Source organism: Mesorhizobium sp. M6A.T.Cr.TU.016.01.1.1, assembly GCF_003952585.1.
GTDB lineage: Bacteria > Pseudomonadota > Alphaproteobacteria > Rhizobiales > Rhizobiaceae > Mesorhizobium > Mesorhizobium mediterraneum.
Genome location: NZ_CP034452.1, coordinates 2,787,443 through 2,845,113, shown reverse-complemented (window position 1 = coordinate 2,845,113; position 57,671 = coordinate 2,787,443). Strand labels below are relative to the sequence as shown.

The 57,671-nt window shown below is 63.2% G+C and carries 46 protein-coding genes and 2 pseudogenes (2 of these 48 running past the window's edge); 33 read left to right on the top strand and 15 right to left on the bottom strand.

What is annotated here, in order from left to right; genetic code table 11:
* From EJ075_RS13665 to EJ075_RS13645, 5 genes are all read left to right on the top strand, one after another.
* Nucleotides 1-9 carry the 3' end of a TadE/TadG family type IV pilus assembly protein gene (locus EJ075_RS13665; RefSeq protein WP_095485893.1) on the top strand. Its footprint begins 627 nt before the window's first position, so the window shows 9 of its 636 coding nt (coding positions 628-636); its start codon lies off the left edge, out of view; its stop codon occupies nucleotides 7-9.
* The gene (locus EJ075_RS13660) at nucleotides 6-1,169 is read left to right on the top strand and encodes an AAA family ATPase (protein WP_126104687.1); all 1,164 of its coding nucleotides are present in this window, start codon (nucleotides 6-8) and stop codon (nucleotides 1,167-1,169) included. Before EJ075_RS13665 ends, EJ075_RS13660 begins: the two co-directional genes overlap by 4 nt.
* Nucleotides 1,153-1,743: a L,D-transpeptidase gene (locus EJ075_RS13655; protein WP_095485891.1), complete on the top strand. Its 591-nt coding sequence runs from the start codon at nucleotides 1,153-1,155 to the stop codon at nucleotides 1,741-1,743. The genes EJ075_RS13660 and EJ075_RS13655 overlap by 17 nt, the downstream gene beginning before the upstream one ends.
* Nucleotides 1,740-2,327, top strand: coding sequence for a hypothetical protein (locus tag EJ075_RS13650; protein ID WP_126104686.1), 588 nt, complete (start codon nucleotides 1,740-1,742; stop codon nucleotides 2,325-2,327). Before EJ075_RS13655 ends, EJ075_RS13650 begins: the two co-directional genes overlap by 4 nt.
* A gap of 249 nt (nucleotides 2,328-2,576) precedes the next feature.
* A complete protein-coding gene (locus tag EJ075_RS13645; protein ID WP_065009969.1) occupies nucleotides 2,577-2,864 on the top strand; it encodes a GIY-YIG nuclease family protein in 288 nt (95 codons plus the stop codon).
* Between the two features lie 151 nt (nucleotides 2,865-3,015).
* Here the strand turns inward: EJ075_RS13645 and EJ075_RS13640 are convergent, their stop codons facing one another.
* The gene (locus EJ075_RS13640) at nucleotides 3,016-3,555 is read right to left on the bottom strand and encodes a hypothetical protein (protein ID WP_126104685.1); all 540 of its coding nucleotides are present in this window, start codon (nucleotides 3,553-3,555) and stop codon (nucleotides 3,016-3,018) included.
* 297 nt (nucleotides 3,556-3,852) lie between these two features.
* Here EJ075_RS13640 and EJ075_RS13635 point away from each other — a divergent pair, with 297 nt between their 5' ends.
* The 4 genes and pseudogenes from EJ075_RS13635 to EJ075_RS13620 all read left to right on the top strand — a co-directional run bounded on the left by EJ075_RS13635 (nucleotide 3,853) and on the right by EJ075_RS13620 (nucleotide 9,437).
* Entirely contained in the window at nucleotides 3,853-5,301 is a 1,449-nt protein-coding gene (locus EJ075_RS13635; protein WP_126104684.1) for a TolC family protein, read from the top strand.
* A 40-nt stretch (nucleotides 5,302-5,341) separates the two neighbouring features.
* Nucleotides 5,342-7,470 (top strand): annotated as a pseudogene (locus EJ075_RS13630) (type I secretion system permease/ATPase).
* A gap of 49 nt (nucleotides 7,471-7,519) precedes the next feature.
* The gene (locus EJ075_RS13625) at nucleotides 7,520-8,809 is read left to right on the top strand and encodes an HlyD family type I secretion periplasmic adaptor subunit (RefSeq protein ID WP_126104683.1); all 1,290 of its coding nucleotides are present in this window, start codon (nucleotides 7,520-7,522) and stop codon (nucleotides 8,807-8,809) included.
* The gene (locus EJ075_RS13620) at nucleotides 8,799-9,437 is read left to right on the top strand and encodes a ribbon-helix-helix domain-containing protein (protein WP_095485885.1); all 639 of its coding nucleotides are present in this window, start codon (nucleotides 8,799-8,801) and stop codon (nucleotides 9,435-9,437) included. Before EJ075_RS13625 ends, EJ075_RS13620 begins: the two co-directional genes overlap by 11 nt.
* A gap of 176 nt (nucleotides 9,438-9,613) precedes the next feature.
* Here EJ075_RS13620 and EJ075_RS13615 read toward each other — a convergent pair whose 3' ends face one another.
* Entirely contained in the window at nucleotides 9,614-10,567 is a 954-nt protein-coding gene (locus EJ075_RS13615; RefSeq protein ID WP_126104682.1) for a transglutaminase-like cysteine peptidase, read from the bottom strand.
* Between the two features lie 322 nt (nucleotides 10,568-10,889).
* On the opposite strand from EJ075_RS13615, the gene EJ075_RS13610 reads away from it, so the two are divergent.
* The 7 genes from EJ075_RS13610 to EJ075_RS13580 all read left to right on the top strand — a co-directional run bounded on the left by EJ075_RS13610 (nucleotide 10,890) and on the right by EJ075_RS13580 (nucleotide 27,344).
* A complete protein-coding gene (locus EJ075_RS13610; RefSeq protein ID WP_126104681.1) occupies nucleotides 10,890-22,271 on the top strand; it encodes an Ig-like domain-containing protein in 11,382 nt (3,793 codons plus the stop codon).
* Between the two features lie 60 nt (nucleotides 22,272-22,331).
* Nucleotides 22,332-22,703, top strand: coding sequence for a hypothetical protein (locus tag EJ075_RS13605; RefSeq protein ID WP_126104680.1), 372 nt, complete (start codon nucleotides 22,332-22,334; stop codon nucleotides 22,701-22,703).
* 32 nt (nucleotides 22,704-22,735) lie between these two features.
* Nucleotides 22,736-23,494, top strand: coding sequence for a transglycosylase SLT domain-containing protein (locus EJ075_RS13600; protein ID WP_095487039.1), 759 nt, complete (start codon nucleotides 22,736-22,738; stop codon nucleotides 23,492-23,494).
* A gap of 86 nt (nucleotides 23,495-23,580) precedes the next feature.
* Nucleotides 23,581-24,780, top strand: a complete 1,200-nt coding sequence (locus EJ075_RS13595; protein ID WP_126107331.1) for an ABC transporter substrate-binding protein — start codon at nucleotides 23,581-23,583, stop codon at nucleotides 24,778-24,780.
* Nucleotides 24,781-24,813: 33 nt separating this feature from the next.
* Entirely contained in the window at nucleotides 24,814-25,518 is a 705-nt protein-coding gene (locus EJ075_RS13590) for a thermonuclease family protein (protein WP_126104679.1), read from the top strand.
* A gap of 368 nt (nucleotides 25,519-25,886) precedes the next feature.
* On the top strand, nucleotides 25,887-26,633 hold the full coding sequence (locus tag EJ075_RS13585; RefSeq protein ID WP_245458150.1) for a GGDEF domain-containing protein: 747 nt from the start codon (nucleotides 25,887-25,889) through the stop codon (nucleotides 26,631-26,633).
* Nucleotides 26,634-27,113: 480 nt separating this feature from the next.
* Nucleotides 27,114-27,344: a hypothetical protein gene (locus EJ075_RS13580; RefSeq protein ID WP_126104677.1), complete on the top strand. Its 231-nt coding sequence runs from the start codon at nucleotides 27,114-27,116 to the stop codon at nucleotides 27,342-27,344.
* 24 nt (nucleotides 27,345-27,368) lie between these two features.
* Here the strand turns inward: EJ075_RS13580 and ugpC (EJ075_RS13575) are convergent, their stop codons facing one another.
* From ugpC (EJ075_RS13575) to EJ075_RS13540, 8 genes are all read right to left on the bottom strand, one after another.
* Nucleotides 27,369-28,427 carry a sn-glycerol-3-phosphate ABC transporter ATP-binding protein UgpC gene (gene ugpC, locus EJ075_RS13575; protein ID WP_126104676.1) on the bottom strand — a complete coding sequence of 353 codons (1,059 nt, stop codon included), beginning with the start codon at nucleotides 28,425-28,427 and terminating at the stop codon, nucleotides 27,369-27,371.
* Nucleotides 28,428-28,473: 46 nt separating this feature from the next.
* Nucleotides 28,474-29,295, bottom strand: coding sequence for a carbohydrate ABC transporter permease (locus EJ075_RS13570; RefSeq protein ID WP_023797160.1), 822 nt, complete (start codon nucleotides 29,293-29,295; stop codon nucleotides 28,474-28,476).
* Nucleotides 29,296-30,234: a sugar ABC transporter permease gene (locus EJ075_RS13565; RefSeq protein WP_126104675.1), complete on the bottom strand. Its 939-nt coding sequence runs from the start codon at nucleotides 30,232-30,234 to the stop codon at nucleotides 29,296-29,298.
* On the bottom strand, nucleotides 30,234-31,571 hold the full coding sequence (locus EJ075_RS13560; protein WP_126104674.1) for an extracellular solute-binding protein: 1,338 nt from the start codon (nucleotides 31,569-31,571) through the stop codon (nucleotides 30,234-30,236). Before EJ075_RS13560 ends, EJ075_RS13565 begins: the two co-directional genes overlap by 1 nt.
* A 63-nt stretch (nucleotides 31,572-31,634) precedes the next feature.
* Nucleotides 31,635-32,294, bottom strand: coding sequence for a GntR family transcriptional regulator (locus EJ075_RS13555; protein ID WP_126104673.1), 660 nt, complete (start codon nucleotides 32,292-32,294; stop codon nucleotides 31,635-31,637).
* Between the two features lie 23 nt (nucleotides 32,295-32,317).
* Nucleotides 32,318-33,202: a dihydrodipicolinate synthase family protein gene (locus tag EJ075_RS13550; protein WP_126104672.1), complete on the bottom strand. Its 885-nt coding sequence runs from the start codon at nucleotides 33,200-33,202 to the stop codon at nucleotides 32,318-32,320.
* A gap of 180 nt (nucleotides 33,203-33,382) precedes the next feature.
* On the bottom strand, nucleotides 33,383-34,669 hold the full coding sequence (locus tag EJ075_RS13545; protein WP_126104671.1) for a D-tagatose-bisphosphate aldolase, class II, non-catalytic subunit: 1,287 nt from the start codon (nucleotides 34,667-34,669) through the stop codon (nucleotides 33,383-33,385).
* On the bottom strand, nucleotides 34,666-35,613 hold the full coding sequence (locus tag EJ075_RS13540; RefSeq protein WP_126104670.1) for a sugar kinase: 948 nt from the start codon (nucleotides 35,611-35,613) through the stop codon (nucleotides 34,666-34,668). The genes EJ075_RS13545 and EJ075_RS13540 overlap by 4 nt, the downstream gene beginning before the upstream one ends.
* A gap of 205 nt (nucleotides 35,614-35,818) precedes the next feature.
* On the opposite strand from EJ075_RS13540, the gene EJ075_RS13535 reads away from it, so the two are divergent.
* Nucleotides 35,819-36,844: a LacI family DNA-binding transcriptional regulator gene (locus EJ075_RS13535; RefSeq protein WP_126104669.1), complete on the top strand. Its 1,026-nt coding sequence runs from the start codon at nucleotides 35,819-35,821 to the stop codon at nucleotides 36,842-36,844.
* On the opposite strand, the gene EJ075_RS13530 is transcribed toward EJ075_RS13535, so the two are convergent.
* Together EJ075_RS13530 and EJ075_RS13525 are read right to left on the bottom strand one after the other, a co-directional pair.
* On the bottom strand, nucleotides 36,825-37,808 hold the full coding sequence (locus tag EJ075_RS13530) for an alpha/beta hydrolase (RefSeq protein WP_126104668.1): 984 nt from the start codon (nucleotides 37,806-37,808) through the stop codon (nucleotides 36,825-36,827). The genes EJ075_RS13535 and EJ075_RS13530 overlap by 20 nt on opposite strands.
* An 18-nt stretch (nucleotides 37,809-37,826) precedes the next feature.
* Complete coding sequence (locus tag EJ075_RS13525; protein ID WP_126104667.1) at nucleotides 37,827-38,975, bottom strand: Gfo/Idh/MocA family oxidoreductase; 1,149 nt, start codon at nucleotides 38,973-38,975, stop codon at nucleotides 37,827-37,829.
* 155 nt (nucleotides 38,976-39,130) lie between these two features.
* Between EJ075_RS13525 and EJ075_RS13520 the strand changes: the two genes are divergently transcribed.
* The 14 genes from EJ075_RS13520 (at nucleotide 39,131) to EJ075_RS13455 (ending at nucleotide 52,927) form a co-directional block, all read left to right on the top strand.
* Nucleotides 39,131-40,477, top strand: coding sequence for an ABC transporter substrate-binding protein (locus EJ075_RS13520; protein WP_126104666.1), 1,347 nt, complete (start codon nucleotides 39,131-39,133; stop codon nucleotides 40,475-40,477).
* 4 nt (nucleotides 40,478-40,481) lie between these two features.
* Nucleotides 40,482-41,411: a sugar ABC transporter permease gene (locus tag EJ075_RS13515; RefSeq protein ID WP_126104665.1), complete on the top strand. Its 930-nt coding sequence runs from the start codon at nucleotides 40,482-40,484 to the stop codon at nucleotides 41,409-41,411.
* Nucleotides 41,408-42,244, top strand: coding sequence for a carbohydrate ABC transporter permease (locus EJ075_RS13510; RefSeq protein ID WP_095487066.1), 837 nt, complete (start codon nucleotides 41,408-41,410; stop codon nucleotides 42,242-42,244). Before EJ075_RS13515 ends, EJ075_RS13510 begins: the two co-directional genes overlap by 4 nt.
* A gap of 21 nt (nucleotides 42,245-42,265) precedes the next feature.
* The gene (locus tag EJ075_RS13505) at nucleotides 42,266-43,087 is read left to right on the top strand and encodes a sugar phosphate isomerase/epimerase (protein WP_126104664.1); all 822 of its coding nucleotides are present in this window, start codon (nucleotides 42,266-42,268) and stop codon (nucleotides 43,085-43,087) included.
* Between the two features lie 10 nt (nucleotides 43,088-43,097).
* Nucleotides 43,098-44,174: a Gfo/Idh/MocA family oxidoreductase gene (locus EJ075_RS13500; RefSeq protein ID WP_126104663.1), complete on the top strand. Its 1,077-nt coding sequence runs from the start codon at nucleotides 43,098-43,100 to the stop codon at nucleotides 44,172-44,174.
* Nucleotides 44,174-44,992 (top strand): sugar phosphate isomerase/epimerase, encoded by an 819-nt coding sequence (locus tag EJ075_RS13495; protein WP_095487072.1) that lies wholly within the window; start codon nucleotides 44,174-44,176, stop codon nucleotides 44,990-44,992. Before EJ075_RS13500 ends, EJ075_RS13495 begins: the two co-directional genes overlap by 1 nt.
* On the top strand, nucleotides 44,992-45,825 hold the full coding sequence (locus EJ075_RS13490; protein ID WP_126104662.1) for an alpha/beta hydrolase: 834 nt from the start codon (nucleotides 44,992-44,994) through the stop codon (nucleotides 45,823-45,825). Before EJ075_RS13495 ends, EJ075_RS13490 begins: the two co-directional genes overlap by 1 nt.
* A complete protein-coding gene (locus tag EJ075_RS13485) occupies nucleotides 45,822-46,544 on the top strand; it encodes a ribulose-phosphate 3-epimerase (RefSeq protein WP_126104661.1) in 723 nt (240 codons plus the stop codon). Before EJ075_RS13490 ends, EJ075_RS13485 begins: the two co-directional genes overlap by 4 nt.
* Nucleotides 46,544-47,581: an ROK family protein gene (locus EJ075_RS13480; RefSeq protein ID WP_126104660.1), complete on the top strand. Its 1,038-nt coding sequence runs from the start codon at nucleotides 46,544-46,546 to the stop codon at nucleotides 47,579-47,581. The genes EJ075_RS13485 and EJ075_RS13480 overlap by 1 nt, the downstream gene beginning before the upstream one ends.
* Nucleotides 47,574-48,659: a sn-glycerol-3-phosphate ABC transporter ATP-binding protein UgpC gene (ugpC, locus tag EJ075_RS13475; protein ID WP_126104659.1), complete on the top strand. Its 1,086-nt coding sequence runs from the start codon at nucleotides 47,574-47,576 to the stop codon at nucleotides 48,657-48,659. The genes EJ075_RS13480 and ugpC (EJ075_RS13475) overlap by 8 nt, the downstream gene beginning before the upstream one ends.
* A 377-nt stretch (nucleotides 48,660-49,036) precedes the next feature.
* Entirely contained in the window at nucleotides 49,037-50,026 is a 990-nt protein-coding gene (locus EJ075_RS13470) for a substrate-binding domain-containing protein (protein WP_126104658.1), read from the top strand.
* Nucleotides 50,023-51,024 (top strand): ABC transporter permease, encoded by a 1,002-nt coding sequence (locus EJ075_RS13465; protein WP_126104657.1) that lies wholly within the window; start codon nucleotides 50,023-50,025, stop codon nucleotides 51,022-51,024. The genes EJ075_RS13470 and EJ075_RS13465 overlap by 4 nt, the downstream gene beginning before the upstream one ends.
* Entirely contained in the window at nucleotides 51,021-51,785 is a 765-nt protein-coding gene (locus EJ075_RS13460) for an ATP-binding cassette domain-containing protein (RefSeq protein WP_126104656.1), read from the top strand. Before EJ075_RS13465 ends, EJ075_RS13460 begins: the two co-directional genes overlap by 4 nt.
* Before the next feature lie 56 nt (nucleotides 51,786-51,841).
* Entirely contained in the window at nucleotides 51,842-52,927 is a 1,086-nt protein-coding gene (locus EJ075_RS13455; protein ID WP_126104655.1) for a Gfo/Idh/MocA family oxidoreductase, read from the top strand.
* A 10-nt stretch (nucleotides 52,928-52,937) separates the two neighbouring features.
* On the opposite strand, the gene EJ075_RS13450 is transcribed toward EJ075_RS13455, so the two are convergent.
* On the bottom strand, nucleotides 52,938-53,213 hold the full coding sequence (locus EJ075_RS13450) for a hypothetical protein (RefSeq protein WP_126104654.1): 276 nt from the start codon (nucleotides 53,211-53,213) through the stop codon (nucleotides 52,938-52,940).
* A gap of 211 nt (nucleotides 53,214-53,424) precedes the next feature.
* Here EJ075_RS13450 and EJ075_RS13445 point away from each other — a divergent pair, with 211 nt between their 5' ends.
* Together EJ075_RS13445 and EJ075_RS13440 are read left to right on the top strand one after the other, a co-directional pair.
* A complete protein-coding gene (locus EJ075_RS13445; RefSeq protein WP_095487092.1) occupies nucleotides 53,425-54,399 on the top strand; it encodes an ABC transporter substrate-binding protein in 975 nt (324 codons plus the stop codon).
* Between the two features lie 78 nt (nucleotides 54,400-54,477).
* Nucleotides 54,478-56,154 (top strand): iron ABC transporter permease, encoded by a 1,677-nt coding sequence (locus tag EJ075_RS13440; RefSeq protein ID WP_126104653.1) that lies wholly within the window; start codon nucleotides 54,478-54,480, stop codon nucleotides 56,152-56,154.
* 6 nt (nucleotides 56,155-56,160) lie between these two features.
* Here EJ075_RS13440 and EJ075_RS13435 read toward each other — a convergent pair whose 3' ends face one another.
* A complete protein-coding gene (locus tag EJ075_RS13435; protein ID WP_126104652.1) occupies nucleotides 56,161-57,228 on the bottom strand; it encodes an ABC transporter ATP-binding protein in 1,068 nt (355 codons plus the stop codon).
* 121 nt (nucleotides 57,229-57,349) lie between these two features.
* Nucleotides 57,350-57,671: pseudogene (locus EJ075_RS13430) on the bottom strand (3-hydroxybutyrate dehydrogenase) (it continues 429 nt past the right edge of the window).

The window sequence follows — 57,671 nt, the reverse complement described above, 5'->3', positions numbered from 1 at the left end:
GCGTCATGAATGCCATCAACACCAAGGTTCTGCCGACCAAACGAAAGCAAGTGGCCCTATTCTCGTCGGATCCACAGTTCAAGCGCGAGGTGGCGACGCGGCTCGACGCGCTGGCGATCTACGATGTCAGGATTTCAGACACGGCTGACTTCCTCAAGGGCCCGCCCGCTGAGACGCGCCCGGGCATCGTCATCCTCGACCTGGCCAATGGCGAGTTGCTCGGCGAGCCTGGAATAGTCGCGGCGCGCGCCTTGTGGGCGGCCGTGCCGCTGATCGCGGTCTCCGACGAATTGACCTCAGAAAAGACGCGCATCCTGGTTCGCATGAACGCTTCTGACTGGCTGCACAAGCCTCTCGACGCTAAGGAACTGCTGAACGCGGTCACCTTCCACGACACCGGCAACCAGGGCACCAAGAGCCGCATCATCACTTTCATCAGCGCCAGCGGCGGCGCCGGCGCCACGACGCTCGCTCTGTCGGCGGCAGAGTTCCTGGCGTCGAAATCCACCGAACGCGCGGCTTCGACCTGCCTCGTCGACCTCGATTTCCAGAGCGCCAATTGTGGCGCTTATCTCAACCTGTTCAACCAGTTCGACCTGGCCGGCATCATCGGCCAGCCGGAAAGGCTCGACGTCGAATTGATGGACGTCATCAAGCTCTCGCGCCCGTCCGGCCTGACACTCTATTCCTTCGAGAGGCCGCAACTGCCGTTTGAGCCGCAGGGCGGCGATTTCGTGTTCCGGCTGCTGGACCTCGTCGCCTACCGGTTCGACGACATCGTCATCGACCTGCCGAATATCGAAACCCCCTGGCAGAATTCCGTGCTTTCGACGAGCGACGAGATCTTCATCGTCTTCGAGCTCAACGTCGCCTCGCTGCGGCAGGGCAAACGGCTCTACACGAAGATCCGCGAGCTGCGCGGCAATTCGGTGAGCATCACGCTGGTCGCCAACAAGCATAAGCGCAAATGGTTCGGCAACCACTTTTCGCGCAGCGAACTCGAGAAGATCTTCAAGGCGCCGCACATCAAGTCGGTCGGCCTGGACAATGCGCTGCTGACCGACGCGCTGAACCGGGCCATCCTGCCTTCCGAAGTGGATGGGCGGGCGCGCTTCAACAAGGACCTGAAGCGGATGTTCAAAGAGCGGCTCGATGACCCAGCCCGGTAGATACCGCATCGTCCCGAGGCTTGCCGGCGCCTGCATCATCGGCCTGGCCTTGGGGATGCCGGCCTGGGAATTCGCCCATGCCCGATCCGCGCTGTCGGACCGGCCGCCGCTGCCGGCAATGGGCCCCAGCCTGCGCAAGGCGGTTGCTCTCCAAACCGCGGAACGGGCCGGCACGATCATCATCCGCAAGGACGAGAAGGCGCTTTATCTGGTGACCCGGCAGGGCCACGCGCTGCGCTACCAGATCAGCGTCGGACGAGACGGCTTTGGCTGGACTGGCATCGTCAAGGTCGGGGCGAAAACGGAATGGCCGGAATGGCGCCCGCCCAGGGAAATGCGCGCCCGCCAGCCGGAGCTGCCGGAAATGGTGCCCGCCGGTCCCTACAATCCACTCGGCGCCAGGGCACTCTATCTGCTGCGGGACGGGCGCGACACGCTCTACCGCATCCACGGCACCAACGATCCCAAGGGCATCGGCTTCGACGGAACATCGGGATGTTTCCGTCTTACCAACACCGATGTGATCGATCTCTTCAAGCGCGTCTCGGTCGGCGCAAAGGTGGTGGTCCAATGACGATGATCAGCGACCCGGATATACCGGCAATCGACATTGGGCCGGCAACCCACACTGAAGAGCAAGCTGCAGTTGGGAAACCGAGCAATGCAAGGATGCTCGGCGTTGTCGCCGTCGGCGCCTTGCTGATCACGGCGGTGAACATAGCGGCCGCGGTCTATTTCTACCGCGGCATCAACGATCTGCGCCTTGTCGAACGGCGGCTGGAACAGCTCGGATCATTCGAGCAACGGATCGCGGCCCGGCTCGATACGGTCAACAACGGCTTCCAAAGCCGGTTTGAAAAACTGGACAGTCAACTGCAGGGCAGCTTCAACGAAGTCAAAGGCAGCATTGCCCGGCTTGAACAGGAGCTGCCCCTGGACAGTGACGACGACATGTCGAGCATCGCGGAGCCTTCCGTGATCACGACCAGCACCATGGCGGAAGCAGCCACCGATCTCGAAGAAGCGACCGAACCCAGTATCGTCGAAGCGCCGCGCCCGCCCAAAAAGAGGATCGCGGCGCCGCCCCCTCCCCCAAACTCGTCCTACCAGCGCATCGTGCAGCCTGACGGCAAGGTCCATTACAAGAAAATCAACTAGTTCCTCTGCACAGAGGATTTGGTTCTTAGCCTGAAAGCGACCGTGGACGGTCGCTGTAGGCCAGCCTTCAGCCGCGTTCTCTGACGCTGGCGATTAGCCGTAAGCCCCCGCGCCTTCGTCATCCTAGGGCGAAGCAAGGAGCGAAGCGACGCGGCGCAGACCCTAGGATCCATGCCGTTACCTCTGCCGAACAATGCAACGGCTCAGAACGGCGCATGTATCCGCAACTGCGCTCGTTACCCTTCAGCCATGACCGGCTATGCCTATATGACCGCGAGCCAGAAGCGCGGCACGATCTACATCGGCGTCACCAATGATCTCGGCCGCCGCATGCCGGAGCACAAATCCGGCCAAGGCTCGCGCTTCACCAGCCGCTACGGCGTGCAGCGGCTGGTCTGGTACGAGGAACATTTCGACATTCGCGACGCCATCCAGCGCGAGAAGTCGCTGAAGCGCTGGCCGCGCCAATGGAAGATCGAGCTGATCGAGAAGACCAATCCAGAGTGGTTCGAGCTTTTTCGCGGAACGGGGTGGTAGGGTTCGGTTCTGGGCCGCTGCATTCTTCGGCTGATGTCACGGAATGGATCCCAGGGTCTGCGCCGCGTCGCTTCGCTCCTTGCTCCGCCCTAGGATGACGAAGTGGAGGGAAGGTTCGGCTAATCGAGAAGGCACCGGCGTGCCCCGGGTCCTACAAATCCCGCTGCAGAGCAATAAGCCGTACGGCGAGGGCTCGGGAACGCTGTCGCGCTTCGCCGAGAAACGCAACATGACAGTAGGCGCAGGCTGCAGTGCCCAGAAACAGTACCAGGCTGTTCTGCCAGGTGAAATCGAGGATCAGCGAGAATGGGTGGCCGCTGGGTGCGGTGAATGCCGCAATCGTGCTCGCCGTTTCAGAATGGCTGCTCGAAGCCATCATCAACCCGGCGAAAAGCAGAGCGGCGTGGTTGGCAAGGAAGAAGAACGCGGCCGATTTTCGCGTCCGGCAAGCCATCCAGCAGAGGATCGATGCGGCGGTCAGGATGGCGGCATCAAGGACCATTGAACCGCCCAGATAAAGGTCGACCTGCTGCCAGAACATCGTCGCCAAAGGGCGCAGTTCAAGCCAGATCCGCCACATGGCAGGGCTGGCCGGATAGCTTCCCAGCAGGAACGTCGCTGCTCGCTCCCCTGCCAGAATGAGAAGAATGAGAGCCGGAAAGGCAAAAAGCAGTAGCGACTTGCGCGTCATGTTCCCTCGCCAATCGATAAGCAGAATAGGCTGCAAAGATTGCGCGAAGCTTAAGGAAGGCGGCGAACAGCATTGATCACAGGCGCAGGCGCAGCCCACAACCGTGGCGAGCCGCCCGTTTATGTGCCATTTTTGCTACATCCCCGAAACTTTATGGCCCAGACCCTATTTAAAGCCGGTGCTAAATCAATAAACACTCACGTATTCGAAGAATTTATCGGATAACTTGTCAAAGCTTCGGTGAGAAGGCTTGGCCGTACAAAAAGCACCAGGCAAGAAGCGTGGGTGGGGTAGACCATGAATACGACAATCAAAGTGGCCATTGGCAAGCGCCTTGGCCTGCTCTTCACATTTTCGATGCTGGCTTGCGGGAGCGCTAGTGCCCTCACGCTCAAGGAAGCGATGGCCGTAGCCGTCGAGTCCAATCCGGAGATCGGCCAAGCGATCGAAAACCGCGAAGCAATCGAATTCGAACTGCGTCAAGCGAAAGGGCTCTATCTTCCCAGTATCGATCTCGAGGCATCTGCGGGAGCCCGTCGCCTCGACAATTCGTCCCGACGAGCGCTCTCCACAGAGGATGACGCGCTCTATCCGGCGGAAGCGGGTGTCGTGATATCGCAAACGCTCTATGACAGTGGAGCACGACGGGCCGAACTGAACCATCAGGCGTCGCGGGTCGATGGGGCTTCTTTCAGGGTACTGGAGCGATCTGAATTCATCGGGCTCTCCGTCGTTCAGGATTATCTTGAATACATGCTGCAGGCCTCGATCGTTTCAGAGGCGAAAAAGAACCTGGGCTTCCATCAGGGGATTCTCGGCGATATCCGGCAAGGCATCGCGGGTGGTGCGTTGAACGAGGCCGATCGGCAACAGGCCGAGGAGCGCCTCTTCGCCGCCAAGGCGCGCATGCAGGAAGCCACCGAAGAGCTGGAACAGGCCAAAATACGGTTCTTCAAGACCGTCGGCAAGCCGCTGACGAACGCCTCAAGGCCAGGGAGTGTTGGCGGCGCGCTGCCAAGGTCGCTTGATGAGGCGCTGGGACTGGCGCGCGAGAACAATCCGCGCGTTCACATGGCCAGCAGCGATATAGATGCCGCTGCTTCACTGGTGGATGCAGCCCGGGCCAAATTCGGACCCGCTATCGTTGCGGAAGGCCGTGCGCGGGCCGGATATGATATTGATGGCGACGACGGCGACGCCAGCGACCTGCAAGCGCGGCTCGTGCTGCGCTGGAACCTCTATCGCGGAGGTATCGATAAGGCCAACGAACAAGAACAGATCCGCCGCACCAGCGAACAGCGACTTGGATTGCATCAGGTCCTGCGTGAAATCGAGGAAGCCGTCCGCACCTCGTGGGATCGCCGTTTCCGGCAAGCCGAACTTGCAAAGACGTTGAGACAGCAAGCCTCCGCAAGCGAAAGGCTCGTCGCCTCCTATCGCGAACAATTCAAGGTCGGACAGCGTTCGCTGCTCGACGTGCTTGATGCGCAAAATACGCGGTTCAACACAGCAACGCTGGCGGATACTGCCTCCTACGCATCGCTGTTCGCCGAGTATCGGCTGCTGGCGGCGACCGGGCAGCTGCTGAAAACGATGAACCTTCAGCCGGCAAAACAGGCGGCGGCTTATGCCAGGACCGAGTTTGCAACGCCGGAGACTGCTGACACCGAAACCTATGCGCGCACCCCGTCGGAACAGAAAAATGATCTGCCTTTCGACATCCTCGCCCCGGTCAGGAAGAAATAGCTCGGTTTAAGGATCGATCGAGAGTCCTTGCGGGCAGATCGTGAACCAGCAACCAAACATCCTCTCCCCCAAAGAGGCATTCAAGGCCTGCTTTTCGGCTGTTGCCGGATATCTCGGCAGACCGAGCGCCGAAACGGTCCTGTTCGCCGGGATTCCGCTTTCAGAGACGCGAATAGAGGTGGAGGACATCAGGCATCTTGCCGAACGGATCGGTCTCGAGGTCCAGGAATTCAGCCACCGGGATTTTCTGCGCGGTCGTGTCGATCTTCCTGCCATTCTCTTTCGCGTCAGCCAGTTGCCTGTTGCTCTGCTGGCGGAGATGCAAGACGGCGCATATACGACCGCCCCGCAGGAGGATGGCCGCACGATCATCGCCAAATCCGAGCTTGCCGCCAGTGTCATCAGTGGCGGCGTATCCTTTTCGATAACCTATGCCAATGCCGCCGAAGGGATGAACGTCGGTTCGGCAGCGAGGATAGAAAGGCGCCACTGGCTGACGGGAACGATGGGCGCCTTCTGGCACACCTATTCGAAGGTGGTCCTGTCGGCGATATTCATCAATCTGCTGGCCATCGCCTCGCCGATCTTCACCATGAACGTCTACGACAGAATCCTGCCGAATAAGGCAACATCAACGCTGTGGGTTCTGGCAATCGGCATCGGCGCCGTTATTCTGTTCGATCTGCTTCTGAAGACCGCCAGGGCATCTCTCATCGACTATGCCGGGCGCAAAGCAGATCTGCGAATATCATATCTTCTGTTCGAAAAAGTCCTCAACTCGTCTCTGTCAGCGCGCCCTGGCTCGACCGGTGAATACGCAAATCGCGTGACTCAATATGAATTCGTGAGGGAGTTCTTCACCTCCAACACCATCAGCGTCTTCATCGATACGGCTTTTGTGTTCGTCTTTCTTCTGGTCATCTATGCGATAGGCGGCTGGCTGGTGGTCATACCGGCATTGGCCTTCGTGGCGTCGGTCATCGTCGGGCTGATCACGCAGCGACGTATCGGCAAGCGAGTCGCCGCCTCGATGAACGAGGCTTCTCAGCGCCAGGCCTTGCTGGTCGAATCCATTTCGACGCTGGAGACGATCAAATCGCTGCGGGCCGAAGCGTATCTGCTGCGGAGATGGGGCGAGCACTCCAAGAACGCTGCCAACACGTCGGAAAAGATCAAGCAACTTTCGGCCGCCGCCGGCAACATCACCCAGGCCATACAGCAGCTTGTGACCGTCGCCCTGGTCGTAGCCGGCGCCTATGCCTTCTCGGAAGGTCATATTTCTACGGGAGCAATAATAGGCACGGTCATGCTGGCAAGCCGCGCGGTTGCTCCGCTTGGCCAGATCGCCATCACCCTTTCGAGACTGCGGCAAGCCATGCTCTCGTTGAGAATCATCAATTCGATCATGGCTCAACCGGAAGACCGGCCGGACACGGTGGGCTTCGTCAATCGCCCCATCCGCAACGGTGCGATGGTGTTCAGGAATGTCGGGTTCGTCTATCCCGGATCGGAAAACGAGGTTCTGACCGGCCTCAATTTTTCGGTGAAACCGGGAGAACGGATCGGCATCATCGGTCGCATAGGGTCCGGCAAAACAACGATGGGTCGCCTGATCGGCAGGCTTTTCCTTCCGACCTCGGGAGAGCTTTTGCTCGACGGCATCGACATCCGCCAATACCACCCGTCGGAGGTTCGCGCTGCGGTAGGAATCGTCGCCCAGGCCGGCGATCTGTTTTCAGGCACCATCAAGGAAAATCTCCTGATGGCGTGCCCCGAAGCGACCGATGAGGAAATCATCGACGCCGCAAAGGCTGCCGGCGTCGACGAATTCGTCTCTCGCCACCCGCGCGGCTATGACATGAATGTCGGCGAGCGGGGTACCAATCTCTCGGGGGGCAGCGACAGACGGTGGCAATTGCGCGCCTGCTGCTGACCAAGCCGAAAATCGTCTTCCTGGACGAGCCGTCAGGCTCAATGGATCTCGCCTCGGAAAGACAGTTGATCAAACAGCTCAAAGTGGCCTTCGATGAAAACACGACGCTGATCGTGTCAACCCACCGCTACAGCATGCTTGAGCTGGCGGATCGGCTTATCGTTGTCGAACAAGGCAGGATAGTTGCAGACGGACCAAAGGAACAAGTCGTAAAGGCACTGCAGAAAAGTGGCTGATCAAAAATAGGTTATATTGAACGAGTTCAATATAATGGGGCGTGGGGAAATGCTTGCCAGAGAAGACCGTCCGCCGCTTTTCGCGTCGGCATCCATATTCATCATAGGAGCGCTCTTCGTCGTTTTCGTTGCTTGGGCAGCTTTTGCCGAAGTCGATGAAATCGCACGCGGCGACGGCAAGGTCATCCCGGCGTCCAAGACCCAAATCATACAGGCCAGCGAAGCCGGCGTCGTCCAGGAAATCGCCGTCAAGATTGGGCAGGTCGTCAGGAAAAACGACCTGATCATTCGCCTCGACAACACGCTGAATACGTCCAGCCTTGGCGAGCAGCAGGCCAAGTCACGCGCGCTTGAAGTGCGGATCGCAAGGCTCAAATACGAACAAAGCGGCAATCTCACAGGGCCTTTTCCGTGCCCGGCCGACATTCAGTCGATCGCTCCGCAAATCTGCGAGAATGAACAAAAGCTTCTCACAGCCCGGCGCGAAAACTTCGACAATAAATTGTCCGTTCTCAAATCGCGCCTCGACCAGCGCGAGAAGGAACTGGACGAAGCAGCCGCCAATTCCGACCGCCTGACAAGGAACCTAGCCGTTAGTGACCAAGAGGCAAAACTGGTTGGATCAATGGTCAAAAAGGGGCTGATGGCCAGGACAGAGCAAATCCGGGTTGAACGGGAGCAGACTGAACTCAACGGTCAGCTGAACCTGTCCGGCGAGACAGTCAAGAAGATCAGGTCAACGATCACTGAAGCTCAACTCCAGGTTGATGAACTCGGCCTCCAGCTGCAGCAGGAAGCACTGGATGAACTGACGCAGGCGCTGGCCGAGCTTTCGGTCGTGGACGAAACCATTCGTGGGGCCACTGACAAGGTAGCGCGCACCGATATCCGTTCGCCGGTGGACGGCATCGTCAATACACTGGAGCTAAACACGGTTGGCGCCTTCGTCCAGCCTGGCTCGGTCGTGGCAGGCATCGTGCCCACCTCCGAAACCTTGCTGGTCGAAGCGCGCGTCTCGCCACGCGATGTCGCTTTCATTCGTCCCGACCAGGAGGCGCTGATAAAAGTCACCGCTTACGACTTCTCGATCTTCGGCGGCATCGAAGGCAAGGTCTCCAACATCACCGCCGACAGCCTGGTCGACGAGAAAACGGGTGAGCCCTTTTACCAGGTGCGTGTCGCGACGGACAAGTCCACCCTCGAACGGGACGGCAAGGCCTATTCGATCATCCCCGGCATGATCTGTTCAGTCGACATCAAGACAGGACGCAAGACGATCCTCAGTTACCTTTTGAAGCCGATCAACAAGGCGCGTCAGGAGGCGATGAGTGAGCGCTAGCGCCAACTCTCCTCCCAGCACCCATGATCGGTTGCTTCTGCCGATCACCAGAGAGGATTTCGGGCTGGAGTTCCGGGTTGTCGCGCGTGGCGGCATACGCCGCGGCATTCGTCTGGAAAAGGCTTTCTGGATGTCGCTGAAGCAGATGGCTGAAAACAGGAAATGCACGATCGGCATGCTGATCGACGAGATCGCCAAAAATCAAACCAAGACTGGTAATCTGACGTCGGCGATACGGGTGGCCTGCATACTCGGGCTGGCGGATGAAAACCTGATCCTGCGAAAGCTTGCATCGATCAGAACGATCAATGCCATATTGGTTGCCTGCCCCTCGCCCGCTTTTGCCTTGGCGTCATCGAAGAAGATCCTGACTTTCAATGCTCCGTTCCAGCAACTGGTCAAGCGTCAGTTGCCGACCGGACCGAACAACGATGCACGACAAGATCTCAAGCTGGCGCTGGATCTCAATGTCGCCGACATTTTTGCCCGACTCGATGCCAATGGCGAAGTTCCGATCGCCAGCGGCTTCGTCATCGGCGCCGGCGAACGTCGGTATCGGGGTCAATTGAATGCAGTGCGGGCGCCCGTACCCGAACCGGAGCTGCTGATGGCGTTCGTCAACGGCTAGTGCATGTCGCGCAAAAGCTTGCCCTCGGGCTTGACCCGAGGGTGCGCAGCAGTTTTGCTATATGGATAAAAACAAGAACTTAAAGCGCGTCGCATGAATCCGTTCAAATGCAACGCGCTTTAGAGCTGCCGCTCCGGGCAAGTGCAGCTCAATCCTGACGATGCTTCGCGTCATTTTCACAGGGACATATCCGGCTCCGAACCTTCGCCAGGAGCAACCGTTGCGAAAGCGCCCTTGATGTCGGCTATTTGCGCGCCCCCTGGTTTTGCGCCATGGATCCACGCCCGGTCAGTGCTGAAGGAATACAGCGGCAGATAATCAGGGAGTTCGCTGTCTTTCAAAACAGTGTTGTTGAGACTGTCGAGGATGAATGTGCCGCTGTCCGTACTCACCGACAGTACGGCATGAAAGAATTTTCTGCGGCGATCCTGGAGAACAACAAGCGACATGCTCTGCGCCGGGATACCGGCCCGCAGCAGAGCCGCCATCTTGAGGATGGCAAAATCCTCACAGTCGCCAGCCCGCCGCTCGAGGATTTCCGAAGGCTTCGCCCAATAGTCGAGCCTGCTGTAAACTGCACTGTCTTTCTTGTAGGCAATCGCGCGGTTTATGCTGCTGTTGACGAAGGACAGCTTGTCGCTGAACCCCCGGTCTTTGACCGCGTTAACGATCTCGGCAAAAGCAGCGCTCTTGCGCTCGCACGTACTGTTCGCGAAGCAGCCGGCGATGGCCCTGTAGACAGGTGCCCAGCGCGCCGAGACGGGAGAGTTGCGCATCGACAAGGCAACCGATCCGAACACACCGGGGATTATCGCCGCCGTCTGCACAGGATCTATGCCGGCATCGCCTCGCGACGTCGAATGAGCCTCCCCGTAATCAGCAACGGCTAGCCCGTAGCTGCCGGGAAACATATCTGTGCGGTAAGCTTCAGCAGGCCGCCAAGGCTGAAATCTCGCCAGCGAAACGCCGCCGAGGCATGGCGGCGCCTGCAACTTTTCCAGCTGCTCACCGGTCGCAGCGACATCCGCCACAATGGCATTCGCGAGTGCTGGCTGCGACAGGCCGACAAGGCCGACCGCTAGCAGGAGCATTTTGAGCCCGGTTGCCAGGCCAGCCTTTTCTTTTTTCATAACGCCCACCTTTGAATGTGGACGCTACCAATCTTGTCTCAAATTATTGGAAAGGAAGGTGGATAACTTTATCGCAAAGGGCTACGTCTATTTTGTATAAACTTTTATATACATTTATACTTATTTTTCCGCGTCATTGTCGTAAGGATTGCCAGCAAATTGGTCTGCTGCGGCAACATATATAGGGTTATATAAATATGATTTACCATGCGTAAAAAATAGTGGCAAATGCATATTAGGATATATGGAATAGATTACCAGACTGTTGCAAAGCCGAGATTACCGCTGTCTCTTCCAGAGAAATACCGGAGGGGTTTCAGCTATGGCGACCATTATCGAATTGGACAGTGTTTCAGGTTCCTCGGACGAACATTCTGCTTCCAATGAATACAGCGGCCTGGCATCGGCGGCAGGTATCCAGGTCGCGCAAGCAGCCTCGACCGAGCAACCGGCAGCAGCCGAGCCGGTGCCGGCGGATGTGGGCAACGGCGCAGCAGTGCAAACGGAAGCGCCGGCAGCGGCCAATGCACCAGCGGCTGCGGCGCCGAATGAATATGTGGCCGACGCCGGCAACACCGTGAGATTTCCGGCCAACGTCGCTATCGACAATATCCGAGTCGACGGCCGCCACCTTCTGCTCGAACAACCAGACGGCTCGGTGGTCGTCATCAAGGACGGTGCCCTGAACGTGCCGACCTTTATTCTCGGCGACATTGAGGTGCCGCGCGTCGCCTTGCTGGCGGCGCTTGAAGCAAGCCATGTCGACATTGCCTTCGGCGCCGACGGCTCGATCTCGGCGGGGCCGGGAAACGGGACGCCGGGCAGCGCCGGCGGAAACTTCGCGGTTCCAGTCGGTGGGATCGGCAATGGGTTCGATCTATCGGCATTGCTGCCGCCGACGGCCTTGCAGTTTGGCCGTTTGGAGCCGCGCGAACTGACGATTGGCGTCAGGGAGAAAGACTCTACCCCTTCGATTGATCCTGTAGCCTCGACCACGGTCTATGAGGCTGGCCTGCCGGCACGCAGCGGCGAGTCACATGGCTCGAATGAGCCTGCGACCTCGGAGACGACCTCTGGCACGATCGGCTTCAGCTCGCCGGACGGCGTGTCGGAAGTCTCGCTGGGCGGCCATGTGCTGACCGGCGTGCCCCAGACCTTCACCGACGCGACCGGCTCGCTGACAGCGAGCTATGTCTATGATCCCGCGACCGGCTTGGGCACGATCAGCTATTCCTATACGCTCATCGACAACACCTCCGGCGACACCACCAGCGTAAACCTCCCCGTCGCGGTGACGGACGCCGATGGCGATCCGGCAGCGCCAGGCAACCTGGCCATCAACATCGTCGACGACGCGCCGACGGCGATTGCCGACACGGACAGCATCGCGGCGGGTCAGTTCGGCCCCGCGACGGGTAATGTGCTTGCTGGCGGGACAGACGGCGTTGACGTCAACCTGACTGATGGGGCGGCCGACACGCAGGGCGCCGATGGTGCGACGGTGGTCGGGGTCACGAGCGGCACGACGAATTCCGATCTGGACGACGGCGGCACGCTTGGCGTGCAGATCCAGGGGACTTACGGCAAGCTGACGCTGAACGCCGACGGCACCTACAGCTATGCGCGCGATGCCGGCACGCCCGGCGGCGTCGACGACGTGTTCACCTACACCATCAAGGATGGCGACGGCGACCTGTCGCACACGACACTGACAATCTCGATCGGCGATGCACCGCCGGTGATCACCGACCTGACGCCCGAGGCCCGTGGCGGCGACGTAACGGTGAATGAAGAGGCGTTAAATGTCGGTACGCCGGGCGGGCCTGGGTCGAACCCGTCAAGCACGGCCGAGACCGGTACGGGCACCTTCACCATCTCTTCGCCCGACGGCATTGCCTCGCTGACGATCGGTGGTCAGGCCTTCATCACCAACGGCGTGTTCACGGCGGGCTCGTTCACGACGCCGGAGGGCAACACGCTGGCTGTGACTGCCTACGATGCCGCGACAGGTCAGGTGAGCTACACCTACACGCTCCTCGACAATGAGGCGCATCCCACCGCCCTCGGTGAGAACAGCCTGTTCGAGAACTTTGCAGTGGTGCTGACCGACCAGGACGGGCAGAGCGCCAACGATACACTCACCATTGACGTCGTCGACGACGTGCCGACGGCGAACGCCGACACCAACAGCGTCGCCGAGGGCGCCATCGCCACCGGCAACGTGCTGAGCGACGCCACCGACGACGTGTTCGGCGCCGACGGTGCGGCCGCCGGTGGCGGCGTTGTCGGCGTGGCCGCCGGCAGCAACACCGCCAGCCCGGTGAGCGGCGGGCTGGGCGCCGGCATTGCCGGCACCTACGGCACGCTGACGCTCAACGCCAACGGCACCTACAGCTATGACGGCTTTGCCAACGCCGTGCCGGCCGGCGGCGCCACCGACACCTTCGTCTACACCATCATGGACGGCGACGGCGACCTGTCGACGACGACGCTGACCATCACCCTGTCGGACAGCGGCCTGGCGGCCGCCAATGACGACGCCACGGTCAATGAAGCAGCACTGGCGATCGGCAGCAATCCGGCCAGCCCGGCCGAGACGGTGACCGGCACGGTCGCCGACAACCTCTCCGGCGGCAGCGGCCCCTACACCTTTGCGCTGGTCGGCAGCGCGACCGGCTCGCACGGCACGCTGACCCTCAATGCCGACGGCACCTACAGCTACACGCTGACCGCACCGGTCGACGGCGCCGATGCCGACAACGGCACCAACACGGTCGACAACGTCGAGAGCTTCACCTACCAGGCGACCGACGCCAACGGCAACACCATCACCAGCACCATCACCATCGACGTCGTCGACGACGTGCCGACGGCGAACGCCGACACCAACAGCGTCGCCGAGGGCGCCATCGCCACCGGCAACGTGCTGAGCGACGCCACCGACGACGTGTTCGGCGCCGACGGTGCGGCCGCCGGTGGCGGCGTTGTCGGCGTGGCCGCCGGCAGCAACACCGCCAGCCCGGTGAGCGGCGGGCTGGGCGCCGGCATTGCCGGCACCTACGGCACGCTGACGCTCAACGCCAACGGCAGCTACAGCTATGACGGCTTTGCCAACGCCGTGCCGGCCGGCGGCGCCACCGACACCTTCGTCTACACCATCATGGACGGCGACGGCGACCTGTCGACGACGACGCTGACCATCACCCTGTCGGACAGCGGCCTGGCGGCCGCCAATGACGACGCCACGGTCAATGAAGCAGCACTGGCGATCGGCAGCAATCCGGCCAGCCCGGCCGAGACGGTGACCGGCACGGTCGCCGACAACCTCTCCGGCGGCAGCGGCCCCTACACCTTTGCGCTGGTCGGCAGCGCGACCGGCTCGCACGGCACGCTGACCCTCAATGCCGACGGCACCTACAGCTACACGCTGACCGCACCGGTCGACGGCGCCGATGCCGACAACGGCACCAACACGGTCAACAACGTCGAGAGCTTCACCTACCAGGCGACCGACGCCAACGGCAACACCATCACCAGCACCATCACCATCGACGTCGTCGACGACGTGCCGACGGCGAACGCCGACACCAACAGCGTCGCCGAGGGCGCCATCGCCACCGGCAACGTGCTGAGCGACGCCACCGACGACGTGTTCGGCGCCGACGGTGCGGCCGCCGGTGGCGGCGTTGTCGGCGTGGCCGCCGGCAGCAACACCGCCAGCCCGGTGAGCGGCGGGCTGGGCGCCGGCATTGCCGGCACCTACGGCACGCTGACGCTCAACGCCAACGGCAGCTACAGCTATGACGGCTTTGCCAACGCCGTGCCGGCCGGCGGCGCCACCGACACCTTCGTCTACACCATCATGGACGGCGACGGCGACCTGTCGACGACGACGCTGACCATCACCCTGTCGGACAGCGGCCTGGCGGCCGCCAATGACGACGCCACGGTCAATGAAGCAGCACTGGCGATCGGCAGCAATCCGGCCAGCCCGGCCGAGACGGTGACCGGCACGGTCGCCGACAACCTCTCCGGCGGCAGCGGCCCCTACACCTTTGCGCTGGTCGGCAGCGCGACCGGCTCGCACGGCACGCTGACCCTCAATGCCGACGGCACCTACAGCTACACGCTGACCGCACCGGTCGACGGCGCCGATGCCGACAACGGCACCAACACGGTCAACAACGTCGAGAGCTTCACCTACCAGGCGACCGACGCCAACGGCAACACCATCACCAGCACCATCACCATCGACGTCGTCGACGACGTGCCGACGGCGAACGCCGACACCAACAGCGTCGCCGAGGGCGCCATCGCCACCGGCAACGTGCTGAGCGACGCCACCGACGACGTGTTCGGCGCCGACGGTGCGGCCGCCGGTGGCGGCGTTGTCGGCGTGGCCGCCGGCAGCAACACCGCCAGCCCGGTGAGCGGCGGGCTGGGCGCCGGCATTGCCGGCACCTACGGCACGCTGACGCTCAACGCCAACGGCAGCTACAGCTATGACGGCTTTGCCAACGCCGTGCCGGCCGGCGGCGCCACCGACACCTTCGTCTACACCATCATGGACGGCGACGGCGACCTGTCGACGACGACGCTGACCATCACCCTGTCGGACAGCGGCCTGGCGGCCGCCAATGACGACGCCACGGTCAATGAAGCAGCACTGGCGATCGGCAGCAATCCGGCCAGCCCGGCCGAGACGGTGACCGGCACGGTCGCCGACAACCTCTCCGGCGGCAGCGGCCCCTACACCTTTGCGCTGGTCGGCAGCGCGACCGGCTCGCACGGCACGCTGACCCTCAATGCCGACGGCACCTACAGCTACACGCTGACCGCACCGGTCGACGGCGCCGATGCCGACAACGGCACCAACACGGTCAACAACGTCGAGAGCTTCACCTACCAGGCGACCGACGCCAACGGCAACACCATCACCAGCACCATCACCATCGACGTCGTCGACGACGTGCCGACGGCGAACGCCGACACCAACAGCGTCGCCGAGGGCGCCATCGCCACCGGCAACGTGCTGAGCGACGCCACCGACGACGTGTTCGGCGCCGACGGTGCGGCCGCCGGTGGCGGCGTTGTCGGCGTGGCCGCCGGCAGCAACACCGCCAGCCCGGTGAGCGGCGGGCTGGGCGCCGGCATTGCCGGCACCTACGGCACGCTGACGCTCAACGCCAACGGCAGCTACAGCTATGACGGCTTTGCCAACGCCGTGCCGGCCGGCGGCGCCACCGACACCTTCGTCTACACCATCATGGACGGCGACGGCGACCTGTCGACGACGACGCTGACCATCACCCTGTCGGACAGCGGCCTGGCGGCCGCCAATGACGACGCCACGGTCAATGAAGCAGCACTGGCGATCGGCAGCAATCCGGCCAGCCCGGCCGAGACGGTGACCGGCACGGTCGCCGACAACCTCTCCGGCGGCAGCGGCCCCTACACCTTTGCGCTGGTCGGCAGCGCGACCGGCTCGCACGGCACGCTGACCCTCAATGCCGACGGCACCTACAGCTACACGCTGACCGCACCGGTCGACGGCGCCGATGCCGACAACGGCACCAACACGGTCAACAACGTCGAGAGCTTCACCTACCAGGCGACCGACGCCAACGGCAACACCATCACCAGCACCATCACCATCGACGTCGTCGACGACGTGCCGACGGCGAACGCCGACACCAACAGCGTCGCCGAGGGCGCCATCGCCACCGGCAACGTGCTGAGCGACGCCACCGACGACGTGTTCGGCGCCGACGGTGCGGCCGCCGGTGGCGGCGTTGTCGGCGTGGCCGCCGGCAGCAACACCGCCAGCCCGGTGAGCGGCGGGCTGGGCGCCGGCATTGCCGGCACCTACGGCACGCTGACGCTCAACGCCAACGGCACCTACAGCTATGACGGCTTTGCCAACGCCGTGCCGGCCGGCGGCGCCACCGACACCTTCGTCTACACCATCATGGACGGGGACGGCGACCTGTCGACGACGACGCTGACCATCACCCTGTCGGACAGCGGCCTGGCGGCCGCCAATGACGACGCCACGGTCAATGAAGCAGCACTGGCGATCGGCAGCAATCCGGCCAGCCCGGCCGAGACGGTGACCGGCACGGTCGCCGACAACCTCTCCGGCGGCAGCGGCCCCTACACCTTTGCGCTGGTCGGCAGCGCGACCGGCTCGCACGGCACGCTGACCCTCAATGCCGACGGCACCTACAGCTACACGCTGACCGCACCGGTCGACGGCGCCGATGCCGACAACGGCACCAACACGGTCAACAACGTCGAGAGCTTCACCTACCAGGCGACCGACGCCAACGGCAACACCATCACCAGCACCATCACCATCGACGTCGTCGACGACGTGCCGACGGCGAACGCCGACACCAACAGCGTCGCCGAGGGCGCCATCGCCACCGGCAACGTGCTGAGCGACGCCACCGACGACGTGTTCGGCGCCGACGGTGCGGCCGCCGGTGGCGGCGTTGTCGGCGTGGCCGCCGGCAGCAACACCGCCAGCCCGGTGAGCGGCGGGCTGGGCGCCGGCATTGCCGGCACCTACGGCACGCTGACGCTCAACGCCAACGGCAGCTACAGCTATGACGGCTTTGCCAACGCCGTGCCGGCCGGCGGCGCCACCGACACCTTCGTCTACACCATCATGGACGGCGACGGCGACCTGTCGACGACGACGCTGACCATCACCCTGTCGGACAGCGGCCTGGCGGCCGCCAATGACGACGCCACGGTCAATGAAGCAGCACTGGCGATCGGCAGCAATCCGGCCAGCCCGGCCGAGACGGTGACCGGCACGGTCGCCGACAACCTCTCCGGCGGCAGCGGCCCCTACACCTTTGCGCTGGTCGGCAGCGCGACCGGCTCGCACGGCACGCTGACCCTCAATGCCGACGGCACCTACAGCTACACGCTGACCGCACCGGTCGACGGCGCCGATGCCGACAACGGCACCAACACGGTCGACAACGTCGAGAGCTTCACCTACCAGGCGACCGACGCCAACGGCAACACCATCACCAGCACCATCACCATCGACGTCGTCGACGACGTGCCGACGGCGAACGCCGACACCAACAGCGTCGCCGAGGGCGCCATCGCCACCGGCAACGTGCTGAGCGACGCCACCGACGACGTGTTCGGCGCCGACGGTGCGGCCGCCGGTGGCGGCGTTGTCGGCGTGGCCGCCGGCAGCAACACCGCCAGCCCGGTGAGCGGCGGGCTGGGCGCCGGCATTGCCGGCACCTACGGCACGCTGACGCTCAACGCCAACGGCAGCTACAGCTATGACGGCTTTGCCAACGCCGTGCCGGCCGGCGGCGCCACCGACACCTTCGTCTACACCATCATGGACGGCGACGGCGACCTGTCGACGACGACGCTGACCATCACCCTGTCGGACAGCGGCCTGGCGGCCGCCAATGACGACGCCACGGTCAATGAAGCAGCACTGGCGATCGGCAGCAATCCGGCCAGCCCGGCCGAGACGGTGACCGGCACGGTCGCCGACAACCTCTCCGGCGGCAGCGGCCCCTACACCTTTGCGCTGGTCGGCAGCGCGACCGGCTCGCACGGCACGCTGACCCTCAATGCCGACGGCACCTACAGCTACACGCTGACCGCACCGGTCGACGGCGCCGATGCCGACAACGGCACCAACACGGTCGACAACGTCGAGAGCTTCACCTACCAGGCGACCGACGCCAACGGCAACACCATCACCAGCACCATCACCATCGACGTCGTCGACGACGTGCCGACGGCGAACGCCGACACCAACAGCGTCGCCGAGGGCGCCATCGCCACCGGCAACGTGCTGAGCGACGCCACCGACGACGTGTTCGGCGCCGACGGTGCGGCCGCCGGTGGCGGCGTTGTCGGCGTGGCCGCCGGCAGCAACACCGCCAGCCCGGTGAGCGGCGGGCTGGGCGCCGGCATTGCCGGCACCTACGGCACGCTGACGCTCAACGCCAACGGCAGCTACAGCTATGACGGCTTTGCCAACGCCGTGCCGGCCGGCGGCGCCACCGACACCTTCGTCTACACCATCATGGACGGCGACGGCGACCTGTCGACGACGACGCTGACCATCACCCTGTCGGACAGCGGCCTGGCGGCCGCCAATGACGACGCCACGGTCAATGAAGCAGCACTGGCGATCGGCAGCAATCCGGCCAGCCCGGCCGAGACGGTGACCGGCACGGTCGCCGACAACCTCTCCGGCGGCAGCGGCCCCTACACCTTTGCGCTGGTCGGCAGCGCGACCGGCTCGCACGGCACGCTGACCCTCAATGCCGACGGCACCTACAGCTACACGCTGACCGCACCGGTCGACGGCGCCGATGCCGACAACGGCACCAACACGGTCAACAACGTCGAGAGCTTCACCTACCAGGCGACCGACGCCAACGGCAACACCATCACCAGCACCATCACCATCGACGTCGTCGACGACGTGCCGACGGCGAACGCCGACACCAACAGCGTCGCCGAGGGCGCCATCGCCACCGGCAACGTGCTGAGCGACGCCACCGACGACGTGTTCGGCGCCGACGGTGCGGCCGCCGGTGGCGGCGTTGTCGGCGTGGCCGCCGGCAGCAACACCGCCAGCCCGGTGAGCGGCGGGCTGGGCGCCGGCATTGCCGGCACCTACGGCACGCTGACGCTCAACGCCAACGGCAGCTACAGCTATGACGGCTTTGCCAACGCCGTGCCGGCCGGCGGCGCCACCGACACCTTCGTCTACACCATCATGGACGGCGACGGCGACCTGTCGACGACGACGCTGACCATCACCCTGTCGGACAGCGGCCTGGCGGCCGCCAATGACGACGCCACGGTCAATGAAGCAGCACTGGCGATCGGCAGCAATCCGGCCAGCCCGGCCGAGACGGTGACCGGCACGGTCGCCGACAACCTCTCCGGCGGCAGCGGCCCCTACACCTTTGCGCTGGTCGGCAGCGCGACCGGCTCGCACGGCACGCTGACCCTCAATGCCGACGGCACCTACAGCTACACGCTGACCGCACCGGTCGACGGCGCCGATGCCGACAACGGCACCAACACGGTCAACAACGTCGAGAGCTTCACCTACCAGGCGACCGACGCCAACGGCAACACCATCACCAGCACCATCACCATCGACGTCGTCGACGACGTGCCGACGGCGAACGCCGACACCAACAGCGTCGCCGAGGGCGCCATCGCCACCGGCAACGTGCTGAGCGACGCCACCGACGACGTGTTCGGCGCCGACGGTGCGGCCGCCGGTGGCGGCGTTGTCGGCGTGGCCGCCGGCAGCAACACCGCCAGCCCGGTGAGCGGCGGGCTGGGCGCCGGCATTGCCGGCACCTACGGCACGCTGACGCTCAACGCCAACGGCAGCTACAGCTATGACGGCTTTGCCAACGCCGTGCCGGCCGGCGGCGCCACCGACACCTTCGTCTACACCATCATGGACGGCGACGGCGACCTGTCGACGACGACGCTGACCATCACCCTGTCGGACAGCGGCCTGGCGGCCGCCAATGACGACGCCACGGTCAATGAAGCAGCACTGGCGATCGGCAGCAATCCGGCCAGCCCGGCCGAGACGGTGACCGGCACGGTCGCCGACAACCTCTCCGGCGGCAGCGGCCCCTACACCTTTGCGCTGGTCGGCAGCGCGACCGGCTCGCACGGCACGCTGACCCTCAATGCCGACGGCACCTACAGCTACACGCTGACCGCACCGGTCGACGGCGCCGATGCCGACAACGGCACCAACACGGTCAACAACGTCGAGAGCTTCACCTACCAGGCGACCGACGCCAACGGCAACACCATCACCAGCACCATCACCATCGACGTCGTCGACGACGTGCCGACGGCGAACGCCGACACCAACAGCGTCGCCGAGGGCGCCATCGCCACCGGCAACGTGCTGAGCGACGCCACCGACGACGTGTTCGGCGCCGACGGTGCGGCCGCCGGTGGCGGCGTTGTCGGCGTGGCCGCCGGCAGCAACACCGCCAGCCCGGTGAGCGGCGGGCTGGGCGCCGGCATTGCCGGCACCTACGGCACGCTGACGCTCAACGCCAACGGCAGCTACAGCTATGACGGCTTTGCCAACGCCGTGCCGGCCGGCGGCGCCACCGACACCTTCGTCTACACCATCATGGACGGCGACGGCGACCTGTCGACGACGACGCTGACCATCACCCTGTCGGACGTCAACAATGCGCCGGTTGCCGCAAACACCCAGAACTGGATGTCGAGCGATCCGGCACAGCAAACTTTGAGCACGCCGAGCTATCCCGACGGATATCCCTTGCTGGTGACTATCCCGACCGATGCGGATGGCGATAACCTCATCGTCACCGCGACGGGGACGATCCCCACAGGCACGTTCTATTTCGATGGCGTCACCTACGTCGCCCTGACGGCCGGCACTGTGCTCTACGATCCGGCCGGCGGCATCAACCTGCTGGACGACCTGGTCTACAGGCCGACCGCAACGGTAACCGACACCGTCAACGTCAATCTGTCGCTGGACGTCTTCGACGGCACCGCCCACGTCACTCAGACTGTCGGCATCCACGAAGTCCCGCCGACCAGCTTGCCCAGCGATACCGCACAGGTGGGTAATGGTAACAGCCCGCTCACCTCCGGAAACGACCAGACCCAGAACCTGAGCCTGTCCCAAGCCACGGTAAGCGCCATAACGGCCGATCCTCACGGCTCGACAGTCGTAATCTACACCGACTTCCAGGAGTCGCCCTTCGTAACTCCGATCCCGCTAGGGGAACGCAATCCAGGCGTCTTCGGAGACGGCAGTGCGGGATCGCATCGCGAGCAGGAAGTTCAAGTCGAGATCAGGATCGGAGCGAACCGTTTTGCAGTTGTTGAAGACGATCTGACTGCCGGAACATTCGAGCAGAGTTGGACCTACGACCCGGCCACCGGCCTGATGAAGGCGACCGTCGACTATGACCATATCTTCCTTCTCGACGGCGCCGGGGTCGCAACGACGACGACGCTCGCGGACTATCTGATCGCAAATCCACCGGCCGCCGGCGACACATGGACACTTTCCTATTTCGACAATGATGGCGGCAACTACCAGGCCCGCGCAGTCAGATTCGAATTCTTCTCCCATGATCCAGGCGATCCTGGAATAACGGTGAATGGCGATGCCACCTTGGCCGACCAGATCTATGGCACATCCGGTATCGACCATCTCAATGGCAATGGCGGCAATGACGTCATCATAGGCAGGGGAGGCAATGATTTCCTCAGCGGCGGTGGTGGCAGCGATCTTATCAGCGGTGGCGACGGCAACGATCTCCTCGTTGGAGGTTTCGGCCAAGACACAATGACTGGAGGAAACGGTGCTGATACGTTCAAACTCGACCAGTTGGACATCAAGGATCTCATCTCCGACTACAGCGGCGCTGGCGGCCAGGGCGACGTGATCGACCTGACGTCGTTGTTCGACACAGCCCCGGGGGGAGCCAATATCGGCGAGTTCGTGAACTACGATGCGGGAACCGGCACGCTAAGCGTCGATGCCGACGGTACGGCCAACGGCACCAATTTCGTGGATGTGGCCACGCTAACGAACGTGCCGGTGTCCAGCACAATCACGCTGCTTTATGACGACGGAATAACCCAGCATACGACCACGGCCAATGCGGTTTAGGGGAATAGTGCAAGGGCTAGGTGCTATGCTATAGATTCGAATGGTAGAGGGGAATTCATCATGAAAAAGTCTGCAAGACTTCTGGCTGCCGGTGCAACACTGTTCCTGGCTGTTGGATCGACGGGGTATGCCGCCGACATCATCGAAGGTCCGTCGGTCGATTATTGTCGCGTCGTCGGCACGTCCAACCTGGTGCAGACCGACAACATCGTCGATCTCAAGAACCAGGTGGTGCAACTGATGGACGAGTCTGTCGCCGTCGCCAACAGCTCGGAATGGATCCATTCGTCACGGCCTGTCTTCGTCTGGGCCTCCGAGGCCAAGGTCGCCTGCGGCAAGGCATACGGCTATTTGAAGACAAATTATCGCGACGAAGACTACCTGAATAAATGCGAGTGTTTCCACGACCGCATGGTCGAGTACATGAACTGACCAAAAAGGCGGCGACGCGCGGCTGGCTGACAATGATGGCCGACCGAACACTGCTGCGGGCGATCGTCGGAACGATCGCCTTGGCCGGTTTTGACCTGCTTGCCATGCATGCCGGCGCGGGTGCGTCGGAACAATCCACTAAAATACAAAATGCTTTGCCCGAACGGTTGCGGCCGACGCGCTGCGATGCCACCCAGGAATGGACGAGAGAAACGCTGAAGGCATTCGCGACCTGCCAGTCGTCGATCTACGGCCTGGAGCCGCGGCTCGCACACGCCGTGATGGAGATCGAAAGCGGGTTCGATCCCGAGGCGCGCGGTGCCGACGGGGAAGTCGGGTTGATGCAGGTCATGCCCGCGACAGCACGAATGCTTGGCTTTCAAGGCCCGCTCGAAGAGCTGAGTGCGCCGAAGACCAACATCGCGCTGGGCGTCAAATATCTCGCTCAGGCGAACAGGCTCGCCGACGGCGACCTGTGCACCACCGTCATGAAGTATCGCGCCGGGCACAACGAAAGCCGTTTCTCGGCACTTTCGGTCCGCTACTGCCAGCGCGCGCGCTCGATCCTGGCAAGGGAAGGGTTCGAGGTTGACGGGCCATTGCCGGTGGCAACATTCGGCTTTTCCACATTTTCAGCAGGAGGGGAAGACAGCGCCCCTGCCGCAGGAAAACGCGTGTGCGTGCGGCGGGTGTTCGTGCCTGGGCCGCGATACATGAAATGCGCCGACTATCGAAATGCAAGGCAAGCCAGACAGATCAGGACGCTCAGAGCCCGGCTTTTTGCAGGCTAAAGAACCACAAGACGGCGCAACTCAGCCGTGACATGACTGGAAGATCAGACCGGGAAGTGACTCGGCGGCACATAGGGTGGAAAATCATGGAAGCTGGCCGACAGGTCCTCTGGCTGCGGACGAGGGCAATCGCCTTTGCGCTCGCCGTGACATTGTCAGGTTGCCAGTCGAAAGCCAGCATTTCCGAAGCGCTCGATCCGGCTGCAATCGCCGCACCCGGAGTGCAGAATGACGCCGCAGTTGCGGGCCGATCCCAGGCGACGCAATCGATCGGCAGTGGTTCGACGAAGATCACGATGCTGCTGCCCTTGTCCGCCCCTGGAGCCACGGGGGAAACCGGCAGGAAGATGCTCGATGCCGCAAAACTCGCAATGGCGGATCTTGGCAATGGATTGCTCACACTGACGGTCGAGGACACGCAGGGCGACAGTGCACACGCCAGCGAATTGTCGATAAAGGCGATCACGACGGGAGCGAAAGTCGTCATCGGTCCGACCGAACTACCGGCGGCGCAGCATATCGCCAAATTGTCGGGACCGAAACGGCCGCCAGTGTTGGCACTTGCCAACAATTTCACAGGCGGTCCCGGCGTTTATGCCGTGCGCCTCAGCGAGGCAGACAGCGCGGCTGCGGGCGCCGCAGGCATCGCGGCGAAAGGCAGCAAGAAGTTCGTATTGCTTGTCGCAGCTGGCTCGAACGGCAGTGCCGTTGAAAAGCGGGTCGCGAACAGCCTAAGCATCTATGGCGCAACGCTGGCGGTCACTATCCCGTACTCGGCAGGCGACGGCGGCACCAAAGCGGTCACCGACATGGGCTCACTCGTGGATGCTCCGGACGCCGTCATTGTCGCCAGCGGAGACGACAGCCCGCTGCAAATCCTTGCCGCCCTGAAATCCAAGGGTATCCCGGGAAGAACAATCGCTGTGGTGGGAACAAACCGCTGGCTGGAACGCCCCATCGAGCCGCTGTTTGAAGGGGCCTATATCGCCACGCTCGATCCGCGCGAAACCGGACCAATCGCCGACCGCTTCAAGACTACCTATAACTATCAGCCCGACGTCAATGTCGCCTACGCCTATGATATGGTTGCGCTGACTGCTGGGATCGCCAGCGCGGTTGGACCCGATGGCTTCAGCAAACAGGTACTCGAAAATCCGAGCGGGTTTCGCGGATCCACAGGTCTATTCCGGTTTCGCGCCGACGGATCCAGCCAGCGATCGATGCCGTTCTATCGAGTTGAAAAGGGTGCGCTCAAATTGGTTGCCAGATCGACGTCGGGCTTTTGACCCGGCGCGAACCCGCAGGACCTTATCGAGCTGATGGACAGGCCGAGCCGCATCCGTTTGGCTGTCGCGCTCGCAAGCCTGGAGCTTCTGGCCGGGCTCCTCCTGATCATTCAGGGCGGGGCTTTGCTTTCGGTCGACCGGCCTGTTCCTGCGCCGTCTCCTGATATTCGCGGCAAGCGGCCAACCCGACCGGGCGCAACCGTTCTCGACGCTCAATGGCGAGTGCCGGCACGCAAGATTGCTCAGGACCTCATCGCTCCGCCACAACTTGATTCTTCGGAAATCGAACGGATCGAGCCCCGTCCGCCACTCAGCGAACTCGGTCTCGCCGTGCCCCCGAAAACGCCGATGCCGCAAGACTGGCGGGAGGTCCTGCTCTACGCTCCGATTGCGAGTTCGTCCGCGATCTTCGAATCGATGGGACGGACGGTGGTCATCAGCGGGGTCCAGAGCATTGACATGGATAAGACCTGTTCCTTTCATGACGTCGTCTGGCCTTGCGGCCAACGCGCGCGCGCAGCCTTCAACTCATGGTTGCGCGGGCGCGCGCTGAAATGTTTCGTGCGACCGGAAGTTGATCGTTTCGCTATCGCCGCCCCATGCAGGCTCGGCAGGCAGGATGTCGGCGCCTGGCTGGTCTCCAATGGCTGGGCCTTGTCATTGCCGAGCGGGATCTACGGCAAGGCGGAGATGACAGCGATGGATACGGAGATGGGTATATTCGGCCCGCCTCGATAGTCAGCTCGCCTTTTGAGCCCTCACGGAACCGTACTTGCCGAAGCTGGAGCACGATCCCCGAAAGCGGAATCCGGTTTTCGGAAACGATCATGCTCAAACAAAAAAGAAAGTGCCCCATCCCGATTTTATCGGGGCAGGCTCTAGAGCGGCATGCTGATACAGGCGGTTGCCTGCGCTGCTGGTTGTTCAGCCTGCGCCGACACTTGGTTTGTTAACTGTTGTCTTCCATCTTTCTCGCGGGCAATTCCAGCTTCATCTGTGAGTCAGCCAGAGCTCGTTCAGCCCGATCGATCAAATTGTATTGGCTTTTGAGACCGAATTTGTAACTTGCCGGCCTTATGCCAGCCTATCTGACAGGAGATCGGTTAGTGACAAAATCGACGGCGAACAGCTCTGCCCAGGCGTGGAAGAGTATCGCATGGCTGACGCTTCTGGGGACCGCCGGGAGTTTGGGTTTTTCGCTGGCCCTCAACTATCTGCTCCTGTTCGCCGATGGGCTCACGCCGTTCGGACGCGGCGTTGTCACGGCAACGCTCGTCCCCCTCGCCATTGGGCTACCGCTTTTCCTGTTGATCGGCTGGGGTCGGGTTGAGATCCGCCGCTATCGGCAAGAGCTGAACAAGTCAGCGACCTACGACGGCCTGACGGGCTGCTTGAACGGAACGGCTTTTACTTCGATCATCGAACGCAGAGTAAAGAAGCCATCTGAGCATGGCTCTCGTTCGGGTGCCTTCCTGGTCATCCATCCCGAACACCTTCGATCCATCAACCTGCGATTTGGTATTGAATGGGGCGACGAGGCCTTGCGGCTCATAGCCTCGACCATAAAGTCATCAGTGCGCGAGGAGGATCTGATCGGCCGCATAGGGATATCGATCTTTGGGGTATTTCTACCTGGTGCCACCGAAGAAGACGCCAAGGAGGTCGGTGAACGTATCCGGGCGCGCGTTGCGCAAGTCTATTTCGCGCCAAAAGGGGCGGAGGATGTCCTGAGCATAGGCGTCGGAGGGGTAGTCTTCGAGAATGAACTCGCGTTTGACGACATGTTCCGGTCCGCCGAGCAGCTGCTATCCAGAAATGGAACCGACTTCGAACTGTCTCGTCTGCCCAGTTGACGATCACAGAGGGGCTGGGACGCCAATCGGAATTTTTGGTCTATGGATCTCCTCTAACCAGATATCTGCACCTGCTTTGGACCGCGGCCGATTGGAAGGTTAGGTCATCCGCTGGGATGATGGGAGGCTGACCGATCTGCCCAGGCCGTGCTGCCGTCGTGGCCAATCGGTTCCCCGCTTGCAGGACGGGAACTCGCTCCGCCTTCCAAGGCGAACGACGACGAAGACACACCCCAATCGCCCTAGGCGGAGCCATCCGCGAGAGTCGCCTCCACTAGCTTTTACACCCTTCGTTGGCAGCCCACAGACCGCCGGAATAAGCAACTTTAAACTTAAGATTGCATGTCGCGGCCGCTACCCGACGTGGTACTTGCGCAACCTCTAAAATAATGGGATGTTGGTTCGGGGTATTGAGTACCGAGTATTGGATTGGGAGGGCCTCTCGGCTGTTGTCAGCGCCGGGACGCTTTGAAGAGACTGATGAATGTTTCTCAGGTTCTGGTGGGGATACTCACTACGTCGTGCCTTGTGTCGATCTCGATTTATTGGGCAACGGGTTCAATCGGCTGGGCGATCATTAGCCCGATAGTTTTGCAGGTCGGGTATTTTGTCTACATGCTCTGGACGGTCTACGGCGCAGAAGCCGCAGAAGCTGATCCGGGACCCGAGAGCGTTGGCCCGCTCGACCGTAAAGACGGTATCTGGCTCTAGCGTATGACGCGCAGGCCACGCCAATCACATACGCCGGCCGGTTTTCGCGTCGAACAGGTGGGCGCATGCGCGATCCATCTCGATTCGTACCTGCGCGCCTTGCTTGAGCGGCAGCCGCTCGCGGAACAGGCAGGAAATTTCCTCGCCGGCGCAGTCGACCTTGGCGAAGATTTCCGAACCCGTGGCCTCCAGAAGCGTGACCGTGCCTGGCATGCCCTGGGCCGTCGCGCGGATGTGTTCGGGGCGGATGCCATAGACAAGCTCGCGTCCCGCAGCATCAGCCGGGTGGGCGCCTTCCGGCAGCGGCAGGATCAGCCCGCCAGCGCTGCGGAACACGCCTTCTTCGATGCGGCCGGCGATGAAATTCATGGCGGGCGAGCCGATAAAGCCGGCAACGAAGAGATTGGCCGGCTGATCGTAGAGGTCCAGCGGCGCGCCGATCTGCTCGACCAGGCCGTCATGCAGCACGACGATCTTGTCGGCCATGGTCATGGCTTCGATCTGGTCATGCGTGACGTAGATGGTGGTGGTGCCCAGCCGCTGGTGCAGCGCCTTGATCTCGCCGCGCATCTGGACGCGCAGCTTGGCGTCGAGATTGGAGAGCGGCTCGTCGAACAGGAAGACCTGCGGGTCGCGCACGATGGCGCGACCCATGGCGACGCGCTGGCGCTGGCCGCCGGAGAGCTGACGCGGGTAGCGCTCAAGCAGCTTTTCCAGCCCAAGGATGTTGGCGGCATTCCTGACGCGGCCGGCGGTATCGGCCGGATCGGCTTTCTTGATCTTGAGGGCAAAGCCCATATTGTCGGCCACCGTCATATGTGGATAGAGCGCATAGTTCTGGAACACCATGGCGATGTTCCGGTCCCGCGCCCGCAAATTGTTGACCATACGATCGCCGATGGCGATCTTCCCGCCGGAAATCGTTTCAAGTCCCGCAATCATGCGCAGGAGCGTCGACTTTCCGCATCCCGACGGGCCGACCAGGATGACGAACTCGCCGTCGGCGATATCGACACTGACGTCGTGAATGATCTTGGTGGCTCCGAAAGCCTTCTGCACGTTGTTGATTGTTACCGATGCCATTGGATTTCTCCGGGGGAAAAGAGTGATGTCCAGCTAGATCGCGGCCTCAGCCGCCCTTGACCGCTCCGGCGGTCAGCCCCGCGACGATCTGCTTTTGCGCAAACATGGTCAGGACCAGCACCGGCAGCGTCACCACAAGTGCTGCGGCGGCGAGCGGCCCCCAACTCACCTGCTCATAGGAAAGCATGTTGTAGACGGCGACCGGCAGCGTGCGTGTCTCACGGCTGGCGAGCACCACGCCGAAGACGAAGTTGTTCCACGAAAAGATGACGGACAGGATGAAGGCGACAACGATGCCCGGCTTGGCGATGGGAAGAGCGACCAGCCGGAACACCTGCCAGGAGCTGGCGCCGTCGATGTTGGCCGCCTCTTCCAGCTCCATCGGCGTGGTCTCGAAATAGCCGATCATCACCCAGACCACGATCGGCACCGTCACCACCAGATGGATGATGATCTGCGGCCAGAGCGTGCCGAGGATCCCAATCCACTGGAACAGCAGAAACAACGGGATGAGATAGGATAGCCCGGGCGTCATGCGGGCGATCATGATGACGACCGCCGATTTTTCGGCCTTGAGCCGCGCTATGCCATAGCCGGCCGGCACGCCGATCAGCAGCGCCAGAAGTGTCGCCGTGCCGGTCACCAGAACCGAGTTCCAGAGATAGAGCAGGAAATTGTTCTCCTCGAACACCTTTACATAGTTTGACCAGGCGAAACGTTCGGGAATCAGGATCGGCGGATAGGCGCCGTTGTCGATCTCGAATTTCAGCGAAAGCGAGATCATCCAGAGGAAGAACAGGATCGCCGGCGAGACAATGACCAGAGCCGCGAAAAACAGCCCGATCTGGTTGAGCAGACGTGAGCTCATCTATTTGCCCTCCGCGTCGATCCACTGCGAGCGCTGGCGCAGCATCAGGAGGATGAAGGACAGCGCCACGATGACGATGAAGAACACCACGGCCATCGCCGAGCCATAGCCAATGTCGTAGTAGGAGAAGGCGGTGTTGTAGAGGTAGATGTTGATGGTTTCCGACGCCGTGCCCGGCCCGCCCTGAGTCATTGCAAAGATGATGTCGAAGCTCTTCAGCGCATCGATGGTGCGAATGATCAACGCGATCATCAGGAACGGCGCGATCATCGGCAGAGTGAGGTAGCGGAACTGCTGCCAGGCATTGGCACCATCGATCTCGGCGCTCTCGAAGGGCTCGCGCGGTACCGAGGCCAGCCCGCCCAGCACGATCAGCATCACCAGCGGCGTCCACTGCCAGGTCTCGACCGCAACCAGCGAAGGGATGACCGTTTTGGCATTGAATATCCATTCCTGCGCCGGGATGCCGACCAGCGATAGAAGATAGTTGAGCACGCCGAGCTGGGGATGGAACATCATGGTCCAGACCAGCGCGACGGCAACGGGCGTTGCCATCATCGGCATGACGAAGACGCCACGCAGCAGCCCACGCAGCGGAAACTTGGCGTCGAAGATCAGGGCGGCGACAGTGCCCAGGAACATTGGCGCTGCCACCGACAGGGAGGTATAGGTCAACGTATGAACCAGGGATTCCCAGAATCGCGGGTCGCTGGCCAGACGGAGATAGTTTTCCATCCCGGCAAAGCTCCGCGACTGGCCGAGCGTCCAGCGGTTGACGCTCATCCAGAGCGTGAAAGCCCAGGGAAAGACTATCACGGCGCCAACGACGACGAGCGCCGGAACGACGAAGGGCCAGTAGTTGGGAGCCAGCCGGATCGTCTGGCTCCCTTCAATGGCTTGCGTCGCTACCCCGGTGCGTTCAGGGGCGATGGCAGACATCAGCCCTGCTCGCTCCTGTCGAGCACCGGCTGGAACTGTTCGGTGGCCTTCTTCAGCTCTTCGGCAGGATCAGCACCAGCAATCATGTTGGTCAACGCCACGCCGTAGATGTCGCGAAACTCGGTGACCGGGATGATCACCGGCAGCGCCAGCCGGCTGATATTGCCCGAGCCGACGACGGCATCGAGCCAGCTTGCCGGCATGGTGACGCCTTCGCGCACCTTGGGGTCTTCCAGTATCGACTTGCGGAAAGGCACGCCGGCGCCGGCCTGAAGCAGGCGCGCGCCCATGGCCGGCGAAACCGCCCACTGACAGAACAGATAGGCAGCTTCCTTCTGTTCGCTGGAGGCGGTCACGCCGAGGCCGTCACCAAACGTCCCGGAGGCATGCGCTTTGGGACCCTTGGGCATCACGCCATAGCCGACCTTGCCGACCACGCGCGACTTTTCGGGATTTTCCATCGGCGGAGCAAAACCCACGCCGTCGAACCACATGCCGATCTTGCCCTGCAGGAAGGCGGACTGCGCTTCAGCCCAATTGAAGCCGGTGACGCCCGGAGGAGCGGATTTGGTCATCAGCCTCTGGTAGAGGGCGGCGGCCTCGATCGCCTCGGGAGCCTCGGTGCGTAGCTTCCCCTTGTCGTCGAGCGGCGTCATGTCGTAGCCGAGCATCAGCGACGTCCACACCGGCGTGTTTGCATTCTTGAGGCCGCGGGCAACGAAACCGAACGTGTTGGTCGATGGATCGGTCAGCGCTTCGGCGGCGGCCACCAGCTGGTCGAACGTTTCAGGATATTTTAGGCCCTTGGCCTCGAACAGCTCCTTGTTCCAGTAGACGATCCAGTAGTCCACCGAGAAGGGCAGCGAACGCAGCACGCCCTGACTGTCCTTGGCGAAAAGCATGCCGGCTTCGGCGAAATCGCCTTCGACCAGCCCAGGATCGGTCAAGGTCGGGTCGGCGAGATAGCCGGCGATATCGGCCAGCCAGCCACCCCTTTCGAACTGGCGCTTCTGCACGTGATAGCTCAGATGCACGACATCGAAGCTCGGTTTGCCGGAGCTGAGCTCGATCACGGTCTTCTGCCGCTGCTGCTGTTCCGGCGTCGCCTCGGCATTGACCTTGATGCCGGTCAGCTCCTCGAATTCGGCGATATATTTCAGGATGGTGTCGCTGCGCGGGCTTTTGACCAGATTGACGTCGAGCGTCGTGCCGGCAAAACGCTTCCAGTCGACGCTGGCGGAAAAGCTCGGGCGAAGGCCCGCCAGGCCCGCGGCGGCGAGCGCCGTGGTTCCTGCAAGGACTTGCCTTCTTGTTGGCTTGAACGGATTGGACGACATTTCTTCCTCCCTTGGGTTGCTGTCGTTGTGGATTGCGTCGCGGCAGCCGCGAACCATACGTCCTCAGATCTGGAGCGCCAACCGGCGCGCATTGTCGATATGCCGGCTGATCGCCTCGACAGCCTTTTGTGGGTCGCGGCTCTCGAGCGCTTCGATCACTGTCAGGTGCTCATGCATCACCGGCACGACGCGCCCATCGATACGGAAGCGCTCTTGGTGGATCAGGCGGATCTTTACCGAATTGACCAGATACGCCTTGGCGATGATCTCGTTGCCTAGCGCATCGATGAAGGTGTCGTGCATCGCCCAATCGATGTTCTGGGCCTTGGCTTCCATTTCCGGCGTCGGCGCCTGCGACAGCGCTTGAGCCAGCATGTCCTCATGTTCGCGCCGCAGGCGGGCGAGCTCGGCGTCGGACGCGTTGACGGTGAATAGCGCCACCGCTTCGCGCTCCATGAACAGGCGGAACTGAAAAGCCTCGCGGATCAGGCTGATATCAATATGGGCGATCTGCATGCCGCGCTGCGGGATGGTCATCAGAAGCCCCTCGGCTTCGAGCCGCGGCACGATCTCGCGGATGGCGCCAAGCGGCAACCCGGTAAAGGCAACCAGTTCGCGCTGCGACACGAACTGTCCCGGCCGCAGATCACGAGCCAGCAAATGCCGCGTGAAGCTGGCATAGGCTTTTTCCCTGAGGGTGGCCGGTTCGCTGCTGTCGTCCATTTCAGCGGTTTCTTCCTTGCCGGTCAGGCCGGCTCTGTCGCAAACAGCCTGTCATAGGCAGCAGTAAGCTGTTGCCGCCCCTGCGCAGCGATCGGCTCGAGTGGCGGACGGACCGCCAGCCAGCGCTCGTCGCCGGTCTTGCGCGCCACCATGACCTTCACCGCCGGGGTGACCGGATATTTGAGCAATTCGAGCACGAAGCTCTCGACGCGGGCGTCGTCGCGCCCGTCCTCGGCCATGGCGCGGATTTCACCGGTGACGAAATTGGCCATGCCGGAAATGGCGCCTTGCCCGCCCTGGCGCGCACTTCTCGCCAAATGCCGCTCGTCGCCGATTAGAATCACCAGGTCGCCATGGGCCTTTAGCAACGCCTCGCTATAGCTCCAGTCGCCACCCGAATCCTTTACACCGGCGATCACGCCGGGGAAGGCCGCACGCAGCCGACCGATCAGGCTAAGCGGGAGCGGCACCATGGTGACAGAAGGGATGTTGTAAAGCAGGACACCGCGAGCCAGCGGGCCGAGCGCGGCGAAGACGGCGGAAAACCATCCGAACAGCCCGTCCTCGCCGACATTCTTGAAGTAGCTCGGCGGGGCCAGCAGTATGTTGCGGACGCCGAGCTGCAAGGCGTGCCGCGCCTGTTCGGCGGCGTCTTCGGCCGCATCGACCAGCACGCCGGCGACGAGCTGATGCGCCGCAATGCCGGCGGCAAGCATGGCTTCGGTGACAATCCGCCGCTCTCCAGTCCCCACCGAGGCGCCTTCCCCCGTGGTGCCGAAGAGCGTTGCGCTGCTGCAGCCGGCGCTAAGGCAAGCCTGGGCTTGCGCGACCATTGGAGAGATGGCGATTTGCCCGGACGCATCAAAAGGCGTGGTGAGGGCAACCGAAAGACCAAAGCGCGAAGCCACTGCTATTTTCTCCAGATGTCGATCTGCAAGCACTGCTAACATGCTAACATGTTAGTTGTAAATTGCAGCAGTGTCTTTTTCGAAACGCTGGCGATATCGAGAGTCGGACATGAACAGAGAGGTTTCGCGCGTGACGCTTTTCGGCGGTGCGACCAGCACACCGCCCAGGGCCGATCCGCCCTACTGTCCCGTCGCGCCTGCGTAGATGTCGAGGACACGGGTGATGCTGCCGATCAGAAGGTCGTGCGCGAAAGGTTTGATCCGGCCTGCCGCAACCTCGGCGTCGAGCTGCCCCAGATACTGGCTGACAAGAGGCCGGGGAATGTCCTTTTCGCCCAGCACATCCAATAGCTTTTGCGTGGCGCGCTGCGCGTCCGGCGTCGGCCAGTAGTAGCGGATGCGGTCGCTGAACGAGAAATGCCGCTGCACGCGCTGCTCTTCCGGCGTGGCCGGATAGTATTTCTGCCAATTGGCCGGCGACGCCAGCATGATGCGCTCCATCGCGACAGGCAGGCTTTCACGCGAAGGGTCAGGCGCGAGCACATCGGCGATGTGGCTGAGCCCGTACAGCGCCTCGCGAAGCGCGAAGGTCAGCCAGGGGCCGACCTTGAGGATGGCAAAACCATCGCGCACGAGAGCGTTGAGCGCTTCGGCCGGCTGATAGTCGGTCGAATGCGCCTCAAAAACGAATTGCGGCATGCGGTCAAGCACCGCCACCAATTCAGTCGCCTTGGCCGGCGCATAGGGCACGATCTCGGCGTTGCCGAACTCGACACCAGGCTGGACGACGACGCCGATCGCACGGCCAAAAGCGTCGTCGAGGCCGGCGCGGGAAAACGCTCGGGCGTGTACCTCTACGGTGCGCAAAGCATCGTCGGGCGCCGTCACATGCAGGTGGTCGAGCGCCTCCAGCGCACCGCCCGGCACCGGCACTTCGGTGCCGATGACGTAGACCGGTCTTTCGCCGCCTGCCCGCTCGACCGCCGCCTCGGCGATTGCGGCAAGTTCGGCCGCCCGCGCGGCGATGGTCTCGTCGGCAAGCACGGCAGGATCGTCGGCGCAGGCCATGCTCGTATCCAGATGCATCTTGGTGAAGCCGGCGCTCGCATAGGCATCGATCATCGCCGCGGCGTTCTTCATGGCGGCGGCAGCAGCCATGTGTTTCCACGGATTGGGTCCAAGATGATCGCCGCCAAGGATCAGGCGATCGACCGGGAAACCCGCTTTCTTCGCATGCGCCTCGACGAAGCTGCGGAAGTCGGGCGGCGTCATCCCGGTGTAGCCACCCTCGTGGTTGACCTGGTTGCAGGTGGCCTCGATCAGAACATCCGCATGCCGCGCCGCGCCATGACGCAAGGCGGCCTCGATCACCAGCGGATGCGCCGAGCAGACCGAGGCGATGCCGCTTTTCTCGCCTGCAGCGCGCCTCGCCGCAATGTTTGCAAACCTCTGCGTCGCGGCACTCACTGCATGTTCTTCCCTGTGGCGATGAAGGCTTCGACCGCTTCAAGCGGGAAAATGCCCTCCATCGGTCCCTTGCGGGTGACAGCGAGCGCACCGCAGGCATTGGCAATCCGCATTGCGTCTGCGGGAGCCGCCCCGCGCAACCAGAACGAGACGAAAGCAGCACCGAAGCAATCGCCCGCGCCGGTCGGATCGACCTCGTCGACGGCAAAGCCGGGTGAGGCGACCGTGCCGTGGCGATCATGATAGGTGGCGCCCGCGGCGCCTTTCTTCAGGACGATGCAGGACAGGCCACGGTTCAGCAATTCGTCGACCGCGCCCTTCTCGTCCTTGGCGGATGAAAACAGGAAGAGCTCCTCACCGCTCGGCAGGAAGATATCGGCTCGCGCCAGCACATGGTCGAGCGCCGTGCGCATGCCGGAAGCCTGCATGATCTCGCGGCGGATGTTCGGATCGAAGGACACGGTTCCACCCCCGGCCTTGACAGTCTCGATCGCCGATAGCGCCACCGCGATGGCGCGGTCGGAAAACAGCGACGAGCCCATGACATGAACATGATCGGCACCGGCCAGCAGCTTTGTTGCCGCCGGGCCGCTCTCGATCAGGCCGGAGGCGCTGTTGCGGATGTTGAAGACGAAATGCCGGCTGGAATCGGCCCGGTAGGTGACGAAGGCCGTGCCCGTCGCATGGCCCGTGTGAACCGCGATCGCCGACACGTTGGCGCCTAGTGCCCGCAGCCGCTCGATATTCAGCCTGCCGAAATCATCGTCGCCGACGGCGCCGATGAGGCCGGCCGGCTGGCCGAGCGCCGCCGCCTGGCCGATGAAGATGGCGGGCGCTCCGGACGGGTAGGGTCCAAGCAGCGGACCAGGCTCGAGAAAGCTCTGGCCGATCCGCTCGGCCATGATCTCGACGAGGATCTCGCCGGCGCTGACGAGTGTCTTCATCCCGCTGAACTCCTCCCGGCGTTTTTTCGGGTGATACGAATTTCGAATTCGCCTTACCGGAGGTGATAGGACTTGTGCTTTTTCGCGTCAATTAATAAATTTACGCATGAAAACAGATGAATTTGTTCGTAAACTTTCGACTTGCGGTTGCACGCTGGCGCGCCGTATGTAGGGACCGGGCTAGCGCTGGAGCGGCGCGAGGGATTTGATGTCGATGACACACAAGACGATGGAGGATTTCGCCCGCTCTTGCGGCGTCTCCAGGCCAACGCTGTCGAAATATTTCGATGATCCGACCAGTGTCAAGCCGGCGACACGGCAGCGGATCGAGGTTGCGCTGCGCGCGTCCGACTACCAGCCCAATCTCTTTGCGCGCAACCTGAACCGAAAGCGGACCCGCAGCATCGGCATCGTGGTGCCGACGGTCGCCGATCCCTTCTATTCCGAAATGGTCAGCCGCATCGAACTCAGGCTGCGCGATGAGGGCTACTGGCCGATCGTGATCTCCTCGCATGGCTCGCGCGAGCTCGAAATGGAAGCGACACGAACCATTCTTTCGCTGAAAGTTTCCGGCGCGTTGATTGCGCCGCTTGGGCTGCGTTCGGACCACCGCACGCTGGAGAAGCTTACACAGGCGATCCCAATCGTCTATTTCGATACCTATCTCGAAGGCAGCACGCCGTTCGTCGGCAACAACAATGCCCAGAGCGTCTCGACGATCGTCGAGTATCTCACCCGCTCCGGCGACGCGCCGGTCTATTTCGACATCCCGCATGTCAACCACAACTCGCCAGAACGAGTGAACAGCTATGTCGCCACCATGCAGCGGCTCGGCCATGAGCCAGTCATCATCGGCAATACCGAAGACTATACTTGGGATTTCGAGCGGATCGGCTACGAGCAGATGGAAAAGATGCTCGGCAATGGTGGCCTGCCGGGAAAGACCATCCTGTGCGCCAACGACCGTCTCGCCTTCGGCGTGATGGCTGCCGCCTATTCGCAAGGCCGCAAAGTCGGTCGCAGAGGCGATTGCGACCTGCGGGTCGCGGCCCATGATGATCATCCGCTAAGCCGCTATACCTGTCCTGCCCTCACCACCATGGCGCAGGATTTCGCGTCCATGGCGGGACGCAGCGTCGAGACGCTGCTGACCTTGCTGGACGAGGACGACGCGGCAGTTGCCCCCAAGGTCAGTCTCGACGCGACTCTGGTCATGCGTCAGTCGGCCTGAGCGTTCCAAAGGCAGGATCGAAGCCGCGCCATGCGGCAACCGCTGCGCCAACCGCTTGCCTCGCCGCCGGGCCGTGGCGGCCCATCGAGACGAAGCCGTGTATCTGGCCGGGCCAGCGCCGCAGCACGACCCGCACGCCGTCATCCACCAGACGCTTGGCATAAGCCTCGCCTTCGTCGGCGAGGATGTCATGACCGGCGATTGCGACAAAAGCCGGCGCTATGCCGGCAAGGCTTGCGGCCTTGAGCGGCGACACGCGCCAGTCGTCGATATCGCCGGCATCCCTGATATAGTGTTCGCGGAACCAGGCCATGGTCGCCGACGTCAGACCGTAGCCCTCGGCAAAGCGGCGATAGCTGTCTGCCGCCTGCGAGGCGTCCGTGTTCGGATAGAACAGCAGTTGCGCGGTCGGCGGGTTCTTGTCGCCGCGCGCAAGCAGGCAAAGCACGGTGGCGAGATTGCCGCCGGCGCTGTCGCCGGCGACAGCGATCCTTCCTGCATCGATGCCGAGATCGCCCGCGCCGTTCTGCATGAAAGAAAGTGCAGCGCGGCAGTCCTCGATCGCCGCCGGGAATTTGTGCTCCGGCGCCAGCCGGTAGTCGGGCGAGACGACGGCGCACGCCGCCATATTGGCAAACCACCGGCAGATCTCGTCATGCGACTCGAGATTGCCGATCACCCAGCCGCCGCCATGCAGATAGAGCAGCGCCGGGGCAGCGGCCCCGACCGCGCCCTGTCCGCGATAGATCCTGAGCGTCAACGAGCCGCAAGGGCCGGCGATGGTGCGCTCGGTCAGTGAGCCGACCGGCTCGCGCTCGCCCTGGAGTGCCGGAAAGTCCTGCTCATAGGCGCGGCGCGCCTCTTCAGGCGTGCCGCTTTCGAACGGCGGGGCTGCCGCTTCTCGCCCAAGGTCGAGCACATGCCGGGCCTCTGGATCGAGCAGGGGCGAAAGCGAGGTCGTCATCGTAAGTGCCCTCCGATATCAGGCAAGCAGGCTGGCCGCTTCGTCCTCCTGGAGGAGCGGTGGCTGATCGACCGTTGCGTTGACGGCGACGGACTCGCGGCTCTCTCCCGAAGCGAGGATCGCCTCCATGATCTCCAGCACATGCAGCGCAAGGTCGCCGGACGCCCGCGGCCTTCTTCCTGATATCAGCGCGCGCGAAAGATCGGCAACGCCGAGCATGCGGTAATTCGCGCGGTCGGGCGCGGCGAAGGGCCAATTGCGCGCGCCGTAGAGTTCGCTGTCACTGGGAAAATCGGCCCAGTCGGCCCCACGTTCCGACAGCGAGACGGTGCCGCCGAACGTATCCGGATCGGGCAGCCTGAGCGAGCCTTCGGTCCCATGCAACTCGATCGGATGATTGGAGTGCCTGAAGACGTCCCACGAGGCACCGAAGGTGACGGTGGCGCCCGAGCGAAACTCCAGCAGCGACAGGACGTTGGTCGGCGTGCCGACCTTGAAGCTGGTGTTCCTGTAGGGGCCTTCGGCGGTGATCAACCGCTCTTCCTGGCCCCGCGTTGCCATCGCCATCACGCGAGCCACCGGCCCGAGCAAATTGACCAGCATCGTCAGGTAATAGGGGCCCATGTCGAAGACCGGTCCGCCGCCGGGCTGGTAGTAGAATTGCGGATTGGGATGCCAGTGCTCCATGCCACGCCCCATCATGAAGGCAGTGCCGGTCACCGCGCGGCCGATCGCGCCGTCGTCCATGAGGCGGCGTGCCCGCCGTCCGGCGGCGCCGAGGAAGGTGTCCGGAGCCGAGCCCAGCAGCAGCCCGCGCTCCGTCGCCTCGGTGACAAGGCGGCGGCCGTCTCTAGCCGAGGTCGCCAGCGGTTTTTCGGTGAAGACGTGCTTTCCCGCCGAAAGCGCCGAAAACGAGATGTCGAAATGCGCCGCCGGGATGGTCAGATTGAGGACGAGATCGATTTCGAGATCGGCGAGAAGCGCATCGACGCTGACTGCCCGGATGCCATATTCGCTGGCACGCAGGGCCGCCATATCGGGCGATATATCGGCGCAGGCGCGCAGTTCCACCTCACCGAACAGAGCCGCATTGCGCAAATAAGTCATCGAGATGTTGCCGCACCCGACTACGCCGATGCCGAGCTTAGCGCCTGATTGTCCTCGCATTTTTTTCCACCTCCCAACGCCGTGAATCATTGCACCGGCAACGGATCACATTCGAAAGCCGCTTTACAGCATTTTAAATCTTGACGCGCGTAAAATTTTTCTGGAACATGCGCAAATGCTGGCTGGGGAGGCTGCCAGCGCAAGGAGGAGAGAAAATGACTGACATCAAAAAAGGGCCGGTCTCCTGCTCGAAGCCGGTTGCGCATGTGACGATCGCCGACCGCCGGCAGTTTCTCATTGGCAGCGCCGGACTGCTGGGCGCGGCAACACTTGGGCTGAGCACCGGGCTGGGCGTTCGCCGGGCTCGCGCACAGTCGCGCGCCGAAATCAGTTTCGCCAGTGCCGCCTTCTTCGGCAAGGAGACTTTCGGCGACCTGATCAAGGCCTTCAACGAATCGCAGGACCGCATTCTGGTCAAGAACATCGAGCTGCCGCCGCCGAGCTCATCGACGGAAGTCTACCAGGGCCTTGTCCAGCAGCTCGCCCGGCGCACTGGCACGCCCGACGTCTTCAGCCAGGACGTGATCTGGATCGCCGGCTTCGCCGCCGCCGGCTGGGCGCTGCCGCTCGACGAGTATTTTCCCGCGGACAAGCGCAGCGCCTACTTCTCCGGAACCCTCAACGCCTGTACCTATGACGGCAAGCTGACCGCCCTTCCCTGGTTCATGGATTCGGGCATGTTCTATTACCGCAAGGACGTGCTGGAAAAGCATGGCGGCAAGGTGCCGGAAAACTGGGCCGACATGGCGACCATCGCCGCCGCCGCGCAGAAGGCCGGCGACGTCGATTTCGGCTATCTCTGGCAAGGCAAGCAGGCCGAGGTTCTGGTCTGCGACGCCGTCGAGATCATCACCTCCAACAACGGCGCGATCCTGGCGCCCGACGGCAAGTCGTCGCTGATCAACCAGAAGGCGGCGGTCGACGCGATCCAGTTCCTGCACGACACCGTCAACGGGACCAAGATCAGCCCGCAGGACGTCCTGTCCTGGGACGAGGAGCCGTCACGCCAGCCTTTCACCTCGGGCAAGGCGATGTTCATGCGCAACTGGTCCTATGTCTATCCGATCGCCCAGGACGCCAAGGCCTCCCAGGTGGTGGACAAGGTCGGTGTCGCACCGCTACCGGCCTTCCCCGGCGGCAAGAGCTCGGCCTGTCTCGGCGGCTATCAGCTCGGGGTCAACGCCAACTCCAAGCAGCGCGAAGCCGCGATCGAGTTGCTGACATGGCTGTCGTCGACCGAAACCCAGCACCGCATCGCCCTAAACTTCGGCCTCGCACCGACGCGCCCGGCGCTGTTCCAGGACGAGAAGATCAAGACCGAACAGCCGTTCATGGCGAGCCTCGAGAAAGTGTTCACCGGCGCAACCGCCCGGCCGATCACACCCGAATATGCGAAGGTCACCCTGGCCTTGCAGTCGGGCATCTCCAAGGCGCTGGTCTCGGGCAATGTCCAGGCCGAGATGGACGCGCTGGCGGCGCAAATCGACCAGATCGTCGGCTGAACCGATGACCGCGGCGGCCACTGTTTCTGGCATTGGCCGGCCGCGGCTTGGCAAGGCGCTTCCGGGCGCTGTCTGGGCCTTGCTCACGCTGACGCCGGCCTTCGTGTCGCTGGCGTCGGTTTCCTTCTACCCGATCATCAACGGGCTTTATCTCTCGCTCACCAACACCTCGTTGATCACCCAGGAGAACGAATTCTCGGGTTTCTCCAACTATGTGCAGCTATGGGGCGACGCTCAATTCTGGAATGCCTGGTGGCACACGATGTGGTTCACCACGGCATCTACGATACTGGAGACGGTCATCGGGCTCGGCATGGCGCTCATCCTGTGCGAGGCCTTCAAAGGACGCGGCCTGGTTCGCGCCGCCATGCTGGTTCCCTGGGCGATGCCCACGGTGGTCACCTCGAAAATGTTCGGCTGGCTGTTCGACGGTCAGAACGGCATCATCAATTATATCCTGCTTCATGCCGGGCTGATCGACCAGAACATCAACTGGTACGGCTCTCCCGACACCGCGATGACCACCATCATCATCGCCGATGTCTGGAAGACGACGCCGTTCATGGCGCTCCTGCTTTTGACCGGGCTGCAGACGGTGCCCAATTCGCTGATCGAGGCGGCGCGCATGGATGGTGCGAAAGGCTGGATCACCTTCTGGTACATCCGCCTGCCGCTGCTCATGCCGACCTTGCTGATTGCCGGCCTGTTTCGCGCGCTCGACGCGTTTCGCGTCTTCGACCTCGTCTATGTGCTGACCGGTGGCGGTCCGGCCGATTCGACCGAGACGCTGTCGACGCTGTCCTACAAGGTGCTCTTCTCGACGCTGCAATTCGGCTATGGCTCAGCCGTTTCGACGGCCATGTTCGTCACCGAGGGCATCATCGCACTGGCGTTTTGCCTCTATCTCATCAGGCAGATCAGGAGGGCGCAATGAACGACACACGCTCGCCGCTGCAGACCATCGCCATTTATCTTGGCGCTCTGCTGATCCTGGTCTGGTCCGGCGGCCCGTTCATCTGGCAATTCTCGACCTCGTTCCAGCTCGACAAGGCGCTGACCTCGGGCTCGCCATCGCTGATCCCCGCGCCCTTCACGCTTGAGCACTACTACAACGCCTTCATCGAGAAGCAGCTGCACCGCTATGTCTGGAATTCGCTGGTGGTCTCGCTGGCCACGACATTCCTGTGCCTCTTCGTCGGATCGCTGGCTGCCTTCGCGCTATCGCGGCTGAACGTCAAGGGCCGCTTCGGCATCCTGATGGTCATCCTTTCGGTGTCGATGTTCCCGCAGATCGCGCTGGTCGGGCCGCTCTATCTGGTGGCTACCAATCTCGGCCTGCTCGATACCTATACTGCGCTGATCATAACCTACCTCGCGCTCGGGCTGCCGCTCGTCACCTGGGTGCTGTTCGGCTATTTCGAGACGCTGCCGCGCGAGATCGACGAAGCGGCGCGCATGGACGGCGTCAGCGTTCCCGGCCTGCTCTGGCACATCATCCTGCCGATGTCGCTGCCGAGCCTGGTGACCACGGGCCTGCTTGCCTTCATCACCGCCTGGAACGAATTCCTGTTCGCCCTCGCCTTCACCTCCAACATCGATCGCCAGACGATCCCCGTCGGCATCGCCAACTTCACCAACCTCTATTACGTGCCCTGGGGCGACATCGCCGCAGCTTCGGCCGTTGTCACCGTTCCTTTGATCGTGCTGGTGCTGTTCTTCCAGCGGCACATCATCGAAGGGCTGACCCAAGGTGGCATCAAAGAATGAGCGGCATCAAGGAATGAAAGGATGAACGTGAAAGACCTGAAAGTCGGATGCCAGACCTTTACCTGGGAAATGCTCGGTGACCGGTTTTCCGGTGGCCCCGACGATCTCTTGAAGGCGATCGCCGATGGCGGTTATGCCGGCATCGAGATCACCGACACGATGATCGGCCGCTATGTCGACAGGCCGGCGGAATTCGCCACGGCACTGAAGTCGGCCGGCCTCACCCTGGTTTCCTTCGCCTTCGGCTCGGAAAGCGGCTTCACGCTGAAGGAGAAGATCGGCACCGACCTCGAGACCGCCAAGCGCTGGATCGACTTCGCCGCCGCCTTTCCAGGCGCGCTGGTTTCGATGGGCTCGGCCACCGTCGTGTCCGACGGCCCGCGCGACGACAAATTCGCCATCGCGGCCGACCTCTACAACAAGGCCGGCGAACTCGGGCGCAGGGCCGGCGTCAATGTCGCCGTCCATCCGAGTTCCCATCACAACACGCTGCTCTTTGACCGTGCCGATTATGACCGGATTTTCGGGCTGGTCGATCCGTTGCTCGTCGGCTGGGTGCCCGACACCGGCCACATATTGCGCGGCCACGCTGATATGGCGGATACGCTCACCACCTATCGCGACCGCATCCGCTATGTGCATCTGAAGGACGTCGACGCCAGCGGTACATGGGCTATGCTCGGCAAGGGTGTCTGCGACACGGCAAAGGTGATCGACATCGCCGGTGCCGCGCCCAACTTCAACGGCTGGCTGGTGCTGGAGGAGGAATCCGAGACCGCTGCCGCCGATCCAGCGGCCGCCGTCAAGACCAACCGCCAGACCATGCGCGGCTACGGCGCGTGAGGAAGAGACCATGATCCTGAAGCAAGACCGTCGCCTTCGTGTCGGCGTGCTCGGCTGCGGGCCGATCGCGCAATTCGCCCATCTCGAATCCTGCGTGAAGGCCAGTAATGCCGACCTCTATGCGATCTGCGATGCCGCCCCCGATCTCTTGGCGCGCATGGGCGCGACCTATGAACCCGAAAAGATGTATGGCGATTACGATGAGATGCTCGCCGACCCGCAACTGGAGGCGGTGATCGTCGCGACCTCGGACGCCTATCACGTTCCGATGTCGATCAAGGCGCTCGAGGCCGGCAAGCACGTGCTGTGCGAGAAGCCGATCGGCGTCTCGGTCGAGGAAGGCGAGATGCTCGCCGATGCGGTCAGGCGCTCCGGCAAGGTGCTGCAGGTCGGCCATATGAAGCGCTTCGATCCGACGCTGGAAGCGGCGCGCGATTTCGTCCGCGACGAGATGGGCGAAATCCTGGCGCTGAAGGCCTGGTATTGCGATTCCACCCATCGCTACACCAACACTGATGCGGTCCAGCCGCTTCCCGTCACCAGCAAGCTGGCAAGGAAACCTGGCGGCAATCCGAAAGCCGATCTCAGGCAGTATTTCATGCTCGCGCACGGCTCGCACCTCGTCGACACGGCGCGCTTCCTGTGCGGCGAGATCGTCGCCGTGCGTGCCCGCCTCAACGAGCGTTTCGGCGCCTATTGCTGGTTCGTCGAAACGGAGTTCGCCAACGGCGCGCTTGGCCATCTCGATCTCACCGTGGCCGTCCGCATGGACTGGCACGAGGGTTTTCAGCTCTATGGCGAGAACGGCTCGGTGATCGCGAAGACCTTCAATCCCTGGTATTTCCGGGCGAGCGAGGTTGATATTTTTCACGAGAAGGATGCGACATCACGAAAGCCGCTGGGCGCCGACGGGCATTTCTTCAGGCGCCAGCTCGAAGGCCTCGCCGAGACAGTCCTTGACAACAAGCCGATGCGCGGCGCCAACGTCGAGGACGGCCTTGCCTCGATCCGCGCCATGGTGGCAATCGCCCGTTCGGTCGAGAGCGGCGAGCGCGTCGAGATCGCCAGCGTGACGGGAGCGGTCTGATGCAGATCGGGGTGTTCGCCAAGACCTTCCCGGGGCGTGAGCCGGCCAGTGTGCTGGCGGCGGTGCGCGACGCGGGATTTGCCGTCACCCAGTTCAACCTGGCCTGCGCCGGCCTGCCCTCGATGCCGGATGCGGTCCCTGACGACGCCATCAGCGCCATCGCGGCCGCGTCGAATGCTTGCGGTGTCGCCTTGGTGGCGCTCTCGGGCACCTACAACATGGCCCATCCGGACAGGACTGTGCGCGACGACGGCCTGCGCCGGCTTGGCGTGATCATCGAGGCCGCGGCAGATCTTTCCGTTCCCTTGGTCACGCTGTGCACAGGAACCCGCAACCCGGACGACCAGTGGGCGCACCATCCCGACAATCCCGATCCCTCGGCATGGGCCGACATGGCGGGCGAAATGGAAAAGGCGCTTGATCTCGCCGAACGTCACGGTGTCGACCTCGGCATCGAACCCGAACAGGCCAACATCGTCACCTCGGCGGGAGACGCGATGCGCCTCATTGCAGCGATGGGCTCTAAACGGCTGCGCATCGTGCTCGATCCGGCAAACCTGTTCGAGCAGGCCAGCCCCGCCGAAGCACGCGCCATCGTGGCCGCTGCGGTCGAGACCACGGCCGGCCATGTCGCCATGGCCCATGCCAAGGACCGTTTCGCCGACGGACGCTTCGCCACCGCCGGGCAAGGTGTCGTCAATTTCCCGGATTTTGTCGCCCGACTGAAGGCATCAGGCTTTGACGGGCCGCTGGTGACACATGGGCTTTCGGCTGAGGAAGCGCCCGAAGTCGCCCGTTTCCTCAAGGGGCTGGTGTGATGACCCGCCCGACTACCTTGCTTCGCGACGACGCCGCGCTGCGGGTTTCCGACACAGGCGACGGGCTGGCGGTCGTGTTCCAGCACGGGCTGGGCGGTGGCGAGGCGCAGGTCGCCCAAGCTTTCCCTTCCGGGTCGGGATTGCGGCGCATCACGCTGGAATGCCGCGGACACGGCGCCTCTGGACTGGGCACCAGCCGTCCGTTTTCCCTGGAGATGTTCGCGGACGATGTTGTTGCCGCCGCCGATCAAGCCGGTCTCGACCGTTTCGTCGCCGGCGGCATTTCCATGGGCGCCGCGATCGCCATGCGCCTTGCCTGCCGTCATCCGGACCGTGTCGCGGGCCTGATGCTTGTGCGTCCGGCTTGGATTTTCGGCAGCGCACCCGTGAACATGCGGCCGATCGCCGAGGTTGCCGGCCTCATCCTCGACCACGGCCCTGGCAAGGCGAGAACGATCTTCGCACAATCGCAGACGGCAGCGCGCCTTCAGCGCGACGCACCCGACAATCTCGCTTCGCTGTTCGGCTATTTCGACCGGCCGGATGCCGCCGCGTTCGCGCAGGTACTCGCCGACATCGCCGCCGACGGCCCAGGTGTTTCAGCGAACAACGCCGCGGCCTTTGGCATCCCCACGCTGGTCATCGGCAACGCCATGGATGCGGTGCATCCGCTGCCGGCTGCGCGCACGCTTGCCGCGGCGATTCCCGGTGCAACCTTTGCGGAAATCTCACCCAAGGCGCTCGACAGCGTCCGGCATTTCGCCGAGCTGCAGGCTGAGATCACGACCTTCCTTCACGCTCACTTCAACTTCCGGAGCCTCGTTCCGTCATGACCATCAAATCCCTGTCCGGCCCCGCTGCCATCGCCGCCTTGCCACGCAACCGGCTGCTCGGCGAGTTTTCGCTGTGGTCGGCCGATCTTGCTAATATGGAGCGCGACCTGAAGCGCATAGAACCTCATGTCGACCTGCATCATATCGACGTCGCAGACGCCCGCTTCACCCCCGGCTTCCTGTTCTTTCCTGATCTGGTGTCGCGGATCGCCGGGCTGACGGCAAAGCCGATCCATGTGCACCTGATGGTCGAAGCAGAGATCGTCGAGGAGCAGACGCGCCAGTTCATCGAGGCCGGCGCCGACCTGGTCAGTGTCCATGCCGAAAACGGCGAAGCCGGCCTGCGCGCCGTGCGGCTGGCGCATGATCTCGGCGCCGAGGCCGGTGTGGTGCTCAGGCTGGAAACGCCGGTCGCTGCGGTCACGCCTTTCCTGTCGCAAGTCGCGTTCGTGACGCTTCTCGGCACATCCATCGGGATCAAGGGCCAGAGCCTTTCCGACCAGGCCTGCCCACGCCTGTTAGAGGCGCGCACGCTGATGCGGCAAGCCGGCCGTGAAACCGACATCATCCTGGCTGCCGACGGCGGCATCCGCCACGAGACGGTGCCGCGCTTGCGCGCCGCCGGGGCCGAGACGGTGGTGCTCGGATCGCTGGCATTCGGCGACCCCGACCTCGCGCAACGCATGGCCTGGCTGCATGGGCTGAAGGTCGCCGCCTGATGACAAGACTAGCCCTCGCCTTCGATCTCGGCGGAACGGAGCTGCGCGGCGCGCTGGTCGAGAGCGGCGGCCGCGTTGTCGCGCAAGTTTCGGCGCCGACGATGGCGATCGCGGGATCCGATGCGGTGATCGGCCAGATCATTGCACTGGCCGGGGCTCTTCTGACACAGCGCCCACAGGCGGATGTCGTCGGCATCGGCATCGGCGCGCCGGGGCCGCTTGATCCCAAGGCCGGCATCGTGATCGCCCCGCCGACCCTGGCCGGCTGGCACGACGTGCCGTTGATCGACATTCTCGGCCGGCAATTCGGCCTGCCGGTGCGGCTGGAGAACGACGCCAATGCGGCGGCTCTCGGCGAATGGCGCCTCGGCGCCGGCCGTGGCAGCGGCTCGCTGGTGTTCGTCACCGTGTCGACCGGCATTGGCGGCGGCGTGGTTGCCGACGGCCATATCTATCACGGCCGGCGCGGTCTGGCGGCCGAGATCGGCCACATGACCATCACCGGCGAGGGCGATCGCTGCTTCTGCGGCGCTGTCGGCTGTTTCGAGGCGGTCGCCTCCGGAACCGCGCTCGGGCGGCGCGCCACGGCGCTGACAGCGCCGGGCGATGGCTCCCTGCTCAGGCGCCTTTCGGCTGACGGCGACGTTTCGGCCAGGCACGTCGTCGACGCCGCGCGTGCCGGCGATATCAGTGCGCTCGAATTGACCGAGGCGGAAGCGAAGTGGCTCGGCATCGGCTTCACCAACCTGCTTCACCTCTATTCGCCGGACCTGATCGTCATGGGCGGCGGCCTCGCCAACGGTTTCGACCTGTTGGCTCCAACCATCAGGGCAACCGTCGAGCTACGGGCCATGCCGGCCTACCGGGATGTGCCGATCGTGCCGGCACAGCTCGGCGACCGCGCAGGACTGATCGGCGCGGCCAGCCTGATCCTGTGGGAGGGCGAACCGGGCGCCCCACTGGCGATGGCGCAGGACGACGACAACGAACACGGCGCGACCGAACGTGCCAATGCCAGGGAGACAAGCCATGGCTGAGCTCAAGCTGCGTGGTGCGCGCAAGTCCTACGGATCCGTCGAAATCATCAAGGGCCTTGACCTGGACGTCGAGGACCGCGAATTCGTCGTCTTCGTTGGCCCGTCCGGCTGCGGCAAGTCCACGCTGCTGCGCATGATCGCCGGCCTGGAAAAGATCACCGCCGGCGATTTGCTGATCGATGGCGTGCGGGCCAACGACATCGATCCGTCCGAGCGGGGGCTCGCCATGGTGTTCCAGTCCTACGCGCTCTATCCGCACATGACGGTGGCCGAGAATATGGGCTTTGCACTGAAGATCGCCGGTGTTTCCGCCGCGGAAAAGGAACGCAAGGTGCGAGAGGCAGCCGAGGTGCTGCAGCTTTCGCATCTTCTCGACCGGCGGCCGAAGGCGCTTTCGGGCGGCCAGCGCCAACGTGTCGCCATCGGCCGCGCCATCGTGCGCAATCCCAAAGTTTTCCTGTTCGACGAGCCGCTGTCCAATCTCGACGCCGCCTTGCGGGTCAGCATGCGGCTTGAGCTCATGCGCCTGCATGAACATCTGGCCGCGACGATGATCTATGTCACCCACGACCAGACCGAGGCCATGACCATGGCCGACAAGATCGTCGTGCTGAACGGCGGCAACATCGAGCAAGTCGGTTCGCCGCTCGATCTTTATAACAAGCCGGCAAACATCTTCGTCGCCGGCTTTATCGGCTCGCCGAAGATGAACCTGCTGAGGCTGAAAGTGGCCGCGACTGGTCCCAAAGGCGTCTCCGTCACATTGCCGGACGGCTCGGCCTTGTCCGTGCCAGTTGCGGCGGGCGCAACCCGACCCGGCGACGAGTTGCTGCTCGGCATGCGGCCGGAGCATCTCCGCATCTCGGCCAACGGACAGTTCAAGGGGCAAGCCGTGCTGGCGGAGCGGCTGGGCAGCCTGACAATACTGCATGTCGAGGTCGCGCCCGATGTCACCCTGGTGGTGCAGGCCGAAGGTGGCGACACCACGCCGCTGCACAGCCCCATCGCGCTCGATATTTCTCCCGCGGTCTGCCATCTGTTTCGTAGGGATGGCCCGGCGCTGGCCTCGCTGTCTTGAGTTGAATTCCTCGACATTCGGGAGACGTTGGCGGGACAGCGCCAGCGCCTGTCCTTCATCGCCGCGTTCTTCCTCCCTTTCCCTGCTGCGCTGCAGCACATCAAAAGCCGCTGCATACCATTTTAAATCTTGACGCGTGTCAAATTTTTCTAAAACATGCGGAAATGCTGACAGGCATCGGTCAGCGCTCTGGGAGGAGAAATGCCTGACGAAAAGTGGCCCGAACCGGGCGCGGAACCCGCAAACCGTTTGGCAATCGCTGATCGGTCGGCAGCTTGTCATCGCAAGCGCCGGGCTGGCCTTCGCCGGCACAGGCACTCCGTTAGCCGTACAACGGTTCGATTGCGACACAACCAACAATTAGGAGGAGGAAGAGCATGCGCATGTTCAATTGCCTGACGCTTGGCGCAGGTCTGTTTGCAACCGTTATTTCCATGCCCGCCCAAGCCGAAGACGCGGCGAAGGTCGCCGCTATCGTCAAAGGTCTCGACAATCCCTTCTTCCAGTACATGCACCGGGGCATCGAAGAGCAGGCCAAGGCCGACAACGTGGCCGTCACTATCCAGGCAGCCGCCAATATGGGCGACGCCACCGGGCAGGCCGATCGGCTGACCGCCATGGCCATGCAGGATTTCGATTGCTATCTGGTCAATCCGATCAGTGTCAGCAACCTCGTCCAGGCACTGGTCCCTGTCGCCCAGAAGAACAAGCCGATCATCAACATCGACAGCACCATCGACGCCGAGCAGGCCAAGGCCGCCGGCTTCACCATCTCAACCTATATCGGCACCGACAACGTTGCCGCCGGCGTATTGGCAGGCGAGGAGATGCTGAAGCTGGTTCCTGCGGGCTCCAAGGTCGCGCTGGTGGCCGGCATCGTCGGCGATGTCGGCAGCAACGCCCGCATCAAGGGCTTCAAGCAGGCCGTCGAAGGCAAGCTCGAAGTCGTGGTGATGGTCAGCGCCGACTGGGACCGCGAGAAGGCGCTGACCGCGGCCACCGATATCCTGGCCGCGCATCCCGATCTCGCCGGTTTCTTCGCCGCCAACGACATCATGGCGCTCGGCGTCCAGCGCGCCGTCCAGACCTCGGGCAAGGACGTCAAGGTGATCGGCCTTGACGGCATCGTCGATGCGCTGAAATCGGTCGCGGCCGGCGAACTCTCCGCCACCGTCGCCCAGTATCCCTATGTCGTCGGCGCCATGGGCGTGGAGGCCTGTAAGGCGGCGGCCTTGGGCAAGGAACTGCCCGCCAACGTGCCGGCGCCGGTCTTGCTGATCAACAAAGACAATGCCGAAGCCTCGCTGAAGAACTTCCCGCGCCCGGGCGGCGACTATCCCGATCCCTTCCGCGAGATGTTGAAGTGAGCACTCCTGAACAAAACGCGCCCGTGCATACCGCGGGCGCGGCGGAGGAGAGCCGCCCCTCCCTGTCGGCTCTCCTCCTGGATCCTTCCTTCTGGGCCGACTGGGCATCGGTCGTCGGCCTTGTCGGCCTCGTCATCGTCTTCGGCATCGCCCAGCCGATCTTTCTCAGCATCGCCAATCTGCAGGCCCTGCTGCTGGCGGCGGCGATCCTGGTCGTGCTGTCGATCGGCCAGACCTTCGTCGTGGCGACCGCCGGCATCGATCTCTCGCTGGCTGCCGCGGTTATGCTGGGCGCCATCATCCTCGGCCTCGTCGACGCCGCGGGTTATGGCATCTTCCTCGCCTGCGCGCTGGCTGTCGCCGCCACCAGCGCGGTCGGTTTCCTGAATGGCGTGCTCATCACAGCCGGGAAAATACCCGACTTCGTGGTGACGCTCGGCACGCTTTCGGGCGTCACCGGCCTCGGCCTAATCCTGTCAGGCGGCGAGCCGATAATGGTCGGCTCGACCTTCCTGCTGCGGCTGGCTTCGGGTTCCTTAGGGCCGTTCGGCTATCCCGTCTGGGTGGCGATCGCAGCCGTCATCGTGGCGCATATAGCGCTCTACCACACCCGCTTCGGCGTGCATCTGCTGGCGACCGGCGGCCAGGTCGAAAGCGCCGGCGCGCTCGGCATCCGCACCAACCGGGTCAAGATCGCCGCCTATACGATTTCAGGCTTCTGCGCCGGCATCGCCGCACTGCTCCTGGTGGCGCGCATCGGCTCGGCCGAACCGCAGATCAACACCAGCCTTCTCCTGAATTCGGTGGCGGCGGTGGTGCTCGGCGGAGTCAGCCTGTTCGGCGGCCGCGCCAGCATTCTTGGGCCGGCGATCGGCGCGCTGATGCTCACCGCGTTGGTCAACGGACTGACCCTGCTCAGCGTTTCGGCGTTCTACCAGCCGCTCGCCGTGGGCGCCATCGTGGTGCTGGCCGCTCTGATCATGCGGTACCAGAAATGAGCGCGGTCCATCATATCCCGCCATCCGAGGCGATCCTCGCCTGCCAAGGGCTGAGCAAGCATTTCGGCAGCATTCGCGCCTTCACCGACGTCGCGTTCCAGGCCCGCCGCGGCGAGGTCACCGCTGTCATCGGCGACAATGGCGCCGGCAAGTCGACGCTAATACGCTGTCTGGTCGGCGTGCATGTGCCGGATGGCGGCGAAATCTTCTTCGACGGCCAGCCGCATCCCTTCGCCAACCCCGACGAGGCGCGCAAGGCCGGCATCGAGACGGTGCACCAGAACCTGGCGCTGATCGACGAATTGACCGTGGCTCAGAACCTGTTCCTCAACCGCGAGATCGTGCGCCGGATCGGCCCCTTTGCCCTGCTCGACCGCAAAGCCATGAAACAACAGGCGCGCGCCATGCTGTCGCGCCTGTCGATCAACATGCCTTCGGTCAGCCAGCGCGTGCGGCGCCTGTCGGGCGGACAGCGACAGGCGATCTCAATCTGCCGCGCCGCGGGTTCAGGCGCCAAGGTGGTGGTGATGGACGAACCGACGGCAGCGCTCGGCGTGCAGGAGACGGCCAATGTCGAAGCCCTGATCCGGCGGCTGCGCGAACAGGCCGTCAGCGTCATCCTGGTCAGCCATAATTTTGATCAGGTGCGGCGCCTGTCCGACCAGATCTGGGTGATGCGGGCGGGACGGATGGTGGCAACGGTCCGATCGTCCGAGACCACCGGCAACGAACTCGTCGCACTTGTCACCGGCGCGGCGTAGAGGCAACCCATCCGGCCATCTCGTTACGAATTGAATGATACAAAGGGAGTTTGCGAGTGGCGATAATCCGTGTCGGACTTGTGGGTCTTGGCGAGGTCGCGCAGTCGATCCATCTGCCGGTGCTGGCCGACCAGCGCGATCGCTGGGTGATAGCGGGCGTCTATGACGTCTCGCCGAGCCTGGTGGCGCTGTGCACATCCGAATACCCAACCGCCAAGGCCTTCGAAACGGCAGAAGCGCTGATCAATTCGCCCGACATCGACGCAGTTTTTGTTCTGTCATCAGATGACACCCACAGCCGTTTCGTCCGAGCTGCCGTAGCAGCCGACAAGCACGTCCTTCTGGAAAAACCCGCTTGTCTGACGGTGCGCGAGATCGACGAACTGCTGGTGCTGACGACGAATTACGCCAAGACGATCTTCGTCGGCTACATGCGCCGCTATGCACCTGCCTATCTGGCTGCCAGGGACGAACTACCCGCCTTCGCCGACATCACTCATGTGCGCATCTTCGACCTGATCTCCGAAGGCCGGCATTTCCTGAAGAGGAGCCAGAACATCCTCTATCCCAGCGATATCGACTCGGCGCTACTGGCACGCGGCGCCAGGGAGCGCGACACGCTGATCCGCGAAATCGTGGGTGCCGATGCGCCGGCCGATCTCGTGCGCGCCTATCGCGGCCTGACCGCGCTGTCGTCGCACCACATCTCAGCGATGCGCGGGCTCATCGGCGAACCGGTTCGCGTGCTCGCCGCGCACCGGACCAATGGCGGCGCCAACACCTCAGTGACCTTCGACTACGGCCATTTCGCCTGCCAGTATGACGCGGTGGTCGACGATCTCGGCCTGTTCGATGCCATGATCGAGGTGCGCTCGAACACCAAACGCATCCGCATCGTCTACGACACGCCCTATATCCGCAGCCTGCCGACACGGCTCGAAGTGACGGAAGCCGGACCGCTCGGCCCGGTCACGCGGACCTTCGGGCCGCTCTATGGCGACGCCTTCTCCAACGAGCTGGAGACTTTCCACCGCCACATCTCAGATGGCACCAGGCCATTGACGGACCTGGCGGATTCGCGCCGCGACCTGGCGCTGATGGCCGAGATCATCGCGCGGATGAAGGAGGCTGGCGGGCGCTGAGTGCCCGCGCCTACTTCCCGCAATGGTGATCGTTGATCTTGTTTAGCGCATTCGCGTCGGGTCCGATCCGGTGGTAGGAGCAGGCTCCTGCGGCTGTGGTGACCAACTGCTGGTCATAGTAGCGCGAGCCGCCAAACAGGATGTCGATGATATCGTCTTCGGCGGGAACGTAGCGTTCGGATTGAACCCGGTGGTCGCGGTGCTTGTCGCCCGCGAAGGCGGAAGCGGATAGGCTACAGCCTATCGCGAGAGCGAGCACGCGGATCGCAAAGCGTCTTGTCGTCATCGGCAATCACCTTCTGGCCGTTCAGCATCTCACCATACATCCAAAATCGCCAGCCGAGCAAAAGTTCCCCGGATCGTCCGAGGCGACGAAAAACCTGCCATCCTTGCCGATCCCCGCCTGTCACAATAGGTTTATCCTGCGGCGCTAGGGAGAGCGTTCTCGCATCCGGCGCTCAGCCGGATCCGTCTCTTCACACGAAGTGGGGTTTTCCATGCGCAAGATCATTCTCGCCGCCATGTTTTTGGCATCCGCCATCGCAGGCGCTTCAGCTGCCGACGGCACGCTGGTCCTCTATACCAGCCAGCCCAACACCGACGCTCAGCAGACCGTCGATGCCTTCATGGCGAAATACCCCGCAGTCAAGGTCGAATGGGTGCGCGATGGAACACCGAAGATCCTGGCCAAGCTGCGTGCTGAGATCGAAGCCGGCCAGCCGCAGGCGGACGTGCTTCTGATCGCCGACGTTGTGACCATGGAAGGGCTGAAGAAGGAAGGAAGGCTGCTCGCCTATCCCGAGGCCGATGTCTCCGGCATCGACGCCACCCTCTACGACAAGGACAAGACCTATTTCTCGACCAAGCTGATCACCACCGGCATTGTCTACAACACCAAGGCGCCCTTCGTGCCGGCGAGCTGGGAAGACCTCACCAGGCCGGAGGCGAAGGGCCTTGTCGCGATGCCCAGCCCGCTGACCTCGGGTGCGGCGATGATCCACACCGTGACGCTGACCGGAAACCTGCCGGAAGGCTGGGACTATTACAACGCGCTCGCCAAGAACGGCGCCCAGGCAAGCGGCGGCAATGGCGACGTGCTGAAGGCCGTCAGCGGCGGCGACAAGCTGTTCGGCATGATTGTCGACTACATGCCCATCCGCGAAAGGGCCAAGGGCGCGCCCGTCGAGTTCGTATTCCCGAGGGAAGGCGTCTCGGCCGTCACCGAGCCTGTCGCCATACTGTCCACGGCCAAGAACACCGAGGCGGCCAAGGCCTTCGTCGATTTCCTGCTGTCCAAGGACGGACAGCAAGCCGCCGCGAAGATGGGCTACATTCCGGCGCGCGCCGATATTGCCTTGCCCGCCGGCTATCCCGATCGCTCGTCGATCAAGGTGCTGCGCTACGATGCGGCCGCCGCGCTCGCCAACGACGCCGCCAACAAGGAAAAGTTCGGCGCCGTGATGAGCCAGTAGCGAGTCCAGCCGCCAGTGGTATCGTCCGCGCAGTATATCCTCCCCGGGCAGTCCGTGCCGGCACGGCGCGGGCCCGGGGTGCGGACCACATCGGGGTTTCGCGCGTCGGCGCTCGCCGTTCTGCTGGTCATCGCCCTGCTCAGTCTGCTGCCGATGGTCAGGCTCCTCGTCGCGGCCGTCGCGCCGGGCGGTGAGCTCGATTTCGGCGCATTCGCCGAACGCCTGGCCAAGCCCGCCGCCTTACGGGCGACGTGGCATACGCTGGATACTGCCTTTTTCGGCGCCGTGCTGGCGGTCTGCCTCGGTGGCCCCGTCGCCATCGCCGTCACCATGACCGACCTGCCCGGGCGAAAGCCCCTTGGTTTCCTGCTTTTGCTGCCGCTGATGATCGCGCCGCAGGTGACCGCTTTGTCGTGGCTGCATCTGTTTGGCCCGTCCAGCACGCTTCTCGGCATGGTCGGCATGGCGCCGCCACCGGGCACACCCAATCCGATGCTCGGCCGCAATGGCATCATCCTGCTTTACGCAGTCCAGCACGCGCCGATCGTCTTCATCACGTTGCGGGCGGGGCTTTCGCGGATTCCTCGCGATCTCGTCGAAGCAGCCAGGGCCTCCGGCGCCAGGCCGCTCTTCGTGCTGCGAACCATCGTCCTGCCAATCGTGCGTCCTTATATCGTGGCTGCGGCGGCACTCGCCTTCGTTTCCGGCGTCGGCAATTTCGGTATCCCGGCCCTGCTTGGAATGCCGGTCAACTATCTGACGTTGCCGACGCTGATCTATCAGGACCTGTCGAGTTTTGGACCTGGCGTCTTGCCGCAGATCACCGCGCTGTCGGTGCTGGTCGGCGTGCTGGCGCTGGCCGGTGTCACTTGCCAGTCGCTGGCTCTGCGCGGCGCCGCTCACCGCTTTACTTCAGGCACGCCGGCGCGTTTCGAGCTCGGGCGCTACCGCCTGCTGCTGGCCGGTCTCGGTTGGCTGGCGATCGGCTTCATCCTCGTGCTTCCGGCTTGCGCTCTGCTGGCGACGTCGCTCGTGCCGTCCTTCGGTGTCCCGCTTGGCTGGCAAACGTTGACCGCGTCCAACTATGCCGAGGTTCTTGTCCGCCAGGCTTCGACCGTTCGCGCCTTCCGCAATTCCCTTCTTTTTGCCGGTGCTGCGGCACTGATCCTCGCCATCGGCGTCATCCCGGTGACCGCTGTGCTCGAACGGCTCGGCCGGCGTTGGCAGCGTCTCCTCAGCGGCATCGTCGACCTTCCCTATGCGGTCCCCGGCGTCGTGCTTGCGATAGCCTGCATCCTCCTGTTCCTGCGCCCGCTGCCGCTGGTCGGCAGCCTCTATGCAACGGCCTCGATCATCGTGGTCGCCTACGCGATGCGGTTTTTCACGCTCGCCTTGAAACCAGTGGCTACCGCGGTCGGGCAGATTTCACGCGACCTCGACGAGGCGGCGGCGGTGTCGGGTGCTGGGTCCCTGCGCCGGCTTGCAACGATAACCGCGCCGCTCGCCGCACCCGCGGCAGTGGCAGGCGGGCTGCTCGTCTTCATGAGCGCCTTCAACGAGCTGACGGTCTCGGCCTTGCTCTGGTCGAGCGGCAATGAGACGCTCGGCGTGGTGCTGTTCAGCCTCGAGGAAGCAGGCTTGGGAACGCAGGCCGCCGCGATCGCCGTTTCCACGATTGCCGTTGTCGTCGTCCTGCTGCTTGTGCTCGACCGGTTCGGCCGGCGGCTTCCGGCAGGCGTCTTGCCCTGGCGGTAAGCAGCGTTAGGCGCCTGGAATAATCCAGGCGTCCGAGACGGCGACATTCACGCTCTGGCCGACTGCCACTGCCTCGGTGCTGTCGATCAGCAATTCCTGTCCTGGTCCTGGTCCTGGCCCTGGCCCTGGCATCGGCAAGGCCAGCCGCACCTCATGCACCGGACCGCGATAGACGCTGTCGAGCACCGTCGCCGGCATGCCCTCAGGTGAAATCCGCAGCGCTTCCGGTCGCAGCAGGATTTTCACCGGCCCTGCCGATGTCCCGGCACTTCGCGCCACGAGGCGATGCCCGGCTATGTCGACCGTCGCGGTTTCTTCGGCATGATCGATGACTGTCCCCCCAACGATGGAACCGCGCCCAACGAAGCCGGCAACCGTGGCATTGGCCGGGGCGCGATAGACCTCCTGCGGCGCCGCCGCCTGCAGCACCTTGCCTCGGCTCATAATGGCAACGCGGTCGGCCAGCGCCAGGGCCTCGGCCTGGTCGTGGGTGACATAGACGATGGTGGCGCCGGTGCGGCGATGGATGTCGCGAAAGGCGTCGACCATCGACGAGCGCAAATGCATATCGAGATTGGCGAGCGGTTCGTCGAACAAGATAATTTTGGCGTCGGCAACGAGGCAGCGCGCCAGCGCCACGCGCTGGCGCTGGCCGCCGGACAGTTCCTCGATGCGGCGGCTTTCAAACCCATTGAGTCCCACGATATCGAGAACCGCGCCGACACGGCCAGCGATCTCGCCCCGTTTGACGTGCCGGGCTTTCAGCGGATAGGCGACGTTTTCGGCGACATCCATATGCGGCCAAAGCGCATAGGACTGGAAGACGACACCAACGCCGCGCGCTTCCGGCGGCACCTGCCGCTGCGGATCGGCCATCAATTCGTCGCCAAACAGCACGCGGCCTTGGCTGGGCGCCTCGAAGCCGGCGATCAGTCTCAGCATCGTGGTCTTGCCGCACCCGGACGGGCCGAGCAGCGCGGTGAACGAGCCCGCCGCGAAGTCCAGCGAAACGGCATCAAGCGCGGCGGTTTCATTGAACCGCTTGGTGAGACGCTCCACCTTGATTTCGCTCATGCTTCACCAATCGGCATATCATTGTGTCCCGCCGATTGTTCACGCAACCGGTGCGGCATGGCGTCGGCATACGTTGGAAATCCGGCCGTGACAATGATGGCTGCGGCAATGGCGCCGGTGCTTACTGCGCCGTCCGGCCGCCATCAATCGGCAAGGTTGTGCCGGTGATCTGCTTTGCCGCATCCGTGCATAGGAACAACGCCCGTGCGGAAAGCTCGTCCACGGTGACGAACTCCTTGGTCGGCTGGGGGGCGAGGAGCACGTCGCGCTTAACCTCTTCCACGGTCATGCCGCGCTTTCATCGTGTCCGGAATCTGCTTTTCGACCAGCGGCGTCCAGACGTAGCCGGGCGCGATCGCATTGACGGTGACGCCGTCAAGTGCCGCCTCCAGCGCCACTGTCTTGGTCAGGCCCGCTATGCCGTGCTTGGCCGACACATAGGC

Bases quoted from the DNA above. Each gene is read 5' to 3' on its own strand.
- EJ075_RS13580 (WP_126104677.1), top strand. From the start codon at position 27,114: ATGAATGTTTCTCAGGTTCTGGTGGGGATACTCACTACGTCGTGCCTT.
- EJ075_RS13490 (WP_126104662.1), top strand. From the start codon at position 44,992: ATGACCCGCCCGACTACCTTGCTTCGCGACGACGCCGCGCTGCGGGTT.
- EJ075_RS13500 (WP_126104663.1), top strand. From the start codon at position 43,098: ATGATCCTGAAGCAAGACCGTCGCCTTCGTGTCGGCGTGCTCGGCTGC.
- EJ075_RS13610 (WP_126104681.1), top strand. From the start codon at position 10,890: ATGGCGACCATTATCGAATTGGACAGTGTTTCAGGTTCCTCGGACGAA.
- EJ075_RS13640 (WP_126104685.1), bottom strand. From the start codon at position 3,555: ATGACGCGCAAGTCGCTACTGCTTTTTGCCTTTCCGGCTCTCATTCTT.
- EJ075_RS13530 (WP_126104668.1), bottom strand. From the start codon at position 37,808: ATGACGACCTCGCTTTCGCCCCTGCTCGATCCAGAGGCCCGGCATGTG.
- EJ075_RS13565 (WP_126104675.1), bottom strand. From the start codon at position 30,234: ATGTCTGCCATCGCCCCTGAACGCACCGGGGTAGCGACGCAAGCCATT.
- EJ075_RS13480 (WP_126104660.1), top strand. From the start codon at position 46,544: ATGACAAGACTAGCCCTCGCCTTCGATCTCGGCGGAACGGAGCTGCGC.
- EJ075_RS13510 (WP_095487066.1), top strand. From the start codon at position 41,408: ATGAACGACACACGCTCGCCGCTGCAGACCATCGCCATTTATCTTGGC.
- EJ075_RS13615 (WP_126104682.1), bottom strand. From the start codon at position 10,567: ATGAAAAAAGAAAAGGCTGGCCTGGCAACCGGGCTCAAAATGCTCCTG.
- EJ075_RS13515 (WP_126104665.1), top strand. From the start codon at position 40,482: ATGACCGCGGCGGCCACTGTTTCTGGCATTGGCCGGCCGCGGCTTGGC.
- EJ075_RS13590 (WP_126104679.1), top strand. From the start codon at position 24,814: ATGGACAGGCCGAGCCGCATCCGTTTGGCTGTCGCGCTCGCAAGCCTG.
- EJ075_RS13600 (WP_095487039.1), top strand. From the start codon at position 22,736: ATGATGGCCGACCGAACACTGCTGCGGGCGATCGTCGGAACGATCGCC.
- EJ075_RS13560 (WP_126104674.1), bottom strand. From the start codon at position 31,571: ATGTCGTCCAATCCGTTCAAGCCAACAAGAAGGCAAGTCCTTGCAGGA.
- EJ075_RS13605 (WP_126104680.1), top strand. From the start codon at position 22,332: ATGAAAAAGTCTGCAAGACTTCTGGCTGCCGGTGCAACACTGTTCCTG.
- EJ075_RS13445 (WP_095487092.1), top strand. From the start codon at position 53,425: ATGCGCAAGATCATTCTCGCCGCCATGTTTTTGGCATCCGCCATCGCA.
- EJ075_RS13435 (WP_126104652.1), bottom strand. From the start codon at position 57,228: ATGAGCGAAATCAAGGTGGAGCGTCTCACCAAGCGGTTCAATGAAACC.
- ugpC (WP_126104659.1), top strand. From the start codon at position 47,574: ATGGCTGAGCTCAAGCTGCGTGGTGCGCGCAAGTCCTACGGATCCGTC.
- ugpC (WP_126104676.1), bottom strand. From the start codon at position 28,427: ATGGCATCGGTAACAATCAACAACGTGCAGAAGGCTTTCGGAGCCACC.
- EJ075_RS13655 (WP_095485891.1), top strand. From the start codon at position 1,153: ATGACCCAGCCCGGTAGATACCGCATCGTCCCGAGGCTTGCCGGCGCC.
- EJ075_RS13525 (WP_126104667.1), bottom strand. From the start codon at position 38,975: ATGCGAGGACAATCAGGCGCTAAGCTCGGCATCGGCGTAGTCGGGTGC.
- EJ075_RS13450 (WP_126104654.1), bottom strand. From the start codon at position 53,213: ATGACGACAAGACGCTTTGCGATCCGCGTGCTCGCTCTCGCGATAGGC.
- EJ075_RS13660 (WP_126104687.1), top strand. From the start codon at position 6: ATGAATGCCATCAACACCAAGGTTCTGCCGACCAAACGAAAGCAAGTG.
- EJ075_RS13635 (WP_126104684.1), top strand. From the start codon at position 3,853: ATGAATACGACAATCAAAGTGGCCATTGGCAAGCGCCTTGGCCTGCTC.
- EJ075_RS13570 (WP_023797160.1), bottom strand. From the start codon at position 29,295: ATGAGCTCACGTCTGCTCAACCAGATCGGGCTGTTTTTCGCGGCTCTG.
- EJ075_RS13540 (WP_126104670.1), bottom strand. From the start codon at position 35,613: ATGAAGACACTCGTCAGCGCCGGCGAGATCCTCGTCGAGATCATGGCC.
- EJ075_RS13595 (WP_126107331.1), top strand. From the start codon at position 23,581: ATGGAAGCTGGCCGACAGGTCCTCTGGCTGCGGACGAGGGCAATCGCC.
- EJ075_RS13505 (WP_126104664.1), top strand. From the start codon at position 42,266: ATGAACGTGAAAGACCTGAAAGTCGGATGCCAGACCTTTACCTGGGAA.
- EJ075_RS13520 (WP_126104666.1), top strand. From the start codon at position 39,131: ATGACTGACATCAAAAAAGGGCCGGTCTCCTGCTCGAAGCCGGTTGCG.
- EJ075_RS13470 (WP_126104658.1), top strand. From the start codon at position 49,037: ATGCGCATGTTCAATTGCCTGACGCTTGGCGCAGGTCTGTTTGCAACC.
- EJ075_RS13485 (WP_126104661.1), top strand. From the start codon at position 45,822: ATGACCATCAAATCCCTGTCCGGCCCCGCTGCCATCGCCGCCTTGCCA.
- EJ075_RS13650 (WP_126104686.1), top strand. From the start codon at position 1,740: ATGACGATGATCAGCGACCCGGATATACCGGCAATCGACATTGGGCCG.
- EJ075_RS13460 (WP_126104656.1), top strand. From the start codon at position 51,021: ATGAGCGCGGTCCATCATATCCCGCCATCCGAGGCGATCCTCGCCTGC.
- EJ075_RS13645 (WP_065009969.1), top strand. From the start codon at position 2,577: ATGACCGGCTATGCCTATATGACCGCGAGCCAGAAGCGCGGCACGATC.
- EJ075_RS13495 (WP_095487072.1), top strand. From the start codon at position 44,174: ATGCAGATCGGGGTGTTCGCCAAGACCTTCCCGGGGCGTGAGCCGGCC.
- EJ075_RS13555 (WP_126104673.1), bottom strand. From the start codon at position 32,294: ATGGACGACAGCAGCGAACCGGCCACCCTCAGGGAAAAAGCCTATGCC.
- EJ075_RS13625 (WP_126104683.1), top strand. From the start codon at position 7,520: ATGCTTGCCAGAGAAGACCGTCCGCCGCTTTTCGCGTCGGCATCCATA.